This is a genomic window from Bacteroidota bacterium (assembly GCA_016706865.1).
Lineage (GTDB): Bacteria > Bacteroidota > Bacteroidia > Chitinophagales > BACL12 > UBA7236.
In genome coordinates, this window is sequence record JADJIS010000002.1 from 230,687 (window position 1) to 288,357 (window position 57,671).

45 protein-coding genes (2 of these 45 running past the window's edge) are annotated in these 57,671 nt (G+C 35.7%); 20 read left to right on the top strand and 25 right to left on the bottom strand.

The genetic code is table 11. The annotated features are described in order from the left end of the window. The 4 genes from IPI31_04165 to IPI31_04180 all read left to right on the top strand — a co-directional run. On the top strand, window positions 1–458 hold the final stretch of the coding sequence (locus tag IPI31_04165) for an AMP-binding protein (protein ID MBK7566999.1). It extends 1,072 nt beyond the left edge of the window; only the last 458 of its 1,530 coding nucleotides appear in the window; the start codon falls outside the window, past its left edge; its stop codon occupies window positions 456–458. A gap of 35 nt (window positions 459–493) precedes the next feature. Then, a complete protein-coding gene (gene ccrA, locus IPI31_04170; GenBank protein MBK7567000.1) occupies window positions 494–1,705 on the top strand; it encodes a crotonyl-CoA carboxylase/reductase in 1,212 nt (403 codons plus the stop codon). Between the two features lie 178 nt (window positions 1,706–1,883). Beyond that, window positions 1,884–3,572, top strand: coding sequence for an aromatic amino acid lyase (locus tag IPI31_04175; protein MBK7567001.1), 1,689 nt, complete (start codon window positions 1,884–1,886; stop codon window positions 3,570–3,572). A 5-nt stretch (window positions 3,573–3,577) separates the two neighbouring features. Continuing rightward, window positions 3,578–5,095 (top strand): AMP-binding protein, encoded by a 1,518-nt coding sequence (locus IPI31_04180; protein MBK7567002.1) that lies wholly within the window; start codon window positions 3,578–3,580, stop codon window positions 5,093–5,095. A 251-nt stretch (window positions 5,096–5,346) separates the two neighbouring features. Here IPI31_04180 and IPI31_04185 read toward each other — a convergent pair whose 3' ends face one another. From IPI31_04185 to IPI31_04200, 4 genes are all read right to left on the bottom strand, one after another. Next, window positions 5,347–6,285, bottom strand: a complete 939-nt coding sequence (locus IPI31_04185; protein ID MBK7567003.1) for a hypothetical protein — start codon at window positions 6,283–6,285, stop codon at window positions 5,347–5,349. A 68-nt stretch (window positions 6,286–6,353) separates the two neighbouring features. Beyond that, window positions 6,354–7,544, bottom strand: coding sequence for a TonB family protein (locus IPI31_04190; protein MBK7567004.1), 1,191 nt, complete (start codon window positions 7,542–7,544; stop codon window positions 6,354–6,356). Continuing rightward, complete coding sequence (locus IPI31_04195) at window positions 7,537–8,139, bottom strand: sigma-70 family RNA polymerase sigma factor (GenBank protein MBK7567005.1); 603 nt, start codon at window positions 8,137–8,139, stop codon at window positions 7,537–7,539. The genes IPI31_04190 and IPI31_04195 overlap by 8 nt, the downstream gene beginning before the upstream one ends. 108 nt (window positions 8,140–8,247) lie before the next feature. Beyond that, complete coding sequence (locus IPI31_04200) at window positions 8,248–9,531, bottom strand: citrate transporter (GenBank protein MBK7567006.1); 1,284 nt, start codon at window positions 9,529–9,531, stop codon at window positions 8,248–8,250. Between the two features lie 118 nt (window positions 9,532–9,649). On the opposite strand from IPI31_04200, the gene IPI31_04205 reads away from it, so the two are divergent. The 4 genes from IPI31_04205 to IPI31_04220 all read left to right on the top strand — a co-directional run bounded on the left by IPI31_04205 (window position 9,650) and on the right by IPI31_04220 (window position 15,049). Next, entirely contained in the window at window positions 9,650–11,035 is a 1,386-nt protein-coding gene (locus tag IPI31_04205) for an iron-sulfur cluster-binding protein (GenBank protein ID MBK7567007.1), read from the top strand. A 59-nt stretch (window positions 11,036–11,094) separates the two neighbouring features. Continuing rightward, window positions 11,095–12,438: an OmpA family protein gene (locus IPI31_04210; GenBank protein MBK7567008.1), complete on the top strand. Its 1,344-nt coding sequence runs from the start codon at window positions 11,095–11,097 to the stop codon at window positions 12,436–12,438. A 226-nt stretch (window positions 12,439–12,664) separates the two neighbouring features. Continuing rightward, window positions 12,665–12,994: a hypothetical protein gene (locus IPI31_04215; GenBank protein MBK7567009.1), complete on the top strand. Its 330-nt coding sequence runs from the start codon at window positions 12,665–12,667 to the stop codon at window positions 12,992–12,994. Window positions 12,995–13,345: 351 nt separating this feature from the next. Then, window positions 13,346–15,049 carry a DUF4397 domain-containing protein gene (locus IPI31_04220; protein MBK7567010.1) on the top strand — a complete coding sequence of 568 codons (1,704 nt, stop codon included), beginning with the start codon at window positions 13,346–13,348 and terminating at the stop codon, window positions 15,047–15,049. Window positions 15,050–15,127: 78 nt separating this feature from the next. Here the strand turns inward: IPI31_04220 and IPI31_04225 are convergent, their stop codons facing one another. From IPI31_04225 to IPI31_04235, 3 genes are all read right to left on the bottom strand, one after another. Beyond that, window positions 15,128–16,768, bottom strand: a complete 1,641-nt coding sequence (locus IPI31_04225; protein MBK7567011.1) for a T9SS type A sorting domain-containing protein — start codon at window positions 16,766–16,768, stop codon at window positions 15,128–15,130. A 111-nt stretch (window positions 16,769–16,879) separates the two neighbouring features. Next, window positions 16,880–17,989: a hypothetical protein gene (locus tag IPI31_04230; protein ID MBK7567012.1), complete on the bottom strand. Its 1,110-nt coding sequence runs from the start codon at window positions 17,987–17,989 to the stop codon at window positions 16,880–16,882. 117 nt (window positions 17,990–18,106) lie between these two features. Further along, window positions 18,107–19,120 carry an amidohydrolase gene (locus IPI31_04235; GenBank protein MBK7567013.1) on the bottom strand — a complete coding sequence of 338 codons (1,014 nt, stop codon included), beginning with the start codon at window positions 19,118–19,120 and terminating at the stop codon, window positions 18,107–18,109. A 112-nt stretch (window positions 19,121–19,232) separates the two neighbouring features. On the opposite strand from IPI31_04235, the gene IPI31_04240 reads away from it, so the two are divergent. After that, complete coding sequence (locus IPI31_04240; GenBank protein ID MBK7567014.1) at window positions 19,233–19,655, top strand: hypothetical protein; 423 nt, start codon at window positions 19,233–19,235, stop codon at window positions 19,653–19,655. Between the two features lie 516 nt (window positions 19,656–20,171). Here IPI31_04240 and IPI31_04245 read toward each other — a convergent pair. After that, window positions 20,172–20,594 (bottom strand): GxxExxY protein, encoded by a 423-nt coding sequence (locus tag IPI31_04245; protein ID MBK7567015.1) that lies wholly within the window; start codon window positions 20,592–20,594, stop codon window positions 20,172–20,174. Window positions 20,595–20,941: 347 nt separating this feature from the next. Next, window positions 20,942–21,460: a 3-hydroxyanthranilate 3,4-dioxygenase gene (locus IPI31_04250; GenBank protein ID MBK7567016.1), complete on the bottom strand. Its 519-nt coding sequence runs from the start codon at window positions 21,458–21,460 to the stop codon at window positions 20,942–20,944. Between the two features lie 41 nt (window positions 21,461–21,501). On the opposite strand from IPI31_04250, the gene IPI31_04255 reads away from it, so the two are divergent. Further along, the gene (locus tag IPI31_04255) at window positions 21,502–22,293 is read left to right on the top strand and encodes an SDR family oxidoreductase (GenBank protein ID MBK7567017.1); all 792 of its coding nucleotides are present in this window, start codon (window positions 21,502–21,504) and stop codon (window positions 22,291–22,293) included. A gap of 152 nt (window positions 22,294–22,445) precedes the next feature. Here the strand turns inward: IPI31_04255 and IPI31_04260 are convergent, their stop codons facing one another. Continuing rightward, entirely contained in the window at window positions 22,446–22,952 is a 507-nt protein-coding gene (locus IPI31_04260) for a peptidylprolyl isomerase (protein ID MBK7567018.1), read from the bottom strand. Between the two features lie 217 nt (window positions 22,953–23,169). On the opposite strand from IPI31_04260, the gene IPI31_04265 reads away from it, so the two are divergent. From IPI31_04265 to IPI31_04285, 5 genes are all read left to right on the top strand, one after another. Then, window positions 23,170–25,131 carry a peptidylprolyl isomerase gene (locus tag IPI31_04265; GenBank protein ID MBK7567019.1) on the top strand — a complete coding sequence of 654 codons (1,962 nt, stop codon included), beginning with the start codon at window positions 23,170–23,172 and terminating at the stop codon, window positions 25,129–25,131. A 1-nt stretch (window position 25,132) separates the two neighbouring features. Next, a complete protein-coding gene (locus tag IPI31_04270) occupies window positions 25,133–25,993 on the top strand; it encodes a hypothetical protein (GenBank protein MBK7567020.1) in 861 nt (286 codons plus the stop codon). Further along, window positions 25,990–27,318, top strand: coding sequence for a peptidylprolyl isomerase (locus tag IPI31_04275; protein ID MBK7567021.1), 1,329 nt, complete (start codon window positions 25,990–25,992; stop codon window positions 27,316–27,318). The genes IPI31_04270 and IPI31_04275 overlap by 4 nt, the downstream gene beginning before the upstream one ends. 69 nt (window positions 27,319–27,387) lie before the next feature. Beyond that, a complete protein-coding gene (locus IPI31_04280; protein MBK7567022.1) occupies window positions 27,388–28,353 on the top strand; it encodes an AAA family ATPase in 966 nt (321 codons plus the stop codon). Window positions 28,354–29,151: 798 nt separating this feature from the next. After that, the gene (locus tag IPI31_04285; GenBank protein MBK7567023.1) at window positions 29,152–31,050 is read left to right on the top strand and encodes an amidophosphoribosyltransferase; all 1,899 of its coding nucleotides are present in this window, start codon (window positions 29,152–29,154) and stop codon (window positions 31,048–31,050) included. 93 nt (window positions 31,051–31,143) lie between these two features. Here the strand turns inward: IPI31_04285 and IPI31_04290 are convergent, their stop codons facing one another. From IPI31_04290 to IPI31_04305, 4 genes are all read right to left on the bottom strand, one after another. Continuing rightward, the gene (locus tag IPI31_04290; GenBank protein ID MBK7567024.1) at window positions 31,144–31,428 is read right to left on the bottom strand and encodes a hypothetical protein; all 285 of its coding nucleotides are present in this window, start codon (window positions 31,426–31,428) and stop codon (window positions 31,144–31,146) included. A gap of 161 nt (window positions 31,429–31,589) precedes the next feature. Continuing rightward, on the bottom strand, window positions 31,590–34,610 hold the full coding sequence (locus IPI31_04295) for a CotH kinase family protein (GenBank protein MBK7567025.1): 3,021 nt from the start codon (window positions 34,608–34,610) through the stop codon (window positions 31,590–31,592). 107 nt (window positions 34,611–34,717) lie between these two features. Then, a complete protein-coding gene (locus IPI31_04300; protein ID MBK7567026.1) occupies window positions 34,718–35,425 on the bottom strand; it encodes a hypothetical protein in 708 nt (235 codons plus the stop codon). 145 nt (window positions 35,426–35,570) lie between these two features. Further along, window positions 35,571–36,569, bottom strand: a complete 999-nt coding sequence (locus IPI31_04305; protein ID MBK7567027.1) for a hypothetical protein — start codon at window positions 36,567–36,569, stop codon at window positions 35,571–35,573. 626 nt (window positions 36,570–37,195) lie between these two features. Between IPI31_04305 and IPI31_04310 the strand changes: the two genes are divergently transcribed. The 3 genes from IPI31_04310 to IPI31_04320 all read left to right on the top strand — a co-directional run bounded on the left by IPI31_04310 (window position 37,196) and on the right by IPI31_04320 (window position 42,681). Then, entirely contained in the window at window positions 37,196–39,034 is a 1,839-nt protein-coding gene (locus tag IPI31_04310) for a 2-oxoacid:acceptor oxidoreductase subunit alpha (GenBank protein MBK7567028.1), read from the top strand. Window positions 39,035–39,163: 129 nt separating this feature from the next. Then, a complete protein-coding gene (locus tag IPI31_04315) occupies window positions 39,164–40,186 on the top strand; it encodes a 2-oxoacid:ferredoxin oxidoreductase subunit beta (protein MBK7567029.1) in 1,023 nt (340 codons plus the stop codon). A 425-nt stretch (window positions 40,187–40,611) separates the two neighbouring features. Beyond that, window positions 40,612–42,681 (top strand): T9SS type A sorting domain-containing protein, encoded by a 2,070-nt coding sequence (locus tag IPI31_04320; protein MBK7567030.1) that lies wholly within the window; start codon window positions 40,612–40,614, stop codon window positions 42,679–42,681. A gap of 378 nt (window positions 42,682–43,059) precedes the next feature. Here IPI31_04320 and IPI31_04325 read toward each other — a convergent pair whose 3' ends face one another. The 3 genes from IPI31_04325 to IPI31_04335 form a co-directional block, all read right to left on the bottom strand. Beyond that, window positions 43,060–43,854, bottom strand: coding sequence for a PorT family protein (locus IPI31_04325; protein MBK7567031.1), 795 nt, complete (start codon window positions 43,852–43,854; stop codon window positions 43,060–43,062). A gap of 158 nt (window positions 43,855–44,012) precedes the next feature. Beyond that, window positions 44,013–44,960 (bottom strand): isopenicillin N synthase family oxygenase, encoded by a 948-nt coding sequence (locus tag IPI31_04330; protein MBK7567032.1) that lies wholly within the window; start codon window positions 44,958–44,960, stop codon window positions 44,013–44,015. Between the two features lie 216 nt (window positions 44,961–45,176). Beyond that, window positions 45,177–46,712: an asparagine--tRNA ligase gene (locus IPI31_04335; GenBank protein ID MBK7567033.1), complete on the bottom strand. Its 1,536-nt coding sequence runs from the start codon at window positions 46,710–46,712 to the stop codon at window positions 45,177–45,179. 159 nt (window positions 46,713–46,871) lie between these two features. Here IPI31_04335 and rpoN point away from each other — a divergent pair, with 159 nt between their 5' ends. Together rpoN and IPI31_04345 are read left to right on the top strand one after the other, a co-directional pair. Beyond that, window positions 46,872–48,356: an RNA polymerase factor sigma-54 gene (gene rpoN, locus IPI31_04340; GenBank protein ID MBK7567034.1), complete on the top strand. Its 1,485-nt coding sequence runs from the start codon at window positions 46,872–46,874 to the stop codon at window positions 48,354–48,356. Continuing rightward, the gene (locus IPI31_04345) at window positions 48,353–48,970 is read left to right on the top strand and encodes a hypothetical protein (protein ID MBK7567035.1); all 618 of its coding nucleotides are present in this window, start codon (window positions 48,353–48,355) and stop codon (window positions 48,968–48,970) included. The genes rpoN and IPI31_04345 overlap by 4 nt, the downstream gene beginning before the upstream one ends. A gap of 471 nt (window positions 48,971–49,441) precedes the next feature. Here the strand turns inward: IPI31_04345 and IPI31_04350 are convergent, their stop codons facing one another. The 8 genes from IPI31_04350 to IPI31_04385 all read right to left on the bottom strand — a co-directional run. Continuing rightward, the gene (locus tag IPI31_04350) at window positions 49,442–50,230 is read right to left on the bottom strand and encodes a tetratricopeptide repeat protein (protein ID MBK7567036.1); all 789 of its coding nucleotides are present in this window, start codon (window positions 50,228–50,230) and stop codon (window positions 49,442–49,444) included. After that, entirely contained in the window at window positions 50,227–52,068 is a 1,842-nt protein-coding gene (locus tag IPI31_04355) for a protein BatD (protein ID MBK7567037.1), read from the bottom strand. Before IPI31_04355 ends, IPI31_04350 begins: the two co-directional genes overlap by 4 nt. 2 nt (window positions 52,069–52,070) lie before the next feature. Continuing rightward, complete coding sequence (locus IPI31_04360) at window positions 52,071–52,766, bottom strand: tetratricopeptide repeat protein (GenBank protein ID MBK7567038.1); 696 nt, start codon at window positions 52,764–52,766, stop codon at window positions 52,071–52,073. A 1-nt stretch (window position 52,767) separates the two neighbouring features. Continuing rightward, a complete protein-coding gene (locus tag IPI31_04365; protein MBK7567039.1) occupies window positions 52,768–53,820 on the bottom strand; it encodes a VWA domain-containing protein in 1,053 nt (350 codons plus the stop codon). Beyond that, window positions 53,821–54,834 carry a VWA domain-containing protein gene (locus IPI31_04370; protein ID MBK7567040.1) on the bottom strand — a complete coding sequence of 338 codons (1,014 nt, stop codon included), beginning with the start codon at window positions 54,832–54,834 and terminating at the stop codon, window positions 53,821–53,823. Next, the gene (locus tag IPI31_04375) at window positions 54,834–55,763 is read right to left on the bottom strand and encodes a hypothetical protein (GenBank protein ID MBK7567041.1); all 930 of its coding nucleotides are present in this window, start codon (window positions 55,761–55,763) and stop codon (window positions 54,834–54,836) included. The genes IPI31_04370 and IPI31_04375 overlap by 1 nt, the downstream gene beginning before the upstream one ends. A gap of 6 nt (window positions 55,764–55,769) precedes the next feature. Continuing rightward, entirely contained in the window at window positions 55,770–56,645 is an 876-nt protein-coding gene (locus tag IPI31_04380) for a DUF58 domain-containing protein (protein ID MBK7567042.1), read from the bottom strand. A 145-nt stretch (window positions 56,646–56,790) separates the two neighbouring features. Beyond that, a protein-coding gene (locus tag IPI31_04385) for a MoxR family ATPase (GenBank protein MBK7567043.1) crosses the window boundary here: on the bottom strand, window positions 56,791–57,671 show its 3' portion. It continues 121 nt past the right edge of the window; only the last 881 of its 1,002 coding nucleotides appear in the window; its start codon lies beyond the right edge, outside the window; it ends in the stop codon at window positions 56,791–56,793.

Genomic DNA, 57,671 nt, shown 5'->3' on the forward strand with positions numbered 1-57,671 from the left:
TTGGAGAAGTTTGTTTAAAAGGAAAAGTGATAGCGCAAGGATATTGGAACATGTCAGGAGTAAATGAAAAAATATTTCAGGAGGATGGTTGGTTACACACCGGAGATATGGGATATCTGGATGAAAAAGGATATTTATTTTTAGTTGACAGAAAAAATGATCTCATAATTTCCAAAGGAATAAATATTTATCCCGCAGAAATTGAATTGATAATAAATCAACATCCACAAATAAAGGAATGTGCGGTGATAGGAGTTCCTCATGAAATACATGGAGAAAATATTTGTGTTGTTGTTGTGTCAGATCAGCGCGATTTGCAATTATCAGAATTGAGAACTTGGGCAAAAAATAAACTCGCAGATTATAAATTACCATCGCGACTTGAAATTGTAGATCAACTTCCGAGAAATGCTACAGGAAAAATATTGAGAAAAGAATTGCGTATCTTATTTAAATAATATCAATTAGAAATAATTATTTAATTTTCCATTCTATGAGAATTGTTGAACCAGGAACATTACCGCCAATAGGAATTATTCCTGAATATATGTATGCCCAGGTTCTTCGCCAAAACAGATATGGCGAACCAAAAAATGCATTTCAAATAGAAGAAATAAAAATTCCGGAAATAAGAGAGGATGAAGTATTAATAGCTGTGATGTCGGCGGGATTAAATTACAATTCTGTGTGGGCTGCAAAAGCTTATCCATTAGATATGATAGATCTAATGCAAAAACGTGGTGATTCTACAGATAATTTTCAAATTTTGGGATCAGATTGTTCCGGTATTATTTATAAAATTGGAAGTAAGGTAAAGGATGTTAAGGTTGGAGATGAAATTGTTGTTCAGGGAGGATGGCATGATAAAAATGAAGAACATAATCTGAAAGGTGGAGATCCAACAGTTTCCCGATCCTTTCGCGCCTGGGGATATGAGACTAACTATGGATCTTATGCTCAGTTTTGTATTGTTAAGGATTTTCAATGTCTTCCAAAACCAAAACATTTAACCTGGGATGAGGCTGCGGTTTATATGGTTAGCGGTGTTACGGCGTATAGAATGTTAAATCATTATTCGCCGCATACCGTTAAAAAAGATGATGTGGTTTTGATCTGGGGTGCTTCGGGTGGCCTCGGTTCTATGGCTATTCAATTAGTAAAGAACGCCAGAGCGATTCCCATTGGGGTCGTAAATTCGGAGGTTAAGCGGCAGTTTTGTCAAAATATGGGCGCTTTGGCCTTAATAAGGTCAGAGTATGAGCATTGGGGGCCATTATTATCGGAGGAGCTGAAGCCTGAAAATCAGCATTTTTGGAGGGAAAAGGTAAAAGCGTTTGTAAAGGACCTTCTCAAACTGACAGAAGGCCGGTATCCTAATATTGTTTTGGAACATACCGGAGAAGATACTTTTCCCACCTCGCTTTATGTTTGCGATAAAGAGGGAATGGTGGTTACCTGCGCCGGAACTTCTGGATATTTAGGTTCTTTTGATCTGAGATATCTTTGGTTATATAATAAAAGGATACAGGGATCTCATTATGCGAATCCTGAAGAATGTAAAACGTTCAACAATATGGTGATCAATAAATCTGTTTCTCCGGTGTTGTCGGGATATTCTTCTTTTTCCCACTTGCCGGTGGCATTACAGGATATGTCGGAAAACAAACATTTGCCGGGTAGTATGGCGGTGAGAATAGGCCATTAATCGAATGTTAACTCTGGTCATTGCTTTATTATTTGAAAGCAGGTAATTTTGAATAATTCTAAATAAAACCGTTTCATTCACTATAAATAGTGAATATGAGGCAAATTTTAACAAATTTGTTTTTTATTAATATAATTATTGCTAAGATTGCACCGCACACACACACAAATTTTTCTACATGAAAAAGCTTTCCCGAAAGAAAAAGGAGTCGTCTGCTATCGACTTCATTGAAATCAATGGTAATAAAATATCAGTTGATGAAATAGTTTTCATTGCCAATAATAAAGGAGTCGCAAGGCTATCCACAAATGAGGATATTATTGACAGAATAAATAAAAGTCATCATTTTATTCAACAGGCATCTTCCAAAAGAAAACCAATTTACGGAGTAAATACCGGATTTGGGGGAATGGCAACACATATATTAAGTCATGAAGAAACACAAAGACTTCAGGATAACCTTTTATATTTTTTAAAAACAGGAGCCGGCGAATTTTTACAGGATAAATATGTGCGCGCTGCAATGGTAATTCTTTGTAATGCGTTAGTAAAAGGAACATCGGGAATTCGTTATAAAATTATTGAACGATACGTTTTTTTCTTAAATAATAATATTGTTCCGCGGGTACATGAATTAGGTTCCATTGGTGCAAGTGGAGATCTGGTTCCACTTTCTTATATAGCAGGTGCAATAACAGGAAATGCAGAATGTTTTAAGGTTATGCATGAAGGTGAGGAAAAATCGGGTGTTGCCATTTGCAATGAATTTAATTTAGAACGATTACACTTACAACCGAAAGAAGGGTTGGCATTGGTAAACAGTACCGCTATGCTGACTGCCATTGCTGCATGTAATTTAAAAGAATTAAAAACACTTTTTGTTTTATCGTTTCATACCCATGCATTAATGCTTCAGGCCTTAATTGCATCTGTGCAACCTTTCGATGATTTTATTCACAAACAAAAACCGCACGATGGTCAATTATTTGTCGCTAAGATATTTAGAGATTTATTAAAAGGTTCATCACTTGTTCGAAAAAATGGTGAATTAATTGCCGGGGAATCAAGGTTATATCAGGACAGATATTCAATACGTTGTATTCCACAATTTTTAGGTCCGGTTGCTGACGGAATTAAAACAATAAATAAACAAATAGAGATAGAAGCAAATTCCGTTACCGATAATCCATTGATAGACATGGAAAATTATCAGTTGATCCATGGGGGAAATTTTTTGGGTGAATATATTGCAATTGCAATGGATCAGACCCGCCAATATATTGGTCTGGTTTCCAAACATCTGGATGCGCAAATTGCTATGTTGGTAATGCCGGAATTTAATTCGGGTTTACCATCATCCTTAACCGGAAACAGCACTAACCAAATTAATATGGGACTAAAAGGATTGCAGATAACTGCAAATTCCATAATGCCTATGTTACTGTTTTATGGAAATAGCATTGCCGATAAATTTCCGACACATGCCGAACAATTCAATCAGAATATTAATAGCCAGGGATTTAATTCCGCACTTCTAACTGCTAAATCAATTGATCTTTTTAGAAAATATATTTCTGTTTCATTGATCTTCGCTGTTCAGGCTGTAGATCTTAGAGTGAGAAAAATGGATAAGGATTTTGATGTTAAAGCGCATTTGTCGCCGGAGACTTATAAGGTTTATAAAGCAATGATGCAGATATGCGACAAACCGGAAAATGGAAAATTGCCCTTTATATTTAATGATAATACTCATCCTATCGACAATTATTTGAAAAGAATTGAAAATGATATCAATCAAACCGGCCTACTCGAAGAAGCCTGTTCTGATACATTAATGGACCTTGAGCAATTTATTTATAAGGCTTAATAATTATGAACGTAAGTTATTATTTAAGGGACAAAGCAATTTCGCACCCTGATAATGTGTTTATTAATGACATGGAAAGAGATTTTACTTTTTCCGAAATTGAAGTACTTACCAATCGATTAGCAAATTTTTTATTTCAAAAAAACATCAAAAAGGGCGATAGAATTGTTCTTCAATTGTATAATTCTGTCGATTTTGTTATTCTATACAGTGCAGTTATCAGATTAGGTGCTATTGTTGTTCCAATTGGTGTTACTTTAACTTCCAGAGAAATAAATGCCATTCTAAAAGATTGCGATCCCCATTTATTTATTCAGCATAGATCATTACAAAATAAGGAATTAATATTTGACAAAGAAATTTTAGTGTTGGATGAAATGGAATTGTGTTCCTCCGGAAATCTTACTATCGCCGATCAACTTCCATCAACATTTAATATTGTCGATCTGAATTTGAATGATCCCTTTGGAATTTTATATACTTCCGGAACAACCGGCGAACCTAAGGGAATTTTGTTGTCGCATGGCAATATTGAATCAAATATGAAGGCGGCTCAGCAATGTTATCAAAGCACGGTGAATGACAGCACGATCTTGTTTTTGCCCTTATCTCATTGTTTCGGATTAAATGCAATTTTGAATTGTATGATCTATAGTGGGACTTCCATTTATATCATCAGAAGATTTAATCTGGAACAATTATATCAGATCTTATATAAACAAAATATTACATTATTTTTTGCTGTTCCATTTGTGTATAATTTATTATTGAAGAAATTAACTGATGACGCATTATTTAATAAAACAGTTTATTTCTTTTCGGCTGCATCAAAATTAGCATTGGAAACAGAAAAAAATTGGCTGCAGCGTTTTGGCAGACCCATTTTTCAGGGATATGGATTAACAGAAACTTCACCTTTTGCAACATATGTTCCTCGAAATAATTATATGCAGGGTTCTGTTGGTGTTCCGGTTGCGAATGTTGAAATAAAGATCGTTGATGAAAATAGAAACAATGTATTGATAAACAATACCGGAGAAATTGCAATTAAAGGTCCCAATGTAATGTTGGGATATTTTAATAAGGAGGATGCAACACAATACGTATTAAAAGAGGGTTGGTTCTATACAGGTGATGTAGGATTCTTAAATGAACAAGACCAATTATTTATAGTGGATAGAATAAAGGATATGATCATAGTAAAAGGAGAGAATGTTTATCCAAGTGAAGTAGAGAATATAATATTGGAGCTGCCATATATAGAAGAAGTTGCAGTATATGGTATAATCGATGAAATGCAGGAGGAAATTGTAAAAGCGAGAATTGTATTAAAACCTGGAGAGAATATTCACGAAGAATTAATTATAGAATATTGTAAAAAAAATCTCGCAAATTTTAAAGTGCCGCAAAATATCAGTTTTGTTGAGTCGTTGCCGAAGAGTGCTTCCGGAAAATTGTTAAAGAGAGTGATGCGGGAAGAGGATATTGTAAGCGCTGGGTTTCTTCACAGGGATGAAGGATAATATAGATTCGCTTTTAAAAGTTTCAATTCTGTTAATGCATTTACTTCGCCCTCCAATGGTTGTTGAAAAACACCAACCACGGCATGTAAACTCCTAATCAATAATAGGCTGTTCATTCGTGCATTCGTGGCAACCCTTTTTTAACACACATAATGTAAAAAAAAGTTGCCACGAACCGGCCTTACATCGTCAGATGCGCGAATTATTATGTGTTCGGTGAATTGTGTTTTTCTCACAACAAAGCATTGGATTTAAATAACTCTCCTCAAAATAAGTTCCTTCCTCAATTCGCCGCTGAATTTTTGAGCTCCGTAAATATTCAGATGAACGGTATCCTTCCAAAGATCGTCGGTATAATTATCGGTATCAAAATAAATGAATACCACATTTTCTAATTGCGTATCCAGTAAATTAAAATAATTCAACATCTCCTCAAAATTATCGACAGTTTTTTTTGCACTTTTATGATAAGGACTAACCACAAAAACAAATGTTCTTTCCCGATTCTGATTGATCAACTGGAGCAATTTGTTTTGTTTAATGGGATCAACTTCAAAGTGTAAGGTTTTTGCTTCCCTTAAGGCAATTTTTTTCTGCAGTTCTTTTGAAGAAGAAACCTTGGTATCAAAAACACCCCCTTTAATATACGCAGTATTCTCACTTTTATTTTTTGAACTTAATACCGGTCTTAAATAATCTGAATAAAATCCAAAATAACGTAACCCCGGAACTTGTTCGTAGGTTTTTAGGCGATCATTTTCTGCTAAAAATTTTTTTATCGTATCATTTTTATTTATGAAGGGAAGATAGGTTTCTATATTTATATTTTCATAAATATCATGTTTAAAAAAATCGTGATGAATATCGATGATAATAGGCGTGGATTTATTCTTTTGAAGTTCTGGTTTTAACAGTAATTCAATTTCCTCAAAACTTGCATTCGGCATTCCGTAATTATAAAAATCCACACCTAAGGAATCACAAAAATATCCTTTTTCTGCTCTGGAGCTGCCAAAAATGGGTGTTTCATTATTGTGGGATTCGTTAAATAATCGCTGAATTTTATTTGTTGTACTATAAGGAAATTTTGATGTGTAACTTTTTGTAAAAAGCAGATCTGCACACAGAGATATCGACACCAAAATAATACATGTAATGCCAATAAATTTTATGATACCTGATCTAACCACGGTATAAATTTAATACTTATATCCAATGTGGTATCTATTTCTTAATAAATGAAAGAAGTGGAAAAAAATTATTTGTAATCAATATTAACCTTTAAGGTATACCATACCTTTACTTTGTTGCCACTTTGTTTTCCGGGAGTCCAGTTTGGCATTAATGATATTACACGTAAAACCTCCTGGTCAAATTGCGGACTTATAGGTTTAATTATTTGTGCATTGGAAACAGAACCATTTTCGTTTACAATAAATTTTACAAATACATTTCCGGAAAGGCAATCTTTATCTGCATCGCAATCGGTATTTAAATTTTTGAAGATGAATTCATTCAGCGAATCAATTCCTCCTGGAAATACCGGCATTTGCTCTACAAATGAATATACCGTTTCCAATGAATCCCTGGCTGCAGGTGCTTCATTAAGATCGGATAATGTTACCGCATCCGATTTAGAGGCATTGTTTTTAATCTTTTTTTCTTTTTTTGTGGATGCAGCCATGTCTTTGTCTGAATCAATCGTTTTTTCCTCCATGCTTACAGTTTCGGTGGTAACAGAACCTGCAGTTATTATGTTGTCAACTCCCTTTACTTCATCATCCGTGGCATTATTTGATAATAGGAGTGCACCTTCATCCACAACTAAGGGTGGAGTAATAATCATTTCCGTAGTAATGGTTTTTTCCGATTTTGCATCTTCAGTATAATCAAATGTGTAAGTTGATTCAACTGATTTTTCAGGTTCAGACATGGTGCTTTTTGATCGGCTTTTCATTTCTGATTCTTTATTTAATTCATCCATGGATATGGAATCACCGGCGGCACTTCCGCTTCCCATGTCGGAGCTGTCGTCAACTATAAATGCCTCACTGTTTTTGTCAGCTTCTATTGTTGATTGTTCTGAAGCGATCTGATTTCCATCGCTTTGTTTTTTATTTAAATTATCGATAATTACCCAGCTCATTCCTAATAATAAAATAATACTTGCTGCAGCAGCGTATTTGCGAATGTTAGCAGAAAAAGTATTTGTTTTCTGTCCAATAGTTGCCGCATCCACTTTTGCAAAAATTGTATTCAATGTTATGTCGATCGTATTAAGATCTGCATTCTTTAATCCTTCCACAGCATCTTGTAAAAACGGATCTTGCGTGATTAATTTTTCTATACGAAGTTTTTCCGCATCGTTTAATTCGTTGCGCAGATAAGCAAACAATTTTTCTTTGTTTACAAAACCACCTTTTTCAATATGTAATGTATGTTCAGACATTTTTTTTCTCTAAATAAATTTTCAGGTTTCGTTTTCCGTTTTGGATATAACTTTTAACCTGGTTTAATTCATATCCTGTAATTTCAGCAACTTCCACATAACTTTTGTTTTGCAGGTAAAATAATTCCACACAAATTTTTTGTTCCGAATTCAATTTAGTTATCCCCTCTTCTAACTGCTGTAATTTAACTTCCTTCAAATCTACATCATCAAGATGCCCCACAAGGTCGTTTTCCACAGATTTTTCATCGTCATCTTCACTGGAATTGATATTTATTTCTACGGTTTCCTTGCCTTTTTGTTTGCGCAACTGCATTAAACACTGGTTTTTAGCAACCATATACAACCATGATTTGAAGTGCTCAACTTCATGTTTTTTTAGGTCGGTCAGCAGTTTTTCAAATACAACCATGGTCATATCCTGTGCCTCATCCCCATTTTTCAAATATTTCAAACAAACCCCCAAAACCAAGTGGGCGTAGCGTTTGAACAGTTCACCAACGTAATTATTGTCGCCCGTGCGCTTATATTCGGCGATCAAAATGGCATCGTCGAGAGTATTTACGTTTTTTGACCTTGAAAAAAATAATTGCAGCACAGATAGTTTCGATAATTACAGATAAACGCTAATCGTGTCAAAAGTATCTAATTATTAGCAGGATTTGAGCATTTTTCGTGCTGCTAAGATGAGTGAAAGTGATGATCATTCAGTAACATCTTCAACGTGTATGCCTTGTGAGCCGTCTTCAGTTTTATGCGGAGTATGCGGATTCCAACCGATAGTTAACATTAAAACTGCAAAACCGATAATATATCCAACGATCACATGCCAACCTCCTTTCACCCAATTAGAGACAGATTTTGCTTCCGGATACATATTGGAAATTGCAACCCCTGCTGAGGAACCAAACCAGATCATACTTCCTCCAAAACCTACGGCATAGGCTAAAACTCCCCAATCGTAACCCATTTGATCGAGTGCGAGTTTTGTTAGAGGGATATTATCAAAAACGGAAGAGATAAACCCTAATGAAAATGTTGTTTGCCAGCTTGCCGCCGGTAATTGGTCCACAGGCATCATGGATGCACATAAAACCAGCGAAAGCAAAAACAATGATCCTGGAATGGCCTTCAACAACTCTTCCCATTTAATTTTAATAAAAAAAGATCCGATCAAAATAGCTGCCCATACACCGGCAGACGGAAATTCAAGGACAAAATTCGTAACTATAGCGCCCACCAATATAAGCAGACATACAATCAGGTTCCTGTAATTTACTTTCGGAGCCTCATAAGCACCTTTCAAAATGGGATGATATTTATGTTGTTGCAGAGAAGCAAAAACGCCAAAAAACAAAAAAGCGGGAATTGCCGCACCATAGGCATGTATTACATCCAAGGGGTTAACTCCATCTATCCACATCATAGTTGTAGTGGTGTCTCCCAAAACGGAACCACTTCCACCCGCGTTACTGGCAGCAACTATTGCAGCAAGATATCCTATATGCACTTTCCCTCTAAAGACAATATGCGCAATACTACCTCCAATTAATGCCGCAGCTATATTATCGAGTAAGGATGAAAGCACAAAAATAAAGGCCAGGAGAAAGAATGGTCCTTTCCAATCGTCAGGTAATATTTTTGGTAATAATTTCGGCACCATCGACTCTTCAAACAAGTTTGCAAGAATGGCAAATCCGAGCAATAAACCCAGTAAATTCAATAGTATAGAGGATTCTTCCCACAAATGATGCTGTATATCAAAATCAAGAAAACCCAATTTTAATATCAGAATGGAGGTTAAACCAATTAAGGCAACACGCAAAGTATATTTATGAAATAAGGCAACACCCAAAAGTGTTAATGCGAATAAAATAAATTCCAGGGGAATTCCGGAAAATGTGATAGGATCTGCCGTTCCACCCGAGGCAAAGGTGAACAGAGGAGAAATTACTGAAATTAATGTAAAAACAAATTTTCGTTTCATGTAAATGTTATTTCAAACGTCAAAAGTAAACATATTTGCTACTTTCATAAATCAACATGTGGAAATGTACTGTGTTGTATGCAATGTTATGTATTATTTTTGTGCAGTTGCAATAAGCATGTCGGATACACTACAAACATTTTTAGAAAAAGCGGAGCTTAAAGCGTTCGATGCGGAGCATAAAAGAAAATTGCTCTTTAATATCGGAAAATACAATGCAACGGTAGTTCAGGGAAAAAAACAATATTCCGATCTTGAATATGTTCGCAAAAAGGCGAAAAATATTAAGTGGAAGGTGATGGAAAATCTCGATAAATACCTGATCGAATTTGAAACAAATTTCACTGCAAACGGAGGAAAGGTAATCTGGGCCAATGATGAAAAGGAAGCTCAACAAGAGATCCTTAAGATAATGCAGAAAAAAGGTGCCCGCACTGCTGTTAAAGCCAAAAGCATGGCAACAGAAGAGATTCACCTTAACGAATTTTTAGAACATCACGGTATAGAAAGTATAGAGACCGATCTTGGTGAATATATTCAGCAACTGGATGGTGAGGCTCCTTATCATATTGTAACTCCTGCCATGCATAAAAGCAAAGATGATGTTGCAAAATTGTTTCATGAAAAATTAGGAACAAGTCTTGATCTTACTGCGGAGGAATTAACCTTAGTTGCAAGAGTTAATTTGCGTCAAAAATATATTACTGCGGATGTTGGATTCAGCGGAGCAAATTTTATTTTGCCTGATATTGGAGGAATTGCCATTACGGAAAATGAAGGCAATGGAAGATTAAGTACCAGTTTTCCAAAAACACATATCGTTGTTGTTGGAATTGAAAAAATGATAACAAGTGTAAATGACCTCAGTTTATTCTGGCCCTTATTATCTACTTATGGCACAGGGCAAAAAGTTACTGTTTACAACACCATTTTTACAGGACCAAAAAAAGAAATTGAAGTGGATGGACCTGAAGAAATGTATGTTATTCTTTTGGATAATGGTCGCTCTACTTTACTTGCGGAAGAAAAACAACGCGAGGCATTATATTGCATCAGATGTGGATCATGTTTAAATGCATGTCCTGTATATAAAAATATAGGAGGTCATGCTTATGGCACTACTTATTCCGGACCAATTGGTTCCATTATATCTCCGCATTTTAAAGGGATGGAAGAATTTAAGCATTTGAGTAATGCCAGTTCTTTATGTGGAAATTGTACGGAAGTTTGTCCTATTAATATTGAACTGCACAGTCTTTTATTATATAATCGCAACGAAGCAGTGGAAAAAGGATACAGCACATTTACAGAAAGAATGAGCTGGAAAATTTGGCGAAGATCGATGTTGAGTCGAAAAAGAATGGAAAAACCAAGTCCCGGAATTAAGAATATGGTTTTAAATATGTTGTTTAAAAATTCCTGGGGAAAACGCAGAGAGATGTTTAAAATAGCTCCAAAATCCTTCCATAAAATGTGGATGGAGAAACATCCGCCAACGGAATGAAATTACTTTTCGCGCAATAAAAATTTTTAGAAGTTCGTTTTGAGTGCAAACAGCCACGTATGCGTACTTTACTTTTTAACTCCCTCTTACTTATTTCTGTAACCCTTTCTGCGCAATCACAACCCATGTCCATTTCACTTTTTTTTGAAAAGGCAGATTATAATTTATCACCTGCACAACAACTGCAATTAGAAGAGTTTAAAGAATTGACAATTGATTCAGGATACAATGCAATTTTTTTAAAAGGTTATGCCGATATTGATGGAAGCGATAAATCTAATCTTGAATTATCACAATACCGGGTAACGGCAGTGCAGCAATATTTATCAAATAGTAAATATTTAATTGAATCAAAATTTTATGGTGAAAAGGAAGCTATAAATAAAAATAAAACGGAGGAACAAAAATCATTAAACAGAAGGGTAGATGTTATTTTCTGGACCAATTATGCATTGGCTCAGAAAAAAAAGAAACCGCAGATATATACTTTTGCTCCTAACAGAACAATAGAATTTACTGCAGCGGAAGGAACAAAAATTAAAATACCGGCTAATTCATTAGTGTATGAAGAAGGTGGACAGGTACCATTAGGGGATATTCAAATTGAGATCACAGAATTTTATTCTATGATGGATATTATAGATAATAAATTAGCTACTATTTCGAATGGGCAACTCCTGATTTCTGATGGAATGATCAATATTGAAGCATCGAGAAATGGTAAAGACCTGCGATTACAGGGAGGTGCAACAATGGAAGTTGGTTTTGCCGAAAGAGAAGAAAATGATGGGTTCGGATTGTATTATGCCAATGCAAATAATAGTGGTGATATTGCTAATTGGGTTCCTGCGGTCGATCCTTCTGCAATTGATAAGGAATGGGTAATTCATGGTTCCAAATTATTTATATCCGATACGATAGAGAAATGGAGAAGTAAATTTGATTATAATAATTTCGGACAACGCATTAAAGTTACCGATCATTGGGAGGAAACAAAAGGTAAATGGATGGATACTTTAATGATAGATAAAACAATAAATAAAAATAAAATTATTTTACAGGCCACAAAATTGGGTTGGATCAATTGTGATCAGATTTATATGAAAGAAAATGCACCTACTATTAACCTCATAGTAGAAACAGGACCCGTAGTTGGTTCGGAGATCGTAATGATATTTAATGATAAAAAAGCAATGATAGCCCCAACAAAAAATGCAATGGGAAAACTTCAATTTGATAATGTTCCGAAAGGTGAAAATGTTACTATTGCCGGAGTAGGATCAGGTGAAGGTAAACTGTATTTCACCAAAAAAGAATTTGTTACTGCTGATGAAAATATAACTCTCAACTTTGAAGAAACTACAATAAAAAATATTCAGGATCAGCTTGCAGGATACAATTAATTATAGATTTTAAGGCACAAATCTGCGAAACCGACAAAAATCCGTCTTGAAACCGGAATAGCAAAACTACAGGAAACCCTTTATTTATAAGGGTTTCTTTCGTTAAGTGAAGTTCAAACCAAAACATTTTGGCAAATTTATATGTACATACATTGGAAAGCCGACTAATCTGTAGTTGCCTTCTGTTTTGAATACCCACAACTTTGGTTCAACAAAAGAAAAAATTATGTTGAGCCCGGAATATATTAAAAAACTGATACCTGGAATTATTACCAGAACGGCACTCTCTTATCCATTCGATTATATCGAATCTATTTCATTTTTAACATGCAATAAAATAATTGCTTCATGTTTTTGGAGAATTCCAAAAGATGAAAAAACAGTAATGCATCAATTAAAGATCGGGACGAATAATTTTCCCGGATGTTTTATATATAATGCAAATGCCTCCATGGAAAGTTCTAATGTTGAAATTGTAGGCAGAGATACAGAAGGGAAGAATTTTATAGTATCGCTACCGCTAACGTATTTTATGGAACTGCGTCGTGCATCTTGAAATATTATTAATACAGAATGTTGACTGTGATACATTAAATAATTTGGGTTGAGAAAGTAGTAAAGGCATGGAGCAATTCATGCCTTTTTTAATGGGAATAATTTAAGGGGAATATTATACGCAACATGGAAAATAGGGTGTATTTGGGAGGTTTTTGTTTAATAAATGATTCAACAAATAATTAATAAAAATTTAATTATATTTTATGAACAATTTACAGAACACTTGCTATTAAACTGCTTCATCACAAATTTGTCCTTATAATTTTACGATTAACTTTTTTTAACAAAATATTTTCTGAACAAGTTAAAAATCATTTGGTTCTACTTTCAAACTAAAAAATAGAACACAATGAAAAAAGTACTTCTCACTTTCGGAATGTCGCTGTCGATGATAGCCGCATTCTCACAAACTGCACGAGTGCAGGTAATTCATAATTCAGCAGATCCGGCGGCAAATGTTGTTGACGTTTATTTGAATGATGATCTTTTGATCAACGATTTTAAATTCCGTACCGCATCACCTTTTATTGATGCTCCTTCAGGCATTCCATTAACTATAGGTATTGCACCTTCAACAAGTTTATCTGCCGATGAAAGTATTGCAACATTCACTTATACATTAACAGATGGTGAAAAATATGTAATAATTGCAAACGGAGTTTTAAACCCTGCTGATTTCGCAGCAAATCCGGATGGCATTTCAACGGGATTTAATTTATTTGTAAATGCAGGTATGCGTGAAAGTAGTTTAGATCCGAATAATCTTGACTTTGTATTTTTTCACGGAGCAAGTGATGCGCCAAATGTAGATGCAATTGCACGTGATGTTGCAACTGTAGTTGACAATGCATCGTATACCGATTTTACAGGTTATGTTAGTGTTCTTGCAGATAAATATTTTATTGATGTAACTCCAGGTGCTGATCCTGCAACAATTGTAACGTCATCAAGAGCATTTTTATCAAATGCAGGTGGTGCAGCGGCTGTAATTTTTGCAAGTGGATTTTTAGATCCTGCCGCAAATAATAATGGTAAGTCATTTAAATTATTTTACGTATTGCCTGATGGAACAGTAAAAAATTTACCTTTCGTTACTAATTCTAAATTACAGGTAATTCACAATTCCCCTGATCCTGCTGCAGCTGTTGTTGATGTTTATGTTGATGGTGTTTTAGCTATTGATAATTTTGAATTCAGAACAGCAACACCATATATCGATGTTCCCGGTAATATGCCAGTGAGTATAGCTGTTGCTCCACCTACAAGTGAATCTGTTGATGATGCAATTGCTACTATAAATGCAACGTTCAAAGCGGGTTACACTTACATTGCTATGGCAAGTGGTGTTTTAAATCCTGATCTGTTTGTTGCTAATCCTGACGGATTGGAAATTGGGTTTCAGTTATTGGTAAAAGAAAATACAGAAGCATTTAGCGACAGAGCCAATGGATTGGAATTTTTTGGAGTGCATGGATCACCTGATGCTCCAACAGTGGATATAATTGCTCGTGATGTAACTACATTATTGGACAATGTATCATATGGCGCAGTTTCCGGTTATCAGATAGTTCCTGCAAATACAACGTATATTTTAGATGTTGCTTTAGGTGATGCACCTGAAACAGTTGTAGCATCTTACGAAGCAAATTTAACGGGAGTATTAGGTCAAAGTGCAGTTGTATACGCAAGTGGATTTCTTTCACCGGAATTAAACCCTGAAGGTAGTCAGGCATTTGGATTATATTATACCTTAGTTGATGGAACAACGGGAGCGTTTCCGGTATACGTTATGCGCACAGGTGCAGATCTGATGGGTAATGATATGGTATATCCTAATCCTGCAACTGATAAAATTAATATAAATGTTCCTGCTGGCTTTAATGGTAATGTAAGTGTAGTTTCCATTAATGGTCAGGTACTTAAAAATATGCAGATCAACTCCGAAGTTGGAGAAAACATCCAATTGAATATTGCAGATCTTGCAACGGGAATCTATACTGTTAATTTAAATTCTGCTTCAGGATTAATTACAAATAAAATAATAGTTGAATAATCAAATATTACTAAATAAAAAAGCCGGCTTTGCAGTCGGCTTTTTTATTTAATACAATATGTTAATTAAATTATCTCCTTAATCAATTACAACAAATGCTTTTGCACCTATTTTTATATTATCATCAGAAACAATAATAGCATTATATAAACCTGATGGCAATGCATCAACATTTATTTCAGAATGGTAATTTTCCGTCATTTCATATCTGGCAATTTCTACACCTGACGCATTTATAATAATAATTTCTTTTCCGGGAATTTTACTTTCTGTAAAATCAAAATTGATGCTGTTATTAGTTGGGTTAGGATATAATTGAAAGTTGAGGGGATAATCATTTTCTTCAATTCCAACTTCAGGAATAGAATAAACCGTCTCATATTTTACTAAGAATGTAGTTATTTCCGCAATGCCGTCTATGGTTCCTGCACCTTCAAATGTGATATTTTGCGTTGCAATTCCTGCTCCGATCAAATTATTATTTATATCCACCACAGCAGCAGTGTATGATTCTGTATCATCACCATCTGTTTGTGCAACTAAATTCGCCGAGCCATCTGTTCCAATTTCACAATAAAATCCATCGTATGCTACATCGGCATATAAAATAAGCCCATCCGTTTCAAAAGCACCTGTAAAATATCCATACACATAAAGGTTATCATTATTTCCTTTTGTCATTCCATACATTAAATCATCAGCTTCTCCACCGCCGTGAATAAACCAATCAAATCCACCCGCACTATTATAACGGGTAACAAAAAAATCAGTACTGCCATAGGAAGTATTTGTTCCACCCTGGTGACTGATTTCTTCATTCATATTTGCAGCTAAATATATGTAGTCATTTGCATCCAATTCAATGTCCATCCAATATTGATATTCGCTGTTTTCACTTCCTAAAGTGCGCAACCAATGAAAATATCCATCAGTATCAGTTTTAACTAAAAAAATATCTACATCACCATAACTGGAGAATGGTACATCTGTTAACATAAAATCACCTTCAAAATATCCGGAAAGTACCAATTCGCCATTGGAATCAAATTCTATTGCACATCCTCCATCTCCATCAGGACCTCCGATGGTCTTCATCCAAATGGGATCCAGATCGCTGTCGAACATTCCGTATATCGCATCTGTGCCGCCATAAAATGGAACTAGCTCCACGCCATGTGCAAATGAACCTTCTGAAACACCGCAAACCCCGTAATTTCCTGCAGCATCAGTTGCAATTGCAACAAAATGCACATTCGTTTCACCATTTGTCCCGGTTATATCTATACAAGTTCCTTCAGGATTGTAAACCGCTATAAATGCCCTTCCAAAATTATCCGACTCATTACCCATGAGTAAAGGCCCGAAATCAACCATTCCTAGACTACTACCAGCTATTACAACATTCCCATTATTGTCTACAATTAAATCTCTTACATACACCATATTTGTTGAGGTGATGTTTACGATCCATTGTAATTCTCCGGCAGGATTAAATTTTGCCAACCAACTGTTATATGGATTTTCAGGGGTAATTTCTACACCGTCAATTTCGATTGTATCGCTGAAAACAGCTGCTGCATAAATATTTCCGCTGGCATCAGTGGTGAGCATGTCGCAGGTTCCGGTAGCAAATCCCTTTGCCCAAAATGCGTTTTGTGCGATGACATTAAAAGCCTGAAGAAAAATAAGTGTAATCAGAAAAGTAAAGGTTGTTTTCATAATTTGTGGTTTTAAATGTTCTGTAAAAATGTAGAAAATTATTATAATAATTTATTAATTATTGTTAATAATCATTTCCGACAATAAGGGGTTTATCTTCAGGCTAAATGATCATTCATCCGTAAAAATTAGCTGAGGATATTCAAGAAATTGATATGTGTTTTTATCGAATATTAATACCACCTGATATGTGTAATGTTCGGGTTTAACAAGTATACCATTTAATGTAAGTGAAACACCTGATTTTAAGCCATGAGTTTCAGTGCGGCCAAATTCAACAATGGCGACGATATAATTATCGATAACATCATATGAAAAATATTTATTTATCAGTAATGAATGGGTTTTGATGGAGTCGCGAATATTAGTTTTTTTAATGAGTTCTCCATTAACATAAAATCTGTCAAGATCGTATTTAGTAACTTTTAGTGTGTCTTTATATAAAAATGCCCTCTCACCAGTCATCTCCGGATCGTTAAAAAGTGATGAATCAATTTTGACGCCTTTATAATAGAGTGTAGTATAAAAATAACGTTTTTGTTCACAATCTATTTCCATTGAATAGGCAAAGGTGTTTTCCAATCTATAATCCTCATTTAAAAATACTATATTTTCTTTGGGGTAATATTTTTTATTAAATTGAGGGTTTATAATTTCATAAGCATTAGTGTCAATTCGAAAAATGGTACCATGCCGATAGACTTTTTTATTTATTTTTATTTTGTCAAAAATGCTATAATAAACAAAATTGTTATCATGGCCCAGAATTCTACCTGAAGGAAGCATAACCTGTTTTATTCGTTCATCATTAAAATTGAACAACCCAGCATTTCCGTTAATTGAATAATATAAAAAATGATCCGTCCATGTTATACCTCGCTGATCGAAATATCTTGATGAGCACAGGTAATTAGTTTTTGAAGTTATTTTATTCACTACAAAAAATGAAAAGGAATCATTTTTTATTCTATTCACTTGGCATATAAAGTTTTTATTTAAATCATATTCTAGTTGCCACGATTCAGTAAAAACTGTATCAAATTTTACGGAATAAAAATTGTTGTTGTTTTCAACAGATAAAATGTTATAGGTATACAGGTCGTGTTCACCAGGTAATTTGCGTTTGTAAACGCCATCAAGTCTTGGTGCACATTGGGAAAACGCTATTTCAAAAGTGTAGGTTATGAGAAGAGATACAATAGTTAAAAATCTTAGGATCATAGTGCTTGCCAGATAATAACGAAAAATAGAAATTATTATTTTTTATGCATCTGTTCAATCGAAAATGAATTGTATATGTTGCAACTGTGGTAAAGAATTAATGAATATGAGTTGTGATCACACAAATCTACTCTTCTCCATCCCCAACCACTCCAAAGCTGTTCCATTCAACAATCTTTCTTTAACAGTATTATCCAGATCCATACTTTCAATTAACTTTCCGGGCTGATGTTCACCTAATGGAAAAGGATAATCTGATCCCATGGCCAATTTGTTAGGTCCGCACAATTCCAATAAAAAATTAAGCATCAATGGATCATGCACCAATGTATCGAGGTAAAATTTATCGAGATAGTTTCGAGGGTTAATTTTGTTATCAACTGCAACAAGATCCGGACGCACATTAAATCCGTGTTCAATTCTTCCTATTGTGGATGGAAAACTTCCGCCTCCATGTGCAAATGCAACTTTTAAATTTGGCAACTTTTCAAACACTCCCCCAAATATCATGGAACAAATTGCCAGCGACGATTCTGCCGGCATTCCAACAAGCCAAGGCAGCCAATATTTATTCATTTTATCTTTTCCAATCATATCCCACGGGTGTACAAAAATGGCTGCATTTAATTTTTCGGCTGCTTCAAAAAAGGGAAATAATTCTTCTGCATTTAAATTCCAGTCGTTTACGTGACTTCCAATTTCAATTCCCGCCATTCCGAGTTCCTGCATACACCGCTGCATTTCCTGAATACTCAATTGAGGATCTTGTAAAGGAACGGTTCCTAATCCTACAAATCTTTTTGGATTACGCGAAACAACTTCCGCAATAAAATCATTTTGAAAACGCGAAGTTTCCAATGCATAAGCTGCATTTTTTTCCCAGTAGTGAAACATTACCGGAATTGCACTTAAAACCTGTACGTTCACTCCATGTTCATCACAATCTTTTAACCGAACATCAGCATCCCAACAATTGGATTGTATCTCCCTGAAAAATTTATCTCCCTGCATCATTCGAGCGCATCCCGGACAATGGTGATCGAGATGGATATACCTCGAATCAAAAAACTTTTCGCTCCACTTTGGTAAATGTTCGGGAATGATGTGAGTATGTATATCTATTTTTAACATCAGATTTATTTATATTTTGATCAGGTTTTGCAAATTTCGATTAAAATTTAATGATTTATATCATAAATGTGGATCAAATTACTCGGTATCTTTATATAGTTAAATCAAAGTTATGTATACGCGTAAAACCTGGAAGGAAAAGTTTGAGGTAAAGAATGAAGCTGAGATCGTAATTTCAAAACGCAATTTTGCAGATGTTCCTGCTGGTGCCAGCATGTTAATTGCAACTCCCAAAATAGTAGCAGATTATATTAAACATATTCCAAAGGGCAAGACGGGAACTTTACAACAAATGCGAAAAGATCTGGCGGCTGAATATAATGCGGATTATATGTGCCCGATCACAGCGGGAATTTTTTTGCGCATTGCTGCGGAAGCTGCGTATGAAGAATATGAAAAAGGTAGATCTTTAAAAAGTATTACTCCATTTTGGAGAATGATAGATGAAAGATCACCAGCAATTAAAAAATTATCGTTTGGAAAAGAGTTTGTTTTGGATATGCGACAAAAAGAACGGTTAGTAGCGGCGTTGTAAATGAAAAGGGGAATGCAAATTCGGGTTTTATATAATAGAAAAAAAGGGGGAACGCAGATGACGCGGATCGGGCGGATTAAAAAAGGATAAATATTTTAAAATAAATTCGGATTAGTTTTGATTAAAATTCGGAGTTTACAATTTACGATAAGTACAGTCCTGAAAGGACGATCCATCTTGTAACAACGGACTTTAGTCCGTGGGTTTGAAAAAGAGGAACCCGCCGGTGGGCGCACAGGCGCTGATGACGCAGATTGAGCGGATTTAAGGGGATAAAAAAAGAAGGAATAATTTTAAAAATGAAAAAAGGGGAACACGGATGACGCGGATTGGGCGGGTTTAAGGGGATAAAAAAGTTGGAATAACTTTAAAAATGAAAAAAAAGGGGAACGCAGATGACGCGGATTGGGCGGATTAAAAAAGGATAAAAAAAAGAAGGGGATTAATTGGGATTTAAAAAGGATAAAAAAAGAAGGAATGCGGATTAAAAAAAATAAATAAAAGAGGAAATAAAAATTATTTGAGCAACGGTTTGTTTTTATTAGTGAAAACTTTTCTTTTGATTTGAGGTCGCTTTCCGAAATTAAGTAGAAGTCCCACTTCCATGGTTGTTGCTTTTAGGTAATTAATGAGCTGGAGTTCATCTTCCTCACATAAAGATTCTGAGGTTTTATTTTCTATAATAACACAATTTTCAACGGCAAGATCAGAATTATAGCGACCAACGATCTGACCATAATAATACACTATAACAGGCTCTTGTTGGCTAACAAATAATCCCATCTTTCTTAATTCTATAACTAATGCATTTTCATACACTTTTTCCAAAAATCCATAACCCAACGTATTATAAACAGTATAAAATGCCTTAATTATTTTCCAGGTTAATTCACTATGTAATAAATTATCATTACCAAAGTCCCTCACATTATCCTTCATCCACGAATTATTAGAATAAAACAATTTCTTATTATTCTTAAATAAATTCAGTCTTACAGAATATATTTATTCAGAAAATAAGTTTTATAAAATTATATATTTTATTCTAAAGACACAAATAAAATCAAATTCTACCAGCCCACTTCATTGCAGCCGTGTATTTTTATTTAATCAATTAATTTATCCAATAAAAATCACTTATATCCCAAGACCGATTTTTGCTCGGCGCTTGCCAATAGGCAAGTCCCTCCACAAAATCCATAATTACATCCAAAAAAAATCCTCTTTTTTCCGCCCAATCCGCGTCATCCGCGTTCCCTTTTTCACACTATACAAGATTCATATTGTCACACCGGCGGCTCCATCACCATGCCACAATTTTTACATGTGCGCAGATCAACATCTAAATAAAATTTATTTAAGATCTGAGGCAATTGATTTACGATATCCTTTAATGGAAAATGTTCTTCATGTAATTTGGTATTACATTTTTCGCAAAACCACATACATGCATCGAATTCTTTTTCGGTGCGGTAGCGTTCAATAACAAGTCCAACAGTATTTGCAGGGCGACGAGGTGAATGCGGAACATTAGGTGGTAATAAAAACATATCACCTTCTTTAATTTCAATATTTCTCGCCTTGCCATCTTCCTGAATACAAACAGTGATATCACCTTCCACCTGATAAAATAATTCCTCACCATCTTCAAAATGAAAATCCTTACGCGCATTTGGTCCGCCCACCACCATCACAATAAAATCTTCATTCGCTTTATAAACCTGCTGATTTCCAACCGGTGGTTTTAATAAGTGACGATTTTCGTCTATCCATTTTTTTAAATTAAAGGGTGCTGCTACTGCCATAACTTTGATTGTTTAATTTTGAAGTAAATTTATAAAGAATTATGAATATCAGTTTGGAAAATAAAACAGCTATCGTTTGTGGTAGTACTCAGGGTATTGGCAAAGCTTGTGCAATGGAACTTGCAGGATTGGGAGCAGAAATTATTTTGATAGCCCGTGACAGTGAAAAGTTAAAAGCAGTACTTTCCGAATTACCCGATAAAATGGAACAAAATCATCGGTTTTTAGTTGCCGATTTCTCTAAACCGGAGGAGTTGAAAACAAACGTATTGCGTTTTTTGGAGGAATATCAAAAACCTGTTCATATACTTATAAATAATACCGGCGGGCCCGCGGCGGGAAAAATTTCAGAGGCTGTGGAAGAACAGTTTCTGAACACCTTTAATGCCCACCTCATCTGTAATCATATTCTTGCCATGGCAGTAATACCCGGAATGAAATTGGCCGAATACGGTCGCATCATCAATATTATTTCTACCTCTGTAAAAACACCACTCCCCAATCTAGGAGTATCCAATACAATAAGAGCTGCAGTGGCAAATTGGGCTAAAACGCTTGCAGGCGAAGTTGGTCAGTTCAATATCACAGTAAATAACGTCCTCCCCGGAGCAACAAAAACAGAAAGACTAAACGCCATCATCCAAAATAACGCAACAAAAAATAGTGCAAAACCCGAAGAAGTGGAACAGAAAATGATGGAAGAAATACCCATGAAACGTTTCGGCGAAGCAAACGAAGTTGCCAACGCAGTAGCTTTTTTATGCTCCCCGGCTGCCGGTTACATCAATGGAATTAATTTACCGGTAGATGGAGGTAGGACGGCGAGTCTGTAAAAAGTTCTGTGTTCTGAGTTCTGTGTTCTGAGTTCAGGGTTCTGAGTTCAGGGTTCTGAGTTCGGTGTTCTTCCTTTTTATCCTTTCCCAACCCTTCCTTCCTTTTTTCACCCTTAGATCCTTCCCCTTCGGATCTTCGATTCTTCGAATCTTTAATGGTGATGCCCACCCGGCCCATGAACATGCCCATGCTCCAATTCTTCTGCAGACGCATCCCTAACTTCAAGAATTTCACCTTTAAAACAGAGGTTTACCCCGGCTAAAGGATGGTTAAAGTCAAGCAGAACCTCGGTTTCACCAACTTCGGCTACTCTAGCACGAATAAGGTTTCCGCCTTGATCGCGGAGGTTTATTACTTTATCAATTTGAAGCAGATCATCGGCTATCTGACCGTCAATCATAAAAATATCTTTCGGAACGTATTCCAAAGCAGTATCGTCGAACTCGCCGTAAGCATTAGCGGAGGCAATTTGAAATTCAAAAAAACTTCCAACGGTTTTTCCTTCCAGATTTGTTTCAAATTCCGGTAATAAACCGCCAGCTCCGAATAAAAATACAAATGGCTGATCAGCATTCACTACTTCGATCAGATCGCCTTCTGCGTTATCTTCACGCAGTTCATAAGTGAGCGATATTACCTTGTTTTTTGCAATAGACATATAATAAAATTTGTTAAAGGCCAAAATTAATGATAATCTGAGTATTTGAAGCATGATTTTTGCTGTTCAGACGCGGTTTTAACTAAACAAATAGCACAGTTTGAGACCCAAATACAATAAAATCAAGCCTTATTATTGTTCAAAACCCAATTATCATTAGCTTTGCAATCCTTTTAATTCACCATATAAACAAAAAATCAACTTACCACATATGCAAATGAATGCTTTTAAAACCATGTTCCTGCTGATAGGGTTGATGTCTGTGACATCAACATTTGGTCAAAACGGAAAGACCGGTGCCAATAATGAAGTGCTTTTTACTGTAAATGGACAGCCGGTAACTAAAGAGGAGTTCCTTTATGTATACAAAAAGAATAACCCCGACAAACAAAATGATTTTTCGAAGGAAAGCCTGAATGAGTATCTCGATCTGTATATAAACTTTAAATTAAAGGTTACGGAAGCGAGGGCAGAAAAGATCGATACCACCGAAAAAGTTAGGGAAGAACTTCAAAAATATGGTGATCAGCTAATCAAATCCAATTTTGATAAGGAAGTGCTCGAACCAGCTGCTCTGCGCATGTATAAACGCTTGCAATCGGAACGTTTGGTATATCATATAATGGTTACATTGGATCCTGCACAAAAGGGAGCGGATAGTACCGCGGCAATTGCAAAATTGAACGCTGCACATGACCGTTTGATGAAGGGTGAAGACTTTGGTAAAGTTGCTGCTGATGTTTCCGTTGATAAAAACAATCCAAATGATCCGGGTCTTGTAGGTTGGATCACTTCAGGACAAATTCCGGATATGAATTTTGAAAATACTGCTTTCAGTTTGGCACCGGGCACATATTCTCCGGTAATTAAAACTAAATTCGGTTATCATATTATAAAAGTTGTAAAAGAGCGCCCGGCATCGGGAACTGTTACAGTAGCTCATATTCTTATAAAGACCGGAAAAGATGCAAAACCGGAAGAAATTGCAAAAGCAAAAGCTAAATCCGACAGTATTTACGCATTAATAAAATCAGGTGCTGATTTTGAAGAGTTGGTTCAACAATATTCAGAAGATAAAACAAGTTCAGGAAATGGTGGAAAATTAGAAGCATTTACAACCGGAAAAATGGTAATGCCTTTTCAGGAAGCTTCTTTTGCATTAAAGAATCCAGGTGATATTTCAAGTCCCATTCAAACTGCCTTCGGTTGGCATATCATTAAATTGATAGAAAAAAAACCAAATGGTTCTTTTGAGGAAATGAAGGAGGAATTAAAAGGGAAAATTGAAAAATCTCCTGAATACAAAACATTGCGCACCGAGTTTGTAGAAAAAGCTAAAACAAAATATGCTTTCTCTGAAAATCAAGATGCGAAAAAAGAAATGCTTGTATTATTGGATTCCAGTTTTATTAAAAATAACTGGAGCATGAGCAGAGCGGCAAATATGAATAAGACCATGTTCACTATAGGAAATAAATCGTTTACCCAACAAGACATGGCTTCTTATCTCGATATTAATCAACGCAGTTCACGCGATAAAAATATAGAAGAAAAATACAACAAACTTTATATTACTGCAATGGAACAAACGGTGATTGAGTATGATCTTTCTGAACGCAATATTGATTTCAAAAGATTATTACAGGAATATCGCGACGGACTTCCATTATTTGCAATGTTGGAACGCAAAATATGGTCAAAAGGATCAACAGATTCAGTTGGACTAAAAAATTATTACGAACAGCATAAGAGTGAATATATGTGGGAGGAAAGAATGGATGCAAGTGTATATACAAGTGCAGATGCAAAAATTGCAAAAGAAGTTAGAAAATTAGCTTCTAAAAACACACCAGATAAAGAGATCCTTGCTAAGTATAATACTGATTCAACAGAATTGGTAACAATAAAAAGCGCTTTATTTTTACCTGGTCAGGATACCAACGTGGATAAACTTAATAAAAAATCGGGAACTGGTGAAGACATTTTAAATGCAAATGGATCTATCACTTTTGTGATGTTGCGCAAAGTGGTTGCACCAACAAATAAAACCCTTGATGAGGCACGTGGTTATGTAATTTCTGCATATCAGGATGAACTTGAAAAACAATGGATAGCAGAATTACACAAAAAATATCCGGTAAATATCGATCAGAAAGTATTTAATTCAATGGTAAAATAAATTGCCTGTTAAAAATATATTCATAGCACTTTTAATATGCGCAGTGGTTCCCGGTTGTAAAAAAAATACAGTGGAAAATGACCGGGAACCACTGGCAAGAGTGTACGACAAATATCTTTATACTGCTGAAGTGGCAGGCCTTATAAATGAAAATACAAGTGCCGAGGATAGTGCGAGAATAATTAACGAATATATCGACAACTGGATACGCCAAAATCTCATCCTGAAAGTTGCGGAAGATAATTTACAGTCTACTGTTGGGGAAATAAATAAACAAGCCCAGGCTTACAAAGAATCGCTTATCATTTATGCCTACGAAAAGCAATGGTTGGCCGAAAACCTGGATACCATAGTTTCGGATGACTCACTGAAGGCCTATTTTGAACACAACAGCAAGGACTTTATTCTGAAAGGTGATATTTATAAATTGGCTTATGCGGTTACTCCCGCAACAAATAAGACCGCCGATTCCATTCAATTTTGGTTTTCGAGGGGTACAGAAAAATATCGGTACGAACTTGAGCGTTATTGTGCGGCAAATTGCAACCAGTTTTCCCTTAATTCGAATATGTGGCTCAATGAAGATGAACTGTTTAAACTATTGCCGTATAACATGTATGCCGATGGTAAATTCAGAACAAAGGGTCCGGTTTATTATACCAACGGTCAGGAAAAATTTTATGTAAAGGTGGAGGATTATTATGTATTCGGAAATACGGCACCGTTCGAATATTACAAAGAAGGAATTAAAGATATCATAATTAATAAACGGAAAATGGAGTTGATAAATAATACTTATCAACAAATTTATCTGGAAGGAATAAAACGCAATAACGCAGAATTTATAAAAAAAGCAGAATGAAAAAAGTATTTTTTTTACTACTTGCAATTACATTAGCTTCAGGTAGTTTCGCTCAACCTCTTATCGATAAAATAGTGGGGCAAGTTGGAGACAAGATCATTTTGATGAGTGAAATAGAATCATTTTATTATGAGGAATTGCAAAAAGGCGATGTAGCTGAGGATTATCGCTGTCGTATCATGCAGGAATTGATCACTCAAAAACTTATGTTGATTCAAGCTGCAAAAGATAGTATTGTAATTACGGAAGACGAGGTGGAAAATAATATAGACAATCGTATTCGCTATTTCGAAAATCTTTTTGGTTCGCAGGAAAAAATGGAAGAATTTTATGGTAAATCGGTGCAGGAAATAAAAGAAGAATTCAGAGATGATGTACGCAATTTATTGTTGATACAGCGCATGCAGGAATCTATATTCGGTGCCATGTCGGTATCGCCAAGTGAGGTGAAAGAATTTTATAATGGTATACCTAAAGATTCACTTCCACTTATCAATGCCGAGGTGGAATATTCACAACTTGTAATTATTCCGAAAGCAAATGCAGAACAAAAACAAATTGCAAAGGATAAGGCAGAGGATATAAGAAAACGCATTATGGCCGGTGAAGATTTTTGTACCATGGCAAGTTTTTATGCAATGGATGATAATTGTGGTGACCTTGGATGTGCTCCACGCGAAAAATATGTTACGGAATTTTCTGCAGCAGCATTTAAATTAAAACCCGGTGAAATATCCGAAGTGGTGGAAACACAATTTGGTTATCACATTATTAAAATGGAAAGCCGTCAGGGTGAAAAAGCATGTTTGCGTCATATATTAATTCAACCCCCTGTTACAAATCTGAATTTTGTTGCGGCAAATAAAAAATTGGACAGCATAAGAGCAGAGATCATGTCGGGAAAAATCACCTTTTGCGAAGCAGTGAAAAAGTATTCTAATGATGAAAATACCAACAGAACTTGCGGCGTTATGGTTAATCAACAAAGTGGTGAATCCACTTTTGAAATTTCAGAATTAGCACCTGATGATTATTATTCCATTGAAAATTTAAAACCCGGTGAGTTGTCTGCAATTTTACCTTACACGTCCGCCGACAGCAAAAAAGCATTGCGAATAGTTCGTTTGGATGCGCAAACCGCACCGCATGTTGTTAATTTAAAAGATGATTATGCTAAATTGCAAAATGCAACATTATCCAGAAAACAAATTGAAGTTATGAGCGAATGGGTCCAGGAAAAAGCGCAAAAAGAATATATAAAGATCGACCCTGCCTATAACGATTGCACTGAATTACATGAATTAATTGATACAGCAGTTAAATAATTAATGTTATAACCTGTTAATTATTTTTTTTGCTCTGATAAATTATATTGTTTTGTTTAAAATACCGGTATGAAAGAATTTAAAAATGATGTGGAAGCTATTGACTCACTTGCAACTGATTTTCGGGCGTTAAAATCCGAAATTGGAAAAGTAATTATTGGGCAGGATGATGTTGTGCAAAAAGTATTGTTGAGTATTTTTTCCGATGGTCATAGTTTATTGGTTGGAGTTCCGGGATTGGCAAAAACATTATTGATTAAAACTATTGCAGATGTTTTACATCTTTCTTTTAAACGCATACAGTTCACACCCGATCTGATGCCGAGTGATATTACGGGTAATGAAATATTGGATGAGAACAGAACTTTTAAATTTATAAAAGGACCTGTATTTGCAAATATTATTTTGGCGGATGAGATCAATAGAACACCCCCAAAAACGCAGGCTGCATTGTTAGAAGCCATGCAGGAAAAAAATGTTACCATAGGTGGAACATTACATAAACTGGAATTACCATTTTTTGTATTAGCCACGCAAAATCCGATCGAGCAGGAGGGAACCTATCCTTTACCCGAAGCGCAACTCGACCGTTTTATGTTTGAGATCAATCTCGATTATCCCGAATTTGAAGCAGAGATTCAAGTAGTAAAATCAACAACATCAGATAAAAAAACAGAACTCAATAAAATTATTGGTGCGGAGGAGATCATGTATTATCAGCATGTGATAAGAAGAATTCCCATTGCAGATAATGTATTGAATTATGCAGTAATGTTGGCATCCAAAACACGACCAAACACAAAAAATGCGGATGCAAAAGCCACCCAATATTTAAGCTGGGGTGCTGGCCCACGTGCATCACAATATCTGGTTCTTGGCGCCAAATGTCATGCGGCAATAAGTGGAAAATATTCTCCCGACATAGAAGATGTTAAAGCCGTAGCTCTTCCCGTTCTCCGCCACCGCATCGTTCGCAACTATAAAGCGGAAGCGGATGGAATTGGGGTGGATGATTTGATCAGGGGGATGTTATGAATTGGTGAGTGGTGAGAATGCTCCTCGTAAGCCGGATTTTCTTACTCCTGACTAATGACAATTTTTCGTGAATCGTCAATCGTGAATCGTGAGTCCGGAATATCGTAAGCCGGAAGTTTTTACTCCTGACTAATGACTCTTGACAATTGGTGAGTGGTGAGTAGGGAGTGATGAGTTTGCTCCACGTAAGCCGGATTTTCTTACTCCTGACTAATGACAATTTTTCGTGAATCGTCAATCGTGAATCGTAAGTCCGGAATATCGTAAGCCGGAAGTTTTTACTCCTGACTAATGACTCTTGACAATTGGTGAGTGGTGAGTAGGGAGTGGTGAGTATGCTCCACGTAAGCCGGATATTTTTACTCCAGACTAATGACTCCTGACAATTAATAGAAGGCTCCAACCTGGAAAATCGTTCAAAGTCAAAATCCAAAGCTCCAATGGTAGCAGTACCGGACTCACGCCTCACGATTGACGATTCACGAAAATGAGTAATGAGTTTGCTCCACGTAAGCCGGATTTTCTTACTCCAGACTAATGACTCCTGACAATAAATAGAATGCTCCAACCTGGAAAATCTTTTAAGGTCAAAATCCAAAGCTCCAATGTTAGCAGTACCGGATTCACGCCTCACGATTGACGATTCACGAAAATGAGTAATGAGTTATGAGTTTGATCCTCGTAAGCCGAATTTTCTTACTCCTGACTAATGGCTCCTGACTATTTGAACCATAATTCTTCAATTGAGGTTTCTCCTACTTATTAAGTAACTTTGCACTTCAGAAAGAAACATATTACGTGAGCGATAACATTAAGCATGAATGCGGCATTGCCCTCATTCGATTATTAAAGCCACTCTCCTACTACCATAAAAAATATGGAACTCCACTGTACGGTTTAAATAAATTGTATCTCCTTATGGAAAAGGAGCATAATCGTGGGCAGGATGGAGCAGGTATTGCAACAATTAAAATAGATCTGGCACCGGGTTATAAGTTTTTGGACAGAAGAAGAAGTATTTCTCCAACTGCTATAAAAGATATTTTCGAAGATATTTTTAAAAAAACACGCAAGATCCAGAAAAAAAATCCTGAGCTCTATAATAATACCGAATGGATGAAAAAAAATGTGCCCTTTACCGGTGAGGTTTTAATGGGACATTTACGTTACGGAACTTATGGAAGAAATGATATCGATAGTTGCCATCCATTTGTGCGCGAAAATAACTGGATGACAAGAAATCTTGTTCTCGCCGGTAATTTTAATATGGTGAATAATGATGAATTATTTCAACAATTATTGGAATTAGGACAACATCCAACACAATTTGTAGATACCGTTACAGTAATGGAAAAAATTGGTCATTTTTTGGATGATGAAGTGCAGAATTTATTTGATGAGAGAAAAGAATATCACGACAATAAAACATTAACTCAATTAATTGCAAGTGATCTTGATGTGCAGCGAATTTTAGCACGTTCGGCAAAAGATTTTGAAGGAGGATATGCAATGACGGGTATGTTCGGACACGGCGATGCATTCGTATTGCGCGATCCAAACGGAATTCGTCCCTTATATTATTATCAGGATGATGAAGTGGTGGTTGCAGCAAGCGAACGTCCGGCAATTATGACCACCTTTGATGTTCCGTTTGAAGCAGTTAAAGAATTAACTCCCGGTCACGCTTTAATAATTAAAAAGAAAGGAACAGTCCGCGAAGCAATGTGTAAACCTCCGGCAGAAAAACTTTCCTGTTCTTTTGAAAGAATATATTTCTCTCGTGGAAACGATAAAGAAATTTATGAGGAAAGAAAAAATCTCGGACGTGTATTAACGGATAAAGTTTTAAAAGCAGTAAAATACGATTTTGAAAATACAATATTTTCATTCATTCCCAATACTGCAGAAATTGCCTTTTACGGATTAATTAAAGGAATTGAAGAACATCTTGCAGTGCATAAGGCAGAGGAAATAAATAAATTAAATGGCAACAAAAATGTGGACGCCATTCAAAAAATATTAAGTCTGAGACCACGCGTGGAAAAACTCGCATTAAAAGATGTAAAACTGCGCACTTTTATTACAAACGATCACGACAGAACGGATCTTGTGAGTCACGTGTACGATGTAACCTATGGTCAGGTTAACGATAGTAAAGACACTATTGTTCTATTGGATGATTCCATAGTAAGAGGAACAACTTTACGTCAAAGTATCATTGCAATTTTAGACAGATTACATCCTAAAAAAATAATTATTGTTTCTTCCGCTCCTCAAATTCGTTACCCCGATTGTTACGGAATCGATATGAGTAAAATGGGTGATTTTGTTGCCTTCCGCGCAATGATGGAATTATTAAAAGATGCAGGAAAGGAACATATGGTAAATGAAGTTTACGAAGAATGTAAAGTAGTAAATAAATTACCCAACGAAAAAACCTACAACGCAGTAAAAAAACTCTACGATCAATTTACGGAAGAACAAATTTCCGCAAAAATTGCATCCATCGTAAAAGCGCCAACAATAAAAGCAGAGGTAGAAGTTATTTATCAAACAGTTGACAATCTTCATCTCGCAGTCCCTAAAAATTTAGGCGATTGGTATTTTACAGGAAACTACCCTACTCCGGGCGGAAATAAAGTTGCGAATAAGGCATTTATGAATTTTGTGGAGAAGAAAGACGTACGTGCATATTGATGTACCAATGTACCGATGAACAGCCGAAATGATGTACCAATTAACAGCCAAACAAACTTATTCAGTGAGTAAATTGAGGGTGTAAATAATATTTTAAAAGGCAATGAGGTTAAATTTATCTATTTTATTATGAGTAAATACATCAATTACTTTAGTCACTCTTTCAATAGGAACATCTTTGGAGATTTTCAAATATTTTTGCGAATCAACTTCAGCAATATTATTATTTATAATATAATTGTCAAGTTCCTCAACTAACAATACTTTATTGGATAGACCGGAATAATTAATTATAATACTATCAATATAAATAATAACATAAAAATCCATTGGGTTTGAAATTATTGTATCTGTTTCTATTGTAGGCGAATTAGCCACCAAAGGAATTAATGTAGTTTTTAATAAAATTGAATCATAATTATTAATAGAGTCACCATTCTGAGCTTGGCTGGTTTGGGAATAAAATATTATAAATATAAAAAGACTGTTAAACGCTTTTTTTATAATACTAAAATTTGTTCAAATTGGTAGTAATGCAATTATATTTTCATAAATGGAATTATATCTAAAATATTATTGTCGTTATATATTTTAATAAAATAGAGAGCAGAATTTAATGTACTGATATTGATCTCTGTTTTTTTATCCGATTGATCTATTTTTCCTTTCAAAATGTTTCTTCCGTTCAAATCATAAATTTCGAAAGTAACACCTTCTGCAAGTGTGCTATTGTTGTGTTCGATCGTTATTGCACCGGAACTAGGTGTGGGGTATAAACTGAAATTAATAGTTTCACCATCAGGCGGAGGGGGGATTAATTTAAATACTGCAGTGAAGGTAGTTTCGTCAACATCAACATTAGTCTCAAATGTGGGATTTAAAGTATCAGTAATAAATTGATTTGGCAACCAATACTCAAATGTATATCCTGAGTCAGCCTCAGCTGTAAGTTTTATTGGAACACCATCAAAATAAATTCCTTCCCATGGGTATATGGTTGGTTGAATTGTATTTAATTTTATAGAGCCTGCGCTATCCGGGAAAATGGTTAATGTTACCTCTACTTCTTTTATAAGTTCAAATTCCTCTATCAGATCACCTCTCACTTTATTGCTTCTGCACCCTAATTGTTGTTGGAACGTGTTGTGATTTTGTTCAAAGGTTGCCATTTGTCCATCAATATCAAATGGGTCACCCCATCGCGCATATTCATTTGGCATTTCCGCTACCATTTTATCATAAAATGTTTGTTCCGCAGCATATAAGGTATCTTTTAAATAACTGGTGTTCATGAGGTCTGCAAAACGATTTATAAAAGAATTTTTGTATGCTGTATTTTGTACACTTTGCAACCAAATATTGATGTATGGATTATCTGTGCTTTGATCCAGCATATAGCGAATGTGATTGTAAGAGCAATTAGTCCAGCCATTTGGATTCATCGATAACTCCAGATCTATCAAAGCAAAACGCCAGCGATAATTTGTTTTATCGGAGCGATATATTTTAATATTATTTCCAGGCCAATCCGTATTTCCCATCCACGATTCTCCGATAATATAATCGGTGTAATGGGCAAGATCAAAATATTGATCGGCAAGTGTCATATAATCATGAAGGCCTGGATCAATTTCATTAAATGCATTATAGTCATTAAAGAAATTTTCCGAATTTCCCTCAAGTGCTCTAAGAATTAGATTATAAAAGTAACTCAACGATAAAATTTCAACAGAATCTTCATTGATATTTTCACGCTCATCAAAAAATTCAAAATTAAATTTTTCACGCAATTCATATAAACCAAAATATTCGCCATTGATATAAACGGTTACAGGCTCCATTGCAGAATAATAATTATTGGTACCCTTACTCATCATGCTTACCTGACAAGCATCTTTTTGAGGAAAGGTAAGCCACTGATTGCTCCCGTTTCTTAAATACACTTCGCTGTATTTATCGCGAAAGGGAATATTTGGTATTAAAGTCTCATGAATAGTTTCTTCTCCCAATGCCGAATGATCAAATGTAAGTCGAAACGAATGTTGTGGATTTGACCTGCTTCCTCCTGCACCTCCATCCATGCGCATTGCAGTTCTCGTTTGAAATAATATCGGGTGATCACTTTCTTTTGTTAACCAGGAAACGTGAGCTGCTTTTATCCAATCGGAATTGTAATTATCAAAAATTCCGTTTTCTCCATACAGATTTGAATTTTGTGTCGTGACAAATAATATTGGTGTACTGTGATCAATATCAAATAAGTAGGTGCCATATGCATCAACGCTTGCTAAATAATTACTTGCAACAAGAGGAAAAATTTTAGCCCTTATTACCCTGGCGCCTGATATTAGCAAAGAATCGTCAGGGAATTCCGGTGATGAAAATATTGGATCACTTCCATCTAAGCTATAAACTACCTTGGTTAAAATAGCTTCGGGATTCGGGTTATTTATTTTAAGATAGAAACTACTATTAAATATTCCAGAGGCAACAGATAAAATTGGAGATTGCAATGTATCCGTAAATAATGTTGCACTATTATTGGACATGCCGGGGCTTGGCGACATCCAGGAAACAATTTCTGATGCATCAGGAGTAAGTCCAACAGAAATATCTGCTTGTGGTGATGCTATATTTAATGCACTAATATTTGTACCTGTTGGGTCAAACAAATAAACAGTTTCTCCTTCAGAATCAATTTTGAAATTTGTATGATTTAAATATCCACCTAAAGGAAATAAATTACCTGTCAAATCATTTAAAGTTGTTGCATTAATGGATATATCAATATAAGTATAAAAGATTGTATTGGTAGAGACAACCTGAAAGCCAATTGAATTTATTGGTCCGGCAACAATTCCTGCTTCTATCAATTCGCTCGCATGTATTAGTATTTGGTGACGTGCACTCCAATACCAATTTCCATAGGGTGCGGGGTAATCTGTATTGGAATTTTGAATTGTTCCATAATCTAATATAATATCGTTTATCTTAAGGTTTGGCCTCTGTGAATAGGTGGCACCAAATGGCGCTGAGCATGAAGCATCACTCCCATCATTAAAGGTTGCTGCAGTGGATACATATGGAGTAGCAGTTTGTAAAAAAATGGCGTTTTCAGTATACCCTGTATTTAAATAAGAACAAATATTTAAAACCAAATTACTTACACCATCCCATTCAAATGTTGAAGTAAAATTATGTGTATTCCATCCAACAACCGGAGAATAATCAATATCATTAACGGCATTTAAAAAGGGAGCAGTTTGATAACGATCTTTTTCACTGCAAAAAATTTGTTTGTATTCGTCAGGAGCAATAACCAATCCTGATAAAGGCCACTGTTCCGGTTCTGAAAGTTTGTCGCTTAAAGTGTAATCTGTAAGGTCAACAGTAGATCCTCCTGCGTTATATATTTCTATCCAATCTTCATTCTCACCATCTTCATCAATTCCTCCAATATAATTTTTATTGCAACCTTCATTAATTACGATCTGGGCATAATTCTGTTGAAATATACCAAAAAGTAATCCAAGGGATAGACATAAAGATTTAAAATGCATAACGTTCAATTATAATATATGGTGGATTTCACACTAGGTTAGATATTAATTGTTTCAATTCTGATCACGTTGCACTTTGTAAAACATTTGCAGAACTTATTTTTCTATTATTCTTTATTCGCTGTCATGATTTGTATCACCCCGAAATCATTTGCAGTTTTTGCCTTTTTTATTGATTCATCACCTTCATAATTCTTATAATATGCGGTCCAGATCAACCTTTCCTTAATTCGCATAATATTCGCAATGGCAACAACAAGCATTTCTTCCAACTCCGTTTGATATTTTACAATCATTACATAGGATCTTACATCTTCCAATGGTGTATAGTTTTCGATGAGAATTGGTTTGCCGATGGTCAGATAGTCTAAATCTTTATCTATATTCTTTTTCAGGTCGTCCCAGTTTTCAGATATAAAATTATTTGTAATCAGTTCTGCCATTTCATTCAGTTCCGCAGGTTCCATTTTTTTATTCTGCAAACTATTGGTTGCGTAAATTTGAAAATAATCATCAAAGGTAATTTGGTCGATATTTTCAACTTGTTTAAAAATAGTATCATTCACATAATAAGCTAAAATGGAATTTCCATCATAATTGAATGCATCCGCTTTCGCTTTTACTTTAGGATTTGTGTAACATTCATGCATACCCTCCATTGCAGGGAGACAAATTTGTATATCACCAAACGTGGCCAACCTTTCGCATTTCCCTGCAGTAATATTGCCATTGGCGTCATTTTCGAGTTGTTTTTCACTAGGTGCACAACTCAAAAATATTATCAGTAGTGTTAGAATAGATAACAAGTTCTTCATAAATAGATGCTTTTGTTGGATTAGTTTGAGTTATATCTCGATTCAAATCTAATAATTCTTATGGGCTTTACAAAAAACATGTATTAGCGATATTCATATAATTATCCGACTTAACAATTTTTACGGGTAATTACTATTAGTTTAATTAGTAATAAGTATATTCATTAGTTTCTTCAGAGGTTAATTCCCATAATTCCTTTTTGTATATATATCGCTTAACGTTTAATAAAAGTTTAGAATCTGAAAATGTATAAACATGCTTAAGATCTTCAACATAAAAGCCAGCTTTCTCCTCCAAAATTTCAACTTGATTATTTTCAAGATATTTAATTTTTGTTAATTTAATATTTTCTTGCTGACCTGAAAGTTGACTTTCTTTCTTTAATTCAATTAGACCCTGGTCATTATATTTATACTCCCATTTTAAACTGTAATCGGTGTCATAATTAGATGCACTTATTGCCTTTGTAAAAATAGTTGTTGATAGTCGATTCTGTTCATCATAATAGTAAATGGTTTTTGATAATACTGTATCAACAAATAAGTTATTCGGGGTAACAAAATATTTGCGTAATACTGAATCCCAATATCCGTTTTGATTGCTAAAATATTCAACTGTTTCAACTAAGTCATCTTCAACATATTTCTGTTCAGAAATTAGACGGTTGTTTTTATAGTTATATACTGTTGAATCAGTTCCTCGTAAATTCTCCGGCCAATAATCCCCCTTTGTATGCATTCCAACTCTTAAATTTCTTTTGTATTTATAAATTCGTGAATAACTCAACAAAATGGTATCTCCCTCTTCTATTTTTTGAAAGGAAGCGTTACTGCTTAAAAACTTTAATCCACGGTATTTGTAATTATGTTTAAAAATATAGTTATTTACATAATCAATATCTAAGTTTCCCTTTTCTATCCCGTTTCTATAAAATTCAATTATTTCAATTGAAGATGTGTCAGAAATATTTCCATTGAAAGCAGTAGTTAACCTTGTCATTGAAGCAATATTATTTTTGGAAATAGTTTTAGTATAATTATTATTGTCACTTCTCAGCAAAGGTTCATTAAAAAAAATTATCTGCGTTTGACTTTTTACAAAACCATTAATCATAAAAAATACAAAGAAAATAGGAATTCTCATCCAATAAAGATACTTAGCTGATTGTTTTATTAGTCATCAATTCGCAATAAACTGAAACAAACCATCCTTGCTTAAAATAGAAATTCTTCCATTGTAAGTTTTTGCTTCTCCCAACTCAGACCTCACAGGTTTCCCAAACCTGTGAGGTCGAGCAGCATTCCTAAACCTGTGAGGTCGAGCAGCATTCCTATACCTGTGAGGTCGAGCGATGGACATTTGTTAATTTGTTAATCTGGTAACTGGGTAATTGATACATCCAAGAGCTAACTGCACAAATTTAAAGTACCCCATATTTTGGTGATTCTTATCATCTTTTCCGGTGAAACTAACACCTCAGTGAGTTCGAAAAATAATGACCTGAGCAGAATTCCTCCATTTGCTAATTCCTGTCCGAATGCGAAGCGGGCGGATGCTAATCCCGAATGCGCCAGCATTCCCGCTAATTTGCTAATCAGTCACTGTTTCCAATTGTATCTAAAATCTCCCGGTGTTTCCTAATTCCGGCTGTTCCCGTCGGTAGACGGGCAGGCATTGGTACATTAATTTCATCGGTACCCGTCAAAAAAAAAGCCGGGCAGGCATTGGTACATTTTCCCTACCTTTGCACAAATTTTCTCTCAAAAATTATGGAAATTCAAGTTCTTGAAGACGTAGTGATCAAATTTGCCGGCGATAGCGGTGACGGTATGCAACTTACCGGCGGACAGTTCACTACAAATACAGCCCTTTTGGGTTCCGATCTGGCAACTTTTCCTGACTTCCCTGCCGAAATTCGTGCACCGATAGGTACTTTACCGGGTGTTTCGGGATTTCAGTTACATTTCAGCAGCCGCAAGATCTACACTCCCGGCGATCTGTGTGATGTTTTGGTGGCTATGAACGTGGCTGCTTTAAAAGTGAACCTTACCGCAATTAAAAAAGGCGCTATCGTTATTGTAAATACCGATGGTTTCGATGCAAAAAATATGCGTCTCGCCAATGCTGCCACCAATCCTTTGGAAGATGGCACTTTGGAAGGTTTTGAAGTGATAAAAATTGATGTTACAAAACTTACCCGCGAAGCACTTTCTGATATCACTATGGGTGTTAAGGAAAAAGACCGCTGTAAGAATATGTTCGTGTTGGGATTCCTTTATTATATGTACAGCAGATCAACGGATTCCACAGAACGTTTTTTAACTGCTAAATTTTCAAAAAAACCGGATATACTTGAGGCTAACCTAAGAGCTTTAAAGGCTGGATATAATTATGCAGATACCACAGAAGTATTTTCTTCCCGCTATAAGGTAGAAGCAGCAAAATTAGATCCCGGAACTTATCGCTCTATCATTGGAAACGATGCGGCTTCCATGGGCTTTATCGCAGCATCTCAAAAATCGGGGTTGCCTTTGTTTTTAGGTTCTTATCCTATCACTCCGGCATCAGATATATTACATTTTTTAGCAAAATATAAAAATTTCGGTATCCGCACATTTCAGGCGGAAGATGAAATTGCAGCCATTTGTTCGGCAATAGGCGCCGCTTTTGGTGGTCATTTAGCATTAACTACTACCTCGGGACCTGGGATTGCACTTAAAGGCGAAGCAATTGGACTTGCAGTGATGTTGGAAATGCCTTTGGTTGTTGTAAATATTCAGAGAGCAGGTCCTTCAACAGGAATGCCTACTAAAACGGAACAAGCCGATCTTTTACAAGCACTTTACGGCAGAAACGGTGAATGCCCGATGCCTGTAATTGCTGCTGCAACTGCAAGTGATGCATTTGAAACGGCTTTTGAAGCCTGCAGAATAGCTTTACAGCATATGATCCCCGTAATGTTCTTGAGTGATGGTTATATCGCAAACGGAGCAGAACCTTGGAAATTCCCTAAAGCGGAAGACCTTCCGGAAATTAAAGTGGAATTTGCAAAACCAATTGAAGACGGTGAAACTTATTTACCATACAAACGCGATGAAAAATTATCCCGTCCATGGGCAATTCCCGGAACAAAAGGATTGGAACATCGCATTGGCGGATTAGAAAAAGAAGCGGAAACAGGAAATATTTCTTACGATCCTGAAAACCATGAATTCATGGTGAAACTGCGTGAAGAAAAAGTGGAACGCATCGCTGATTATATTCCACTCCAAAAAATTGAAAGCGGTCCTGAAAAAGGAAAAATTTTAGTATTGGGATGGGGTTCAACATATGGCTCTATTCAAAGTGCAGTTAATCATTTATTAGCTGATGGTTATACAGGAATTGCACACGCACATTTGCGTTATATAAAACCTTTCCCTAAAAATTTAGGAGAGATATTATTTAATTACGACAAAGTAATTATTCCTGAAATTAATAACGGACAATTAGTAAAAGTGATCAGAGATAAATTTATGATTCCTGCAATTGCGTATAATAAAATTAAAGGAACACCGATTACGAGTACGGAATTAATTGAAGTTATTCTTAAAGAATATGCTGATTAAAATGTACCGATGAACAGCCAAAAGATGTACCGATGTACCAATTAACAGCCGGTTAACGAAACATCATAAAATTGAGTTACCGGCAGAACTAAATTAATAAATTACCAGATTATCAAATTAATAAATATCATGAGTGAAACGATTCAATTAACAGCGAAAGATTTTCAAACTGACCAGGAAGTACGGTGGTGCCCGGGTTGTGGTGATTATTCCATTTTAAAACAAGTACATACCGTTTTACCTGGTTTAGGAATTGCCAGAGAAAATATTGTGGTGGTGTCTGGAATCGGCTGTTCATCGCGGTTTCCGTATTATACCAATACTTTCGGAATGCACAGTATTCACGGTCGCGCAACTGCTGTTGCCTCCGGATTAAAAGCTGCTCGTCCCGAATTATCTGTTTGGATAGTTACGGGTGATGGTGATGGTTTATCCATCGGTGGAAATCACATGATACATTTATTGCGCAGAAATTTTAATGTGAATATTTTATTATTCAACAACGAAATTTATGGTTTAACAAAAGGGCAATATTCTCCAACATCACCGGTTGGAAAAGTTGCTAAATCAACTCCTGTTGGAAGTATAGATCATCCATTTAATCCTGCAGCTTTGGCATTGGGTGCCGATGCAACTTTTGTTGCGAGAAGTATGGATAGAGATCCCGCACATTTACAGGAAGCATTAATTCGTGCAAATGCACATAAAGGAACTTCGTTCTTAGAAATATATCAGAATTGTAACATTTTTAATGATGGAGCTTTTGAAGCATTTACAGAAAAAGCAACAAAAAAAGAAAATGATATTTTCGTTCGTCACGGTCAACCTTTGGTTTATGGTGATGGAGATAATAAAGGAATTAAATTAGATGGATTTACTCCAATTTCTGTAGATCTTACTGCAGGATTTTCAAAAGATGATCTTTGGATCCACGACGAAACAGATATTTATAAAGCACAAATATTAGCGCGCATTTTTGACAACCCGGCAAACGTAGGACATCTTCCTCGCCCTTTCGGAATTTTTTATGCAAACAGCGCTCGACCTACCTATGAAGATATGATGACCGAGCAATTAAATGCAGCTTTAGGAAAAGGTGTTCCCGATCTTGATAAATTATTGAGAGGATCGGAGATTTGGGAGATCAAGTAGGGGACATAGGAAGTAGGACATAGGACATAGGATTGACATAGGACATGGGAAGTTGGACATAGGACTGACATAGGACATGGGAAAGCGGACATAGGACGCATTACCTTGGAATCAAACCTTGGAATTTGAAAAAATATCTGGGAGTGAAAGTGAGGCTCTCGCTCCCAGCGAGGGTCTCACTAAAGGTACAACACCAAAATTTCGCAAGAAATTTAAACTCCTTTCTCCTCTCTCCTTTCTCCTTTTTAGTATCAGGTATCAGGAATCAAGTATCAGGAAAAGAAACCTTGAAATCTCATAAAATTTCGCAAGAAATTTAAACTCCTCCCTCCTTTCTCCTCTCTCCTCATTTTGATTATCCAAAAAAATATCTCTACCTTTCGTCACCATTTGAGCGTTACACGACCTAAATTCAAAAAAATCATATGAAAAAGATCTTACTTTTATTATTGGCAGCAGCGCCTTTCGTTGTACAAAGCCAATGTACCACCACTAATGCCACAGATTGCGATTGTTTGGACGGTGGTAACAATTGCGACCTGTTACCGGACATTACATCCTCCGACGACCTTTTAATGGAAGCGGGCTCCCTGATCGAAAATCCGGGTGAAATTCTGCTTTCCGTTGGAACTCCAAATATTGGTCACGGACCATTGCGAGTGGTTGCCACGGATTATTATGTATGTGGTGGTGATACTATTTTAGATGCCACAGGCTTGGAAACATGCCCTGATGGATCTGCTCCTCACCAAATAATTGACCAAAGAATTTATCATAAAAACGGTTCTACCATGACATATTGGGATAAAAATGCCGGTTCTATGACCTACCATCCCGACCACGGTCACTTTCACACTGATAATTGGGGAGTATATACTTTGCGAAAACCAGTTGATGGAGTTGATGATCCTACCGAATGGCCAATACTTGGTTACGGAACAAAAATGGGATTCTGTTTAATGGATCTTGCAAATTGTGCTTCGCCGGGAAACTACGGTCATTGCCGTGAGGATGATGGAACAGTTATCACAAACGATATTGAAAATTATGGATTAGGTGGTGGCAATTATAATTGTGCTATTACTAATCAGGGTATTTCTGTTGGTTACTTGGATATTTATGATTATTACCTCGATGGAATGACCATTGAAGTTCCTGCAGGAGTTTGTAATGGCGATTATTATATCGTTGTGGAAATTGATCCGAACGGAAATTATTTGGAAGAAAGTGATAATAACAATGTGAGTGCAGTGCCTTTTACATTAACTGATCAACCGGAAGATGTTACTTCATTACCTGTAAACTATTCAGGTGGATCTATGATCACTCCCGGAACATTAACTATTTGTGCAAGTGAATCCATTGAATTAAGTACTTCTCCTATCGGAATTTCTTATACCTGGTCGAATGGTGCAACAACTAATACAATAACTGTTACCGAATCTGGTGAATATTATTGTTTTGTTGAACGTGAATGTGGCGATTTATATACCGATACTATTACCATAGAATTTATTGAAACCACACCTCCAACAATTGCTGCAGTGGAAGCAGTATGTGCAGGATCACCTGCAATGATAACTGCAACTGCCGATGGAGTTGTAAATTGGTATGATGCTGCAATTGGCGGAACCTTATTGGGAACGGGAACAACTTTAACAACTGCAGATCTTTTTGAAAATACAACCTTTTACGCAGAAAATATAGATGAAACAATTACTTATATAGATGCATATGTTGGTCAGGTGGATCATGAAGGATCAAATTACAGTACTGGTTCTCCATATAATGGATATGAGATATTTGATGCTTATGAAGATATTACTTTGTCTTCTGTAAAGGTTTATACTGATTATCCCGGTGAGCGTCAAATTGAATTAAGAAATGCTGCAGATGTAGTTGTTGAATCTTTATTAATTGATATACCTTCCGGAACAACAATTATCGATTTGAATTTTGATGTTCCTGCAGGAACAGGATATCGTTTAGGAACAAATGATGCTGTTAATGATGATACATTCGGAGAAATTTCTCCATTTTTAAAACGCAGTACTGCCGGAACTGATTATCCTTATAATATCGACGGATTGGTAAGTATTACAAACAGCAGTTTTGATGAAAGTCGTTTTTATTATTTCTACGATTGGCATGTAACAGGAACAGGAATATTTGCATGTCCGAGTGAAAGAGCATCTGTTGCTGTGGAAGTAAAAGTATGTTCTGCAATAGGAGATATTTCTTCCTTAAATTCATTTAATGTATATCCAAATCCTGCAAATACAGAATTTAATATTTCATTAAATACAACCCCGGTAGAAGAATTAATTATAACCGTTACAAATGTTACAGGTCAGCAGATATTTAATAAAACAATTTCCAATGCAACCGGTGAAATAAATGTGCCTGTTAATATATCCGGAAATGCTTCGGGTGTTTATTTGGTAAAAGTTGTTTCAGAAGGAAATGCAGTGAGTAAAAATATTATAGTAGAATAAGTATCTCACCAAACATTAAAACCGCCATGCAGAAATTGCTGGCGGTTTTTTTTATTCATTTATTTTATATTGAAAATTATCTTATGTAAAACTAAAATGATCCGTTCATTCCTTCACGGTCTCTTTTGCATAAATAACATTCTTCGTAAATATGGTAATTAGATATAACCCTGAAGATATATTAATTATATTAAATTCGGAATTAGTAGAAAATTAGTATGATTGATAAATTATTTGGATTGCGAAAGATGAGATTGTAAACCATAATTCCATATCTGAAATTTCGGTATAAAACTTTTAATCCAGTTTTTATTCTGCATAAATTAAAAAACCCCTGCAATAAATTACAAGGGTTTATAATAATAATTTAATTAGTTACTATTTTGAATCCCCCTTTGCCGGAAACATATAATGTATCCCAACATAAATTCCCCCAAAAAAATTATGTGATGATGCATAACCTTGCACATTTCTGGTTGGTTCTGAATTAATATCTGTTAATCCATAATATACCTTTATTGCAGGTGTAACAAATAGATTATCATTAATATAAATATCAACTCCTGCATCTGCAGAAAATCCGAAGTCCAATTTTGAAAAATAATCTTCCGCAGGTTCAATTTCACTTGTTTTAGCAAAGTCTGCAACTACGGTATCAAGAATTATACTATTATCCAGAGTTATAATATTTCCATCATCAAAAACATCCGCTTCAAATGTTTGATCTGCTGATAATAATAAACCAATTGTTGGTCCAACCATTAGGTGATAGGAAATAATTGATTTTTTTGCTCGGGTAGACTGATAACGGAATAAAATTGGAATAGATAAATAATTAAGATCCACATAACGGAAGGTTTCCACTTTTAATCGTTTGCCCTGACCATCATCCGCCAGACTAAAAGAGCTCGACACATCAAAATAATCCTGACCCACCGGCGCGTAATTCAATTCGAGCTGCACACCCATATTATCCGTAAAATTATATCCTAAAGCAACACCTGGAACTACCCCGAAGGTTCTGGTATAGTCAAGCTCCTTGTAACCATAAATATTCTGGTTTACGATCCAAACGCTGTTGAATCCGGCATTTAATCCTGCATGAAAGCCGGTTTGACCAAAGGCATTAATTGTTGCAATGGATAGGATAAGAAAGAGTATTCGATTTTTCATATTTATAATTTAAAGGTTTTACACTGTATGGTTTAATATTGATGACCCAAAAATAGCTATTACAATTGTATGAATTATTGCATAGTCAAATTTTTTGTGACAAGTTTAAATAATTAACCGAAAAATAAAATCAAACCTAAGTTTATTAATATCCAGGGTTATTTTTTTAAACCGATCTCCCGGAGTCTTTCGTTCAAATATTCTCCTGCGGTGATTGACTCGTAATTGATCGGGTTTTGTGTGGTAATACAAGAGGGAAGACATGTGAGGTCCATTTCCGATTTAGGGTGTAAAAAGAACGGTATGGAGAATCGTGGAGTGTGCCATCTTTCGCGTGGAGGATTCACAACTCTATGTGTGGTTGATTTTAATTCGTTGTTGGTGAGGCGTTGTAACATATCGCCAACATTAACTACAATTTCGGTTGGGGCGGTTTTTACTGCAACCCAGTTTCCGTTGGTATCCATCACCTCTAACCCATCTGCACTTGCGCCAACTAATAAAGTGATCAGATTTATATCCTCATGTTGTTCTGCGCGAATTGCAGATGCAGGTTCCTGTGTTATTGGCGGATAGTAAATTGCTCTTAAAATAGAATTACCATTGTGAATTTTATCATCAAAATAATATTCATCCAAACCTAAGAACAAGGCAAGAGATTGCAATAAAAAACGACCGGAATTTTCAAAACTTCTATATAGTCTGTATCCAAGATCATTAAATTCAGGTAACTCGCTAACCTTTACATTTTCGGGATAATTATCAGAAACCACTTCACCGTCAATCACCGTTTGGCCAATTTGCCAGAACTCTTTTAAATCAGCCGCCTGACTGTGTTTCGCGTGTTCTTTTCCGAAGGAGGTATATCCGCGTTGTCCCGCTAATCCAGGAACTTCATATTTTCTTTTGATATTTTCCGGGAGAGCAAAAAAATCTTCCACCGATTTATAAAAATCGTCAACTAATTTTTGATCGATCCCATGATTTTGAACAGCCACAAAGCCGACATCCTGGTAAGCTTTTCCAAGTTCAGCAACAAATTTCAGTTTCCTCGTATTATCTCCCGAGGTGAAATCAGCAAGGTTTACGGTAGGTATGGAGTTCATGAAGGTAAAATTAATGAAAAATGAGTGATGAGTAATGAGTTTACTTCGATTAGGAGGATAATTTGATTTCTACATTAATATTTCACTACGGAGGATACAATAATCGGCAGTCGACCTCATTACTCATTACTCATCACTCATTGATCCAAGTTTAAATTCGGAGGATACAATATCAGGACTTCGGCATACTCACCACTCCCTATTCACTACTCACCCCTAGGGTTCCAATCTTCCGTAAAATCTTGGAAAAGGAATAGATTCCCTGATATGCTGACTTCCGCTGATCCACATTACCATACGTTCGAGGCCGAGGCCGAAACCGGCATGGGGAACTGAACCATATTTGCGCAGATCGAGATACCATTGGAATGCTTCAACCGGTAATTGTTCGTGTTTGATGCGTTCGAGCAACATATCGTGATCATCTTCACGCTCTGCACCACCAACTATTTCACCATATCCTTCCGGAGCAAGTACATCCACACCTTTTACATATCTCGGATCTTTAGGATCGCGTTTCATGTAAAATGCCTTGATAGCTGCCGGCCAGTTATAGACCATTACCGGGCAAGAAAATAATCTTGTTAATACCGTTTCATCAGATCCCCCAAAATCATTTCCATGTTCGAAATTTTTTGCAGAAAGCAGCCATTGAGGAATATTATCCGCCTTTTCCTGCAGATCTTTTATCTCATTTTTTAAGGTGTCGATCTTATTTTTATTGAAGTTGATCTCTCCTTGTTTTAATGCACCACCGCTGATCTTATTTTCGCGTTCTGTAATTTCATTTTCTAAAGTTGTGATCTTTTCTTTTAGTTCGATCAGATCATTTTCCAATGTTTTAATACTGTTTTTTCCATCCACATCCTTTTCTCCGCGTATAATTTTTACAGCATCATCATAATGAATTCTTGGGAATTGTAAGGATACTGCATTGGATAAAAATGTGATGTTCCGCTCCAAAATTTCAAGTTCTTCTTTGCAGTTTTCCAAAACATCGGCAACCACCGATTTTAAAAACTGTTCGATAAGATCCATGTCCATATCGAGATCATAAAATGCCATTTCGGGCTCTATCATCCAAAATTCGGAAAGATGGCGTCTAGTTTTACTTTTTTCGGCGCGGAATGTTGGTCCGAAGGTGTAAATTTTACCATGCGCAAATGCAAGAGATTCGCCGTACAACTGGCCGCTCTGACTTAAATAGGCTGGTCTTCCGTAAAAATCGGTTTCAAATAGGGTGGAGGTTCCTTCACAGGCATTTCCTGTAAAAATAGGAGCATCCATTTGCAAAAAATCGTTTTGTTGAAAGAAATTATGAATGGCAAAAATTACCCTGTTGCGCAAACGCATCATGGCCCATTGTTTTTTGCTTCGCAGCCACAAATGGCGATTATCTATCAAGAATTCAATTCCGTGTTCTTTTTTAGCGATAGGATATTCATCGGCGATCTGAATAATTTCTAAACCGGTAACCTGTAATTCATATCCCCCCAATTGACGTTCATCTTTAACAACGGAACCTACCAGGGTGACGGAACTTTCCATGGTAAGTTTTTTTGCATCTTCAAAAACCTCGGCATTTACCTTATTAGCATCCACCACACATTGTGAAAATCCACTTCCATCGCGCAAAATAATAAAAACAAGCCCCTTGCTTTCGCGTTTATTGCTCACCCATCCCTTAAGTGTTACCTCTTTTCCCTCAAACTGATGTAATTCCCGAATGTATTGAAATTTTTCTATTCGCATATAATAAAAATTAATGGGTGCAAAATTACGATGAATTTTTGGTGATGAAGCAAGGCGCAGTTGAATTCAATAATCAATTTTTTCTTTTAATACAATAGAAAAAACACTTAAAGAGAAATTATTTCGGGGTAAATTTGGGGCGGGTTAGATAAATAAGAAATGTTACACCAAAGACTTAGTCAGAAATTATTACAAAAATTATCGCCGCAGCAAATTCAGTTAATGAAATTGTTGCAAGTGCCTACCGACCAATTGGAGCAGCGCATAAAGGAAGAGTTGGAATCAAATCCGGCACTGGAGGAAGGAGATAATGAAGAGGAAGAACTTACAAGCACAGAAGAAATGTTCCGCGAGGAAGAAGGGGGCAATGAGGAGGCAGGTGACGAAAAGGATGATGCTACAAATGATGAACTCGATCTGGATGATTATATCAACGACGATGAAACGGCGGATTATAAAACCAGGGATGACAATTATGGTGATGATGACGAGGATAATAAAACCGTGCCTTATGCAATTAACGACACCTTTCACGAAAACCTAAGCAAACAATTAGGTATGTGCGATATGGATGAACGCCGTGAAAAAATTGCACAACAGATCTTGGGAAGTATTGATGATGACGGATATTTAAGAAGAGAAATTTCTGCAATTGTTGATGACCTCGCTTTTTCACAAAATGTTGTTACCGAGGAGGAGGAGATCATTGAATTATTGGATATGATACAAGGATTTGATCCTCCCGGAGTTGGTGCACGTGATCTAAGGGAATGTTTATTATTACAACTCGAAAGAAAATTACATACCAAAAGTGTAAAAACGGCGATCAATATCGTAGAGAATTATTTCGAAGAATTTACGAAAAAACATTACGAAAAATTAGCAAAACATTTAAAGGTTGAGGAGGATGAATTAAAACCTGCCGTTAACGAGATCATTAAATTAAATCCAAAACCGGGTGGGTCGGCTAAAGAGGATGGCGGCGCTGCATTTCAATATATTATTCCTGATTTTACCATTATTAATAACAATGGCGAACTCGAATTAAAATTAAATTCACGTAATGCTCCCGAATTACATGTGAGTCGCGATTTTAAAGAAATGGTTGTCGACTATAAAAAAAGTGCATTAAAAGATAAAAAACAAAAGGAAGCCATTTTATTCATCAAACAAAAAATTGATGCTGCTAAATGGTTTATTGATGCAATAAAACAACGACAACATACATTATGGAGTACGATGTATGAAATTATGGTACATCAATACGATTTCTTTTTAACGGGTGATGAAACACAAATGAACCCGATGATATTAAAAGATATCGCCGAAAAAACAAACCTCGATATTTCAACGGTAAGCCGTGTTGCCAATAGTAAATATGTACAAACGGAATTCGGAACTTACTCCTTAAAATTCTTTTTCAGTGAATCATTATCTACGGATTCGGGCGAAGAAGTTTCTACGCGTGAAGTGAAGAAAATACTTTCCGGTTTAATAGAAGCAGAAAATAAAAAAATTCCTTTAAGCGATCAGGAATTAATGGAAGATTTGCGCAAACGCGGATATAATATTGCAAGAAGAACTGTGGCAAAATACCGTGAACAACTGGATATTCCTGTGGCGAGGTTAAGAAAGGAATTATGATAAAAAAGATCTTCGGTCACTTTTTTTCCATCCTTTTTGTTCCGCTACTGCTACCTCTTTATGGATCAGTTTACGCTATTTATTCAAATCCATTTACGTATCCTGATCAGGGAATGAATATGTTGATGTTGTTGCGTGTAGGGTTACTCACTTTTGTTTTTCCTGCTTTTACCATTTTATTATTAGCTGCATTAAAGTTTATTAAATCGGTGGAGGTTTATGAACGGCAGGAACGAATTATTCCCTATATCACTGCAGGTTTTTTTTATATCTGGGCTTTTTATGTTTTTTATAAAGAAGAATTTTATCCGCAGATAACTTTTATATTATTAGCTTCTACCATCGCTGTTTTTTTAAATTTCATGATCAATATTTTGGTGCTGAAAGTAAGCATGCATGCAAGTGGAGCAGGAGGAATGATCGCTACTATAATGATCTTACTTCCTTATGCACATTATAACTCTCTCGGAATATTTATCATTACTATTTTATGTGCAGGCTGCATAGGAGCAGCACGTTTAGTATTAAAAGCCCACACCGAACGCGAAGTATATCTCGGATATCTGACGGGTTTTTTTAGTTTTATGGTGGCGTATAATTTTTTCCACTTTTGATCGCAGGTAAAGTTTTGGATCACAGATTTTAGGGATTTCGCGGAGTTCGCAGATTTTAATAGTCAGGAGTCAATAGTCAGGAGGAAAAAGATCCGGCTTACGAGGATAATTCACTCAATTGTCAATAGTCAGGAGGAAAAAGATCCGGCTTACGATGATCATACTCACTACTCCCTACTCACCATTCACCCATTGTCATTAGTCATTAGTCAGGAGGAAAAAGTTCCGGCTTACGAAAAACCGGACTCACGATTCACGATTGACGATTCACGAAAAATTGTCGAGATTCATTCGTTAGGAGATCAAACATCCAGCTTACGAGGATCACTCTCATTACTCCCGTCCGACCGGGTCATCCGGGCGGGCATCACTCATTCCTCATTTCATAATGCACAGTCAAGTTTCCACTCGAAGCGAAATTCTCCAATGTTACAAACTGCCCACTGCCCACTGCCCACTGTTAACTGCTCACTACTCCCCCCTCACCCTCACAAAATCCTCATTTTTCAACCAGCCGACATTACCATCGGGCATTTTTACTTCTGTCCAGTTGTTATCGGATTCTAATAATTGTACTTTTAATCCTTCGTGAATTAAAAACAGATTGGTGCTGCTTTCATTGGGTTCGCTTTTAACTATGGAGCTTGGAGCCATTACAACGGCGAACTGAAAATTTTTGTCGTAATTATTTCGTGTTATTGCTGAAACTAATGTTATAATAAAAATGATAAAGGAGATTACAAATCCCCAAAAACCGTTTCGTTGAAATGATCTTTTTTTGGCGTATCGATATACTGCAAATCCGGTGAGGGATAACCATAAAAATAGAATACAACCTAAAGCCCAACTGTGAACAGAAAAAATTTTAATAAACTCGCGTGACCAAAGTGTAACAAGAGATTCATTTATAGGATCCATTTTATCTCTAATCCTTAAATTTACAAGTTCGAGATTATATTTTATATCTTCATTGTGGCCATCATACATTAATGCACGTTCGTAATTTATAACAGAAGGTCCGAGTTTATTTGTTTTATAATAACAATTTCCAAGATTGTAATACAATGTTGCACTTGGTCCGTTTTGGGATAATAAATTTTCGTATATCTGTATGGATTTTGCATATTCCCCTTTTTCATACATAACATTACCATACACAAAAGTGGTGGTATCAATATTGGAATCAGTACTATCTGTCTGTCCAAATAAAGGAAAAGCAAGAACAAAAAAGAAAAATATTGAAATAAATTGTTTTATCATTTTATTTCTGTTTCTAATTTAGTAATAAGATCAATTGCATCTTTGTAAACATGATCTAAAGTTGCAGAACTCAGTTGTGGTGCAAATAACGATACTTCACATGTGTTTAAAAGTTGCAGGGTGTTATTGGCAGTACTTTCTGAAACCTGTTGGCGTAAAAGCACTTCATAAATATTCTCCTTTGATAATTCACCGTGTTTAATATTGAGTTTATCTCCAAGATAACCCCACATCGTTTTAATTATTTCGTCGTAAAATGCTTTTGCATTATTTGTTGTTACAAACTCTTTAGCTTTTACCAAACGTTTTTTTGCAATGGAATTTGCTTTCGAATATTTAAGTGCTACATGATCCTTTAATATTTTTTTGCGTTTTGCAGTTAACATAAATAAACCAAAACCTGCAATGAACGGCAATCCAAGCAAGGTATAAAATACTCCGGTTCCATAGAAATGATTTTGTTCATTTTCATAATGCGGACCCGTTTTTTTAATATATCTGATATCATTGGCGAGCATCTCCACATCTTCTTTGTTTGTTGCGTAATTACCGGCGGAGGGATTATATCCGGGACCGGCTTCCACGTTTACTTTATATTCTTCCGATGTTATTGTTTCATATTTTTTCTTTGCAGGCTCCAAAAATGACCATGAATATGCAGGTATGGTAAACTCTCCGGGTGATCTTGGAATTAATAAATATTCGTAAGTTTTGGTGTTGCCGGTGGTGGAAGTTTTTGGATCATATGTTTCCCAACCCGGAGGGAGATTTAATACCGGTGCATTAAATAATTCCAGATTTCCATTGCCGGTTATTATTACCCTGTAGGTAAGGGGCTCATCGGTTTTTGTGGATGTTGCATTTAACTCTGTTTTCATGCTGAATTTCCCAACAGCACCATTAAAATCAGCAGGAGCATTTGGGGGAAGTTCCAACACATTAACTTTTACAGTGGAAGAGGATACAGAAGTTCTGACTTCTTTATTTCCGGAACTGAAAGGATTGGAAAAAAAATCATCTAAATAATCCTGCATGGGATCACCAGATTTTGTTTTTTGTTTTTTTACCTGAACTCCAAATAAACCATCAAGCGTGATTGGATCTATTTCTAACTTTCCTGCTTTTTGTGCAGTAAGGATGGTTTTTTTGAATGTACTTACTTCATACACTTCACCATTTATAGTTTCTGTTTGTGCGGCTTGTTCACTTAATTCAATTTCCGTTGCATAAAACCCATCGTATTTTGGAACCTTCACCGCTTGCATAATTCTATATCCATAAATAGAAGAATTTTTTTTGACACAGAATTTCATCGTAACTGTAATGTCTTCCCCTTTAAATATTTCCTGATCACTTACTTCCGTTTTTATCAAAACATTTTCCTGGATATATTTATTAATATCAGCCTGAGTTTCATTTTGTTTTGTTGTTTGATCGGTCGTGGTATTTTGTGTGCCGGTGGGTTTATCTACAACTTCTACCGAAATGGGTTGGGAAGAAAGTGTTTTATCGTCCACCTTTACATAAGACGCGCCGATTATAAATTTGCCAATATTTTTCGGCTGGAGCACATAGGAATAAGAAGTAGAGGATGTAACCTTTCCATTTACTATCATGGTGCTCGACGATTGATTGGGACCTCCCATAACCATAAAATCTGCCATGGCGGGTGGTCGGAAATCTTTTATAGAACCTCCATTATTTAATGTGATAGTCAGTTGAAATCTTTCACTTAAAGCAACTTTCGATTTACTCACGCTTGCATTTAAGGATGCCTGTTGCGCAAATAATTGCACAATACACAAGATCAAAATAGCTGTTGTAAGTATCTTTTTCATAATTACCAATCTTTTTCTGCTTCAGCTCCGGCAGCTTGTACCTTTTGTTTATTTACCTTTTCCTGAACATTTTTATCATCCTGATTCAGAGCTTGCATTATTCGCTCCAATTCCTCTTTAGTATATTGTTTTGGTTGCGATTGTTTTTGTTCCTGTTGCTGATCCTTTGGTGGTTGTTGCTCCTTATTTTGATCCTGTGGTTCATCTTTTTTCTGTTCCTCTTTTTTCTGATCCTCTTTTTTGTCGTCCTGATTTTTATTTTGTTGTTGTTGTTGCTGTTGAATCATTTTTTGAGCGTAGGCCAGATTATATTTTGTATCTACATCTTCCGGATTATTGCGCAAAGCTTGTTTATATGCGTTTATACTCTCTTCATATTTTTTTTGTTGCAATAACGTATTTCCCATGTTGTGATAGGCTTGAGCCCTTACTTCCGGATCAGTAGTATTCTCTGCTGCTTTTCTGAATTGATCTACAGCTCCTTCGTAATCTTTTTGCTGAAATAAAGAATTTCCCAAATTAAAATTTCCCGCATCTGATTCGGGATTTACCTGCAAGGCATCATTATAACTCTTTTGAGCCCCGGTGAAATCCTTTTCGGTGTATTTTTTATTCCCCTCGTCAATGGCCACATTTTCCTTTTGCGCCATCATTAAAGATGAAGTGAATAATAAAAATATAACTACAGTATATTTCATATTAATTGGTTTTTTCCGCATCAAATAAATTAATTTTTTCAAGCCATTTCGGTTTTTTATCGGATATAAAGAATTCCAATGTCATCAATAATAATCCTATTCCCAAAAATATCTGAAAGTGATTTGCATATTCAGAAAATTCAAAGGAATCATCCTTGGTTTTATCTAAAGCATCAATTTCTTCATATACTTTTTGCACCACCTTTCTTCCTTCACTCACATTCATATATAAACCATTAGACTCCGTGGCTAATTCCTGCATAATTTGTTCATTCAGTTTGGTAAGTACAATGTTTCCCTCTTTATCTTTTTTAAATCCATCAGACCTGTTTCCATTTTTCAAAGGTATTGGCCCACCGTTTTTAGTACCAACGCCAAGGGTTATAATTTTAATATTTTTTTTAGCTGCTTCTTTTGCCATTTCAACGGCATTGGCATCATGACTTTCCCCATCTGTAATTATTATAATTGCTTTTCCTTTTTTGGAACCTTCCTCGCCACCACTTTCAAATTCCACCAAAGCCGTTTCTATTGCTTTCCCAATTTCGGTTCCCTGTGAAGATACCATTCCTGTATTTATAGTATTCAAATACATAAGTGCAGCTCTGGAATCGCGCGTTAATGGCATTTGAACATAACTTTGCCCCGCAAAAACAATCAGTCCTATTTTATTGGAGGAAAGTTTATCAATGAGTTGACTTGTGGTGAGTTTCGCCTGTGTTAACCTGTCGGGTTTTACATCATTGGCAAGCATGCTGTTCGAAACATCAAAACATATTATCACCTCTGCACTTTCTCCGGTTATTTTTTGTTTTTTGGAACCCATACGCAAATTTGCAAGTCCGATAACAAAACAGGCAAGGGAAAGCATGAGCAAAGTAATCTTTATCCACTTTCTTTTTAATGAATTTTGTGGCATGAGGCGATTGATCAGTTGTTCGTCGCCTAATTTTTTAATTGCTTTTTTTCGCCATGAAATATAATAATAGAATAACACAACAACCGCCGGAAGCAGAAACAATAAATATAAATATGTACTATTTTCGAATTTCATTTAAGTTACTGATCTGAAAATGGTATGTGTTAAAATTAATTCAATTAATAATAAAATAAATCCTGCTAAAGCAAAAAGATAAAATTGTTCATCATATCTGCGGGTAATATCCACGTCGATTTTTTGTTTTTCAATAGTATCTATTTCTTGGTAAACTTCCGAAAGCTTTTCCTTTGATGTTGCTTTAAAATATTTTCCTCCGGTGATATCCGCAATTTCTGTAAGTGTGGGTTCATCAAATGAAATACGTGGATCAAGATCAAAAACCCTTCTTCCGTTTTTATCTACAACCGGAATAGGCATATTTGTTTCGCTTCCAACGCCGATGGTATACACGCGAATATTTAATTGTTTAGCAGCATTAGCAGCATCTATTGGCGAAAATTTTCCACCCATTCTCACACCATCGGTTAAAAGTATAATTACTTTGGTGCTTAAATTAGTTGTATCCGCAAGTCTGTTTACTGCCATAAATAATCCATCCCCAATTGCAGTGCCATCCTGTAAATACCAATTATCGGCATTGTCAACCTGAGTTTTTAATAATTCGTGATCAAGTGTTGCAGGACATTGCGTAAAAGTTTCTCCCGCAAATACTACCAATCCAATTCTATCCCCGGGCCTGCTGTCAATAAATTCTTTTGCAGCAACTTTTGCAGCTTCCATTCTGTTTGGTCTGAAATCTATTGCATACATACTTGTAGAAACATCCAGCGACAACATCATATCAATTCCTTCTGAGGATATTTTTTTATTGCTGAAACCGGTTTGTGGTCGTGCAAGTGCAATAACGATCATGAGAAAACTTAAGATCCTCAACACAAAAAGAATGGGTAACCATTTAATTTTTGCGGGGATAAATTTTTTATTTTGTAATCCGGATAAAGAAGAAATTTTAAATTCCACGTATTTTTTTCTGCCCCGATTATTATAATAATAAATATACAACGGCAGAAGCAGAAGCAACAGAAAAAACCAAGGGTCTTCAAACCTAATATCTTTTATAAGATCCATCATTGTTTTTGATCGATTTTTGGTTCCACCGGTTTAGTACTTTCCACAAATGCAAAGGCATTTTGCATTGCTTGTATATTTTCATTTTGTAATGGACGCGATTTTGCAAATTTTGCAAGATCGGCTAATTCAAGTATGTAACGAATATTTTCTGTTTGCTGTGCAGAAACATCAACATTATTTAATTGTGTAAGTATTTCATCAGAGGTGCTTTCCAATGCGTTAATTCCAAAACGTTTTTCCATATAGGCACGGATAATTTCCGTTAATTCGGAATAATATTCTTTAAGATCATCTTTTTGCCATAATTTTTTAACATCTAATTCCTTCAATAACTGAATAGTTTTATCATAATAAGAAATTGTGGGCACCTTTTCCTTTATTGTTATTTGGATCTTCTTTTTAAAGAATACGAAATAAATTACTAAAATTATTCCCACCAATAATAATAATCCCGCAGCAATATAGATCCATGTATAATTAATTACCTTAACCTGAATTACTTCTTTTATTGGTTTTATTGTGGATGTGGTATCTACAGGTATAGTTTGAACAGTAAACAAAACAGAATCAGAAAAAGCATAATACATCGCGGTATCGCGTAATTTTTTATAGGGTATTTTAATTTTTGGAAGATAATAAATTCCGGAATCGTAAATACTGTAAACCAATTCCTGACTTAAATGATATGCATTATTTATTCTTGTAGTATCGATGGGATTACTTGTTATAAGGTCGTAAGTGGTAATACCATTTTCGTTTGGCCAATCTAATATATAAGTGGAATCGGCAGTTACATTTAATTGTACACGAATGTAATCACCAATTAGATATTGTGCTTTATCCGTTTTGGCAGACACACTTATCTGAGCATTCAGTAGTGTGGAGGTAATTAATAAAAATAATATAAATACTATCCCTTTTCGCATAGTTTATTAGCGCATCATTATTCTTTTCCTGAAAAATTTATGTAATTCGTTGATATACGGTTTTTCACTGTTTATACTAATAGTATCAGCACCACTTTTCGAAAAGGTGGTTTTAAATTGCGATACATTTTCAATAAAATTCTTTTTATAATGAGCTCTCGTTGTTTTATTGGAAGTGTCTACCCACTTTACCTCGTTTTTTTCTGCATCAAACATGCGTACAATACCTACATCCGGTAATTCTTCTTCTCTTTTGTCGTGAATATGAACACCAATAAGATCGTGTTTGCGTGCTGCTATTCTCAGTGGTTTTTCATAAGCAGTATCCATAAAATCGCTGAACACAAATGCAATACTTCTTTTTTTAACCACATTATTAAAATATTCCAAGGCAAGAGAAATGTTTGTTGCTTTTCCGGCGGGAGTAACTTCAAGCAGATCGCTAATAATACGCAATATGTGCGACTTTCCTTTTTTGGGAGGAATAAATTTTTCGATGCGATCGGAAAACAGTATCACCCCCACCTTATCATTATTATTAATTGCAGAAAAAGATAATACAGCGGCAATTTCCGTGATCAACGCATTTTTCATTTGAATTTGAGTTCCGAAATACGACGATTGGCTTACATCAATAATAAGCATCACCGTTAATTCTCTTTCCTCTTCAAACACCTTTATATAAGGATGACTCATGCGTGCAGTTACGTTCCATTCTATATTGCGCACATCATCTCCAAAAGTATATTCTCTCACTTCGCTGAAACTCATTCCCCTACCTTTAAATGCAGAATGATATTCTCCAGAAAAGATATTTTGAGAAATACCCTTGGTTTTTATTTCAATGGATCTGACTTTTTTCAGTAACGCTGCCTTCTCCAATTTGGTAATTTATTAGTTTGGTAATTTATTAATTGGTTGCTTCGTATTTGTACTTTACTGAGACCCGCGCTAAGAGCGAGAGCCTCAGTTCCTCCGTATAAAACGTTTTCAACCACTTCAACCCTTTCAACCCCTTCAATTTTTCTCACGGCACCTCCACTACATTCAGGATCTCCGAAATAATATCCTCCGAAGTAATATTCTCCGCTTCGGCTTCATATGTTAATCCGATGCGATGGCGCAATACATCATGACAAATTGCACGCACATCTTCCGGAATTACATATCCCCTGCGTTTTATAAATGCATAGGCTTTACTTGCCAGTGCCAGATTTATGGAAGCGCGGGGCGATCCTCCGTATGTAATAAGGTGTTTTATTTTATTTAATTTAAAATCCTCCGGTTTTCTGGTTGCAAAAACGATATCTAGAATATAATTCTCAATTTTTTCGTCCATATAGACATCTTTAACAAGATTTCTTGCTGAAAGTATCTGTTCAGGGGAAATTACCTGTTTAATTTTTATTTCTGCACCGGTAACATTTTGACGGATAATGAGTTTTTCATCCTCTTTCGTGGGGTAATTTATCACCACTTTCATCATAAAACGGTCCACTTGTGCCTCAGGTAAGGGATAAGTTCCCTCCTGTTCAATGGGATTTTGAGTTGCCAACACTAAAAAAGGTTCTTCTAATTTATAAGTTTTATCACCTATTGTTACCTGTTTTTCCTGCATGGATTCCAATAACGCACTTTGCACTTTTGCAGGCGCCCGGTTGATCTCATCGGCAAGAATAAAATTTGCAAAAATGGGCCCTTTTTTTACACTGAAAACATTGTCTTTTTGATTATAGATCAATGTGCCCACAAGATCGGCAGGTAAAAGATCGGGGGTGAATTGAATCCGCGAAAATTTTGCATTTATAGCACTCGAAAGGGTTTTGATAGCAAGCGTTTTAGCCAGTCCCGGCACACCTTCCAGCAAAATATGCCCTTGGGATAACAGTCCGAGCAATAACCTGTCGA

Bases quoted from the DNA above. Each gene is read 5' to 3' on its own strand.
- ccrA (MBK7567000.1), top strand. From the start codon at position 494: ATGAGAATTGTTGAACCAGGAACATTACCGCCAATAGGAATTATTCCT.
- IPI31_04175 (MBK7567001.1), top strand. From the start codon at position 1,884: ATGAAAAAGCTTTCCCGAAAGAAAAAGGAGTCGTCTGCTATCGACTTC.
- IPI31_04180 (MBK7567002.1), top strand. From the start codon at position 3,578: ATGAACGTAAGTTATTATTTAAGGGACAAAGCAATTTCGCACCCTGAT.
- IPI31_04190 (MBK7567004.1), bottom strand. From the start codon at position 7,544: ATGTCTGAACATACATTACATATTGAAAAAGGTGGTTTTGTAAACAAA.
- IPI31_04200 (MBK7567006.1), bottom strand. From the start codon at position 9,531: ATGAAACGAAAATTTGTTTTTACATTAATTTCAGTAATTTCTCCTCTG.
- IPI31_04205 (MBK7567007.1), top strand. From the start codon at position 9,650: ATGTCGGATACACTACAAACATTTTTAGAAAAAGCGGAGCTTAAAGCG.
- IPI31_04210 (MBK7567008.1), top strand. From the start codon at position 11,095: ATGCGTACTTTACTTTTTAACTCCCTCTTACTTATTTCTGTAACCCTT.
- IPI31_04215 (MBK7567009.1), top strand. From the start codon at position 12,665: ATGTTGAGCCCGGAATATATTAAAAAACTGATACCTGGAATTATTACC.
- IPI31_04220 (MBK7567010.1), top strand. From the start codon at position 13,346: ATGAAAAAAGTACTTCTCACTTTCGGAATGTCGCTGTCGATGATAGCC.
- IPI31_04225 (MBK7567011.1), bottom strand. From the start codon at position 16,768: ATGAAAACAACCTTTACTTTTCTGATTACACTTATTTTTCTTCAGGCT.
- IPI31_04230 (MBK7567012.1), bottom strand. From the start codon at position 17,989: ATGATCCTAAGATTTTTAACTATTGTATCTCTTCTCATAACCTACACT.
- IPI31_04235 (MBK7567013.1), bottom strand. From the start codon at position 19,120: ATGTTAAAAATAGATATACATACTCACATCATTCCCGAACATTTACCA.
- IPI31_04240 (MBK7567014.1), top strand. From the start codon at position 19,233: ATGTATACGCGTAAAACCTGGAAGGAAAAGTTTGAGGTAAAGAATGAA.
- IPI31_04245 (MBK7567015.1), bottom strand. From the start codon at position 20,594: ATGAAGGATAATGTGAGGGACTTTGGTAATGATAATTTATTACATAGT.
- IPI31_04250 (MBK7567016.1), bottom strand. From the start codon at position 21,460: ATGGCAGTAGCAGCACCCTTTAATTTAAAAAAATGGATAGACGAAAAT.
- IPI31_04255 (MBK7567017.1), top strand. From the start codon at position 21,502: ATGAATATCAGTTTGGAAAATAAAACAGCTATCGTTTGTGGTAGTACT.
- IPI31_04260 (MBK7567018.1), bottom strand. From the start codon at position 22,952: ATGTCTATTGCAAAAAACAAGGTAATATCGCTCACTTATGAACTGCGT.
- IPI31_04265 (MBK7567019.1), top strand. From the start codon at position 23,170: ATGAATGCTTTTAAAACCATGTTCCTGCTGATAGGGTTGATGTCTGTG.
- IPI31_04275 (MBK7567021.1), top strand. From the start codon at position 25,990: ATGAAAAAAGTATTTTTTTTACTACTTGCAATTACATTAGCTTCAGGT.
- IPI31_04280 (MBK7567022.1), top strand. From the start codon at position 27,388: ATGAAAGAATTTAAAAATGATGTGGAAGCTATTGACTCACTTGCAACT.
- IPI31_04295 (MBK7567025.1), bottom strand. From the start codon at position 34,610: ATGCATTTTAAATCTTTATGTCTATCCCTTGGATTACTTTTTGGTATA.
- IPI31_04300 (MBK7567026.1), bottom strand. From the start codon at position 35,425: ATGAAGAACTTGTTATCTATTCTAACACTACTGATAATATTTTTGAGT.
- IPI31_04305 (MBK7567027.1), bottom strand. From the start codon at position 36,569: ATGAGAATTCCTATTTTCTTTGTATTTTTTATGATTAATGGTTTTGTA.
- IPI31_04310 (MBK7567028.1), top strand. From the start codon at position 37,196: ATGGAAATTCAAGTTCTTGAAGACGTAGTGATCAAATTTGCCGGCGAT.
- IPI31_04315 (MBK7567029.1), top strand. From the start codon at position 39,164: ATGAGTGAAACGATTCAATTAACAGCGAAAGATTTTCAAACTGACCAG.
- IPI31_04320 (MBK7567030.1), top strand. From the start codon at position 40,612: ATGAAAAAGATCTTACTTTTATTATTGGCAGCAGCGCCTTTCGTTGTA.
- IPI31_04325 (MBK7567031.1), bottom strand. From the start codon at position 43,854: ATGAAAAATCGAATACTCTTTCTTATCCTATCCATTGCAACAATTAAT.
- IPI31_04330 (MBK7567032.1), bottom strand. From the start codon at position 44,960: ATGAACTCCATACCTACCGTAAACCTTGCTGATTTCACCTCGGGAGAT.
- IPI31_04335 (MBK7567033.1), bottom strand. From the start codon at position 46,712: ATGCGAATAGAAAAATTTCAATACATTCGGGAATTACATCAGTTTGAG.
- rpoN (MBK7567034.1), top strand. From the start codon at position 46,872: ATGTTACACCAAAGACTTAGTCAGAAATTATTACAAAAATTATCGCCG.
- IPI31_04345 (MBK7567035.1), top strand. From the start codon at position 48,353: ATGATAAAAAAGATCTTCGGTCACTTTTTTTCCATCCTTTTTGTTCCG.
- IPI31_04350 (MBK7567036.1), bottom strand. From the start codon at position 50,230: ATGATAAAACAATTTATTTCAATATTTTTCTTTTTTGTTCTTGCTTTT.
- IPI31_04355 (MBK7567037.1), bottom strand. From the start codon at position 52,068: ATGAAAAAGATACTTACAACAGCTATTTTGATCTTGTGTATTGTGCAA.
- IPI31_04360 (MBK7567038.1), bottom strand. From the start codon at position 52,766: ATGAAATATACTGTAGTTATATTTTTATTATTCACTTCATCTTTAATG.
- IPI31_04365 (MBK7567039.1), bottom strand. From the start codon at position 53,820: ATGAAATTCGAAAATAGTACATATTTATATTTATTGTTTCTGCTTCCG.
- IPI31_04370 (MBK7567040.1), bottom strand. From the start codon at position 54,834: ATGGATCTTATAAAAGATATTAGGTTTGAAGACCCTTGGTTTTTTCTG.
- IPI31_04375 (MBK7567041.1), bottom strand. From the start codon at position 55,763: ATGCGAAAAGGGATAGTATTTATATTATTTTTATTAATTACCTCCACA.